This window comes from Carboxylicivirga sp. M1479, from assembly GCF_007097485.1.
In the GTDB taxonomy this organism is placed as follows: Bacteria; Bacteroidota; Bacteroidia; order Bacteroidales; family Marinilabiliaceae; genus Carboxylicivirga.
Genome location: NZ_VKDE01000021.1, coordinates 1 through 57,671, shown reverse-complemented (window position 1 = coordinate 57,671; position 57,671 = coordinate 1). Strand labels below are relative to the sequence as shown.

At 37.7% G+C, this 57,671-nt stretch carries 39 protein-coding genes (1 of these 39 running past the window's edge); 19 read left to right on the top strand and 20 right to left on the bottom strand.

The genetic code is table 11. From position 1 onward, the window contains the following. From FNN09_RS13715 to FNN09_RS13700, 4 genes are all read left to right on the top strand, one after another. Positions 1–2,511 carry the 3' portion of a chondroitinase family polysaccharide lyase gene (locus FNN09_RS13715; RefSeq protein WP_185969006.1) on the top strand. Its footprint begins 1,749 nt before the window's first position, so the window shows 2,511 of its 4,260 coding nt (coding positions 1,750–4,260); its start codon lies off the left edge, out of view; it ends in the stop codon at positions 2,509–2,511. Between the two features lie 108 nt (positions 2,512–2,619). After that, entirely contained in the window at positions 2,620–5,586 is a 2,967-nt protein-coding gene (locus tag FNN09_RS13710; RefSeq protein WP_143302942.1) for a polysaccharide lyase family 8 super-sandwich domain-containing protein, read from the top strand. 102 nt (positions 5,587–5,688) lie between these two features. Beyond that, entirely contained in the window at positions 5,689–8,238 is a 2,550-nt protein-coding gene (locus tag FNN09_RS13705; RefSeq protein ID WP_185969005.1) for a chondroitinase family polysaccharide lyase, read from the top strand. A 20-nt stretch (positions 8,239–8,258) separates the two neighbouring features. Next, positions 8,259–9,890: a sulfatase gene (locus FNN09_RS13700; protein ID WP_143302940.1), complete on the top strand. Its 1,632-nt coding sequence runs from the start codon at positions 8,259–8,261 to the stop codon at positions 9,888–9,890. A gap of 506 nt (positions 9,891–10,396) precedes the next feature. Here FNN09_RS13700 and FNN09_RS13695 read toward each other — a convergent pair. The 3 genes from FNN09_RS13695 to FNN09_RS13685 form a co-directional block, all read right to left on the bottom strand. Further along, on the bottom strand, positions 10,397–11,242 hold the full coding sequence (locus FNN09_RS13695; protein ID WP_143302939.1) for a DUF1961 family protein: 846 nt from the start codon (positions 11,240–11,242) through the stop codon (positions 10,397–10,399). A 76-nt stretch (positions 11,243–11,318) separates the two neighbouring features. Then, positions 11,319–14,501 (bottom strand): chondroitinase family polysaccharide lyase, encoded by a 3,183-nt coding sequence (locus FNN09_RS13690; protein ID WP_143302938.1) that lies wholly within the window; start codon positions 14,499–14,501, stop codon positions 11,319–11,321. 17 nt (positions 14,502–14,518) lie between these two features. Continuing rightward, on the bottom strand, positions 14,519–17,830 hold the full coding sequence (locus tag FNN09_RS13685; RefSeq protein ID WP_185969004.1) for a chondroitinase family polysaccharide lyase: 3,312 nt from the start codon (positions 17,828–17,830) through the stop codon (positions 14,519–14,521). A 669-nt stretch (positions 17,831–18,499) separates the two neighbouring features. Here FNN09_RS13685 and FNN09_RS13680 point away from each other — a divergent pair. Together FNN09_RS13680 and FNN09_RS13675 are read left to right on the top strand one after the other, a co-directional pair. Beyond that, on the top strand, positions 18,500–19,720 hold the full coding sequence (locus FNN09_RS13680) for a site-specific integrase (protein ID WP_185969003.1): 1,221 nt from the start codon (positions 18,500–18,502) through the stop codon (positions 19,718–19,720). A gap of 296 nt (positions 19,721–20,016) precedes the next feature. After that, positions 20,017–20,448, top strand: a complete 432-nt coding sequence (locus FNN09_RS13675) for a transposase (RefSeq protein WP_366520170.1) — start codon at positions 20,017–20,019, stop codon at positions 20,446–20,448. A 175-nt stretch (positions 20,449–20,623) separates the two neighbouring features. Here FNN09_RS13675 and FNN09_RS13670 read toward each other — a convergent pair whose 3' ends face one another. After that, positions 20,624–20,989 (bottom strand): LytTR family DNA-binding domain-containing protein, encoded by a 366-nt coding sequence (locus FNN09_RS13670; protein WP_143302934.1) that lies wholly within the window; start codon positions 20,987–20,989, stop codon positions 20,624–20,626. 46 nt (positions 20,990–21,035) lie between these two features. Then, positions 21,036–21,251 carry a hypothetical protein gene (locus FNN09_RS13665; RefSeq protein WP_143302933.1) on the bottom strand — a complete coding sequence of 72 codons (216 nt, stop codon included), beginning with the start codon at positions 21,249–21,251 and terminating at the stop codon, positions 21,036–21,038. Between the two features lie 304 nt (positions 21,252–21,555). On the opposite strand from FNN09_RS13665, the gene FNN09_RS13660 reads away from it, so the two are divergent. From FNN09_RS13660 to FNN09_RS13650, 3 genes are all read left to right on the top strand, one after another. Then, positions 21,556–23,139, top strand: coding sequence for a hypothetical protein (locus tag FNN09_RS13660; RefSeq protein WP_143302932.1), 1,584 nt, complete (start codon positions 21,556–21,558; stop codon positions 23,137–23,139). 369 nt (positions 23,140–23,508) lie between these two features. Beyond that, positions 23,509–25,044: a DUF4041 domain-containing protein gene (locus tag FNN09_RS13655; RefSeq protein WP_221932501.1), complete on the top strand. Its 1,536-nt coding sequence runs from the start codon at positions 23,509–23,511 to the stop codon at positions 25,042–25,044. Between the two features lie 10 nt (positions 25,045–25,054). Continuing rightward, positions 25,055–27,670: a S8 family peptidase gene (locus FNN09_RS13650; protein ID WP_143302931.1), complete on the top strand. Its 2,616-nt coding sequence runs from the start codon at positions 25,055–25,057 to the stop codon at positions 27,668–27,670. 317 nt (positions 27,671–27,987) lie between these two features. Here the strand turns inward: FNN09_RS13650 and FNN09_RS13645 are convergent, their stop codons facing one another. The 7 genes from FNN09_RS13645 to FNN09_RS21475 form a co-directional block, all read right to left on the bottom strand. Next, positions 27,988–29,016, bottom strand: a complete 1,029-nt coding sequence (locus FNN09_RS13645) for an AAA family ATPase (RefSeq protein ID WP_143302930.1) — start codon at positions 29,014–29,016, stop codon at positions 27,988–27,990. Between the two features lie 90 nt (positions 29,017–29,106). Continuing rightward, positions 29,107–30,051 (bottom strand): ComEC/Rec2 family competence protein, encoded by a 945-nt coding sequence (locus FNN09_RS13640; protein WP_143302929.1) that lies wholly within the window; start codon positions 30,049–30,051, stop codon positions 29,107–29,109. A 26-nt stretch (positions 30,052–30,077) separates the two neighbouring features. Beyond that, on the bottom strand, positions 30,078–30,785 hold the full coding sequence (locus FNN09_RS13635; protein ID WP_143302928.1) for a hypothetical protein: 708 nt from the start codon (positions 30,783–30,785) through the stop codon (positions 30,078–30,080). A 128-nt stretch (positions 30,786–30,913) separates the two neighbouring features. After that, positions 30,914–31,849 carry an MBL fold metallo-hydrolase gene (locus tag FNN09_RS13630; RefSeq protein ID WP_143302927.1) on the bottom strand — a complete coding sequence of 312 codons (936 nt, stop codon included), beginning with the start codon at positions 31,847–31,849 and terminating at the stop codon, positions 30,914–30,916. A gap of 313 nt (positions 31,850–32,162) precedes the next feature. Then, complete coding sequence (locus FNN09_RS13625) at positions 32,163–32,846, bottom strand: toll/interleukin-1 receptor domain-containing protein (protein WP_143302926.1); 684 nt, start codon at positions 32,844–32,846, stop codon at positions 32,163–32,165. 111 nt (positions 32,847–32,957) lie between these two features. Then, positions 32,958–33,251 (bottom strand): hypothetical protein, encoded by a 294-nt coding sequence (locus tag FNN09_RS13620; protein WP_143302925.1) that lies wholly within the window; start codon positions 33,249–33,251, stop codon positions 32,958–32,960. Between the two features lie 33 nt (positions 33,252–33,284). Beyond that, a complete protein-coding gene (locus tag FNN09_RS21475; protein ID WP_255434119.1) occupies positions 33,285–33,407 on the bottom strand; it encodes a hypothetical protein in 123 nt (40 codons plus the stop codon). Positions 33,408–33,724: 317 nt separating this feature from the next. On the opposite strand from FNN09_RS21475, the gene FNN09_RS13615 reads away from it, so the two are divergent. Continuing rightward, a complete protein-coding gene (locus FNN09_RS13615; RefSeq protein ID WP_143302924.1) occupies positions 33,725–33,859 on the top strand; it encodes a hypothetical protein in 135 nt (44 codons plus the stop codon). A 76-nt stretch (positions 33,860–33,935) separates the two neighbouring features. On the opposite strand, the gene FNN09_RS13610 is transcribed toward FNN09_RS13615, so the two are convergent. The 6 genes from FNN09_RS13610 to FNN09_RS21155 all read right to left on the bottom strand — a co-directional run bounded on the left by FNN09_RS13610 (position 33,936) and on the right by FNN09_RS21155 (position 38,175). Beyond that, complete coding sequence (locus FNN09_RS13610) at positions 33,936–35,369, bottom strand: relaxase/mobilization nuclease domain-containing protein (protein ID WP_143302923.1); 1,434 nt, start codon at positions 35,367–35,369, stop codon at positions 33,936–33,938. Between the two features lies 1 nt (position 35,370). Then, entirely contained in the window at positions 35,371–35,745 is a 375-nt protein-coding gene (locus FNN09_RS13605; RefSeq protein ID WP_143302922.1) for a plasmid mobilization relaxosome protein MobC, read from the bottom strand. Between the two features lie 474 nt (positions 35,746–36,219). Beyond that, the gene (locus tag FNN09_RS13600) at positions 36,220–36,519 is read right to left on the bottom strand and encodes an AlpA family transcriptional regulator (RefSeq protein ID WP_143302921.1); all 300 of its coding nucleotides are present in this window, start codon (positions 36,517–36,519) and stop codon (positions 36,220–36,222) included. Positions 36,520–36,646: 127 nt separating this feature from the next. Continuing rightward, positions 36,647–37,057: a hypothetical protein gene (locus FNN09_RS21160; RefSeq protein WP_185969002.1), complete on the bottom strand. Its 411-nt coding sequence runs from the start codon at positions 37,055–37,057 to the stop codon at positions 36,647–36,649. 592 nt (positions 37,058–37,649) lie between these two features. Continuing rightward, the gene (locus FNN09_RS13590) at positions 37,650–38,042 is read right to left on the bottom strand and encodes a hypothetical protein (protein ID WP_143302919.1); all 393 of its coding nucleotides are present in this window, start codon (positions 38,040–38,042) and stop codon (positions 37,650–37,652) included. Beyond that, positions 38,032–38,175 carry a hypothetical protein gene (locus FNN09_RS21155; RefSeq protein ID WP_185969001.1) on the bottom strand — a complete coding sequence of 48 codons (144 nt, stop codon included), beginning with the start codon at positions 38,173–38,175 and terminating at the stop codon, positions 38,032–38,034. Before FNN09_RS21155 ends, FNN09_RS13590 begins: the two co-directional genes overlap by 11 nt. Before the next feature lie 139 nt (positions 38,176–38,314). On the opposite strand from FNN09_RS21155, the gene FNN09_RS13585 reads away from it, so the two are divergent. The 3 genes from FNN09_RS13585 (at position 38,315) to pbpC (ending at position 46,923) form a co-directional block, all read left to right on the top strand. Then, entirely contained in the window at positions 38,315–38,761 is a 447-nt protein-coding gene (locus FNN09_RS13585; RefSeq protein WP_143302918.1) for a hypothetical protein, read from the top strand. Positions 38,762–39,140: 379 nt separating this feature from the next. Beyond that, positions 39,141–44,603: an alpha-2-macroglobulin gene (locus tag FNN09_RS13580; RefSeq protein ID WP_143302917.1), complete on the top strand. Its 5,463-nt coding sequence runs from the start codon at positions 39,141–39,143 to the stop codon at positions 44,601–44,603. Continuing rightward, complete coding sequence (pbpC, locus tag FNN09_RS13575) at positions 44,587–46,923, top strand: penicillin-binding protein 1C (RefSeq protein ID WP_185969000.1); 2,337 nt, start codon at positions 44,587–44,589, stop codon at positions 46,921–46,923. Before FNN09_RS13580 ends, pbpC begins: the two co-directional genes overlap by 17 nt. A gap of 42 nt (positions 46,924–46,965) precedes the next feature. On the opposite strand, the gene FNN09_RS13570 is transcribed toward pbpC, so the two are convergent. Both FNN09_RS13570 and FNN09_RS13565 read right to left on the bottom strand, forming a co-directional pair. Further along, positions 46,966–48,129, bottom strand: a complete 1,164-nt coding sequence (locus FNN09_RS13570; RefSeq protein WP_143302915.1) for an RtcB family protein — start codon at positions 48,127–48,129, stop codon at positions 46,966–46,968. Positions 48,130–48,184: 55 nt separating this feature from the next. After that, entirely contained in the window at positions 48,185–49,285 is a 1,101-nt protein-coding gene (locus tag FNN09_RS13565) for a slipin family protein (RefSeq protein WP_143302914.1), read from the bottom strand. Positions 49,286–49,951: 666 nt separating this feature from the next. On the opposite strand from FNN09_RS13565, the gene FNN09_RS13560 reads away from it, so the two are divergent. The 6 genes from FNN09_RS13560 (at position 49,952) to FNN09_RS13535 (ending at position 57,432) form a co-directional block, all read left to right on the top strand. Then, positions 49,952–50,974, top strand: coding sequence for a YafY family protein (locus tag FNN09_RS13560; protein WP_143302913.1), 1,023 nt, complete (start codon positions 49,952–49,954; stop codon positions 50,972–50,974). Between the two features lie 392 nt (positions 50,975–51,366). After that, complete coding sequence (locus tag FNN09_RS13555; RefSeq protein ID WP_143302912.1) at positions 51,367–52,770, top strand: RtcB family protein; 1,404 nt, start codon at positions 51,367–51,369, stop codon at positions 52,768–52,770. A gap of 4 nt (positions 52,771–52,774) precedes the next feature. Continuing rightward, positions 52,775–53,470, top strand: a complete 696-nt coding sequence (prfH, locus tag FNN09_RS13550; protein WP_143302911.1) for a peptide chain release factor H — start codon at positions 52,775–52,777, stop codon at positions 53,468–53,470. Between the two features lie 13 nt (positions 53,471–53,483). Next, positions 53,484–54,008, top strand: a complete 525-nt coding sequence (locus tag FNN09_RS13545; RefSeq protein ID WP_143302910.1) for a tetratricopeptide repeat protein — start codon at positions 53,484–53,486, stop codon at positions 54,006–54,008. Between the two features lie 125 nt (positions 54,009–54,133). Further along, positions 54,134–54,532, top strand: a complete 399-nt coding sequence (locus tag FNN09_RS13540; RefSeq protein ID WP_143302909.1) for a TerB family tellurite resistance protein — start codon at positions 54,134–54,136, stop codon at positions 54,530–54,532. A gap of 185 nt (positions 54,533–54,717) precedes the next feature. Next, the gene (locus tag FNN09_RS13535) at positions 54,718–57,432 is read left to right on the top strand and encodes a DEAD/DEAH box helicase (protein WP_143302908.1); all 2,715 of its coding nucleotides are present in this window, start codon (positions 54,718–54,720) and stop codon (positions 57,430–57,432) included. Positions 57,433–57,671 lie beyond the last annotated feature (239 nt).

Here is a 57,671-nt window from a genome sequence, read left to right as displayed (position 1 = left end):
CATATCAGGGAGCTCATTCGCGAAACATTATTTCCCCTTACCCTATTATATAATGTGCCAGGTCCGGTATCAGGTGCTAATCTTTATTTTAAAAATACCCAAACCGAGCACCAAATTATTGATTTATACAAATACCTCATAGCACGAGGGTTTGTTGAGGGCTGTGATAGTGAGTTTAAAGGAGGAGGTGTTTACCTTGGATTAACTGGTTATTTTTATGCTTCAATGTTGATGAAGTACGAATTGGACAAAGCGGGTCTATTGGATAATGTGAGTAAAAACATGCAGTGGTGGACACGTTGGGATCTGGCAGATATTGTACCTCAACCTTGGACTTATGAGCAAGCATCAGCTTTAAAGCAGGCCGATTTAGTTCGCACATTCTATAACAATCACCTGATGACAATTTTGACCTTGCCCGATGCACAATTGGATAAACCGGCGCAAATGTCATTACTGGCTGATATTTATAACGAATCATGTGAAATATCGTATGGCTGGGGTGGCTTTATCAAACCCGATTATACTGGTTATCATCATCATGGCATTTGGGGGAATGCCTACATCACCGAAGCACTGCATGTGATGGCTCAAATGAGTATGATAGTAAAAGATACCCCCTATGCTTTTAATACTTCGGCAGTAGATAATTTGAGCCAGTCTATGTTAGCTTATCGTTACTACTGTAACACCTACGATAATCCAGTGGGTATTTCGGGACGATTCCCAACTAATCAAGGAGATTTGTTATTGCACACCCCTGCTTTTGCTTATTTACTAGACGCAAGTAATGGAAGCTATGATACCGAACTGGAGGGTGCATTTAAACGTTTGATGGATGCGCCACAAGCTTACCTTGAGCAAACATTAGCAAGCGATGTGAAATCATCCATTCAGTTCAGAGGAGGATTAGGCGGTTTGCAACAATCACTTGCTTATATAGATGGTACTGGAGCAGAGTTAGCACCCCAAGGCAATCGAGTATTCCCATATGGCAATATGCAAATTCAACGTCGTAATAACTGGATGGTAAGTGTTAAAGGCTTTAGCAAATACGTATGGGATTATGAAAACAATGGTGAGCAAAATTGGTTTGGGCGCAATCAATCGGCCGGAGCTCTTGAAATATTCGCTTCTATAGATGAAGAATCAGAAAGCGTAACAGCCGAAGCAAGTGGATGGTTTGAAAATGGCTACGATTGGGATCATGTGGCTGGTGCTACCGCCTTTGATTTGCCAAACTGGACCGACCATGATAAGGATTACACCTGGGCTAAATTTTCGCCTGAGTATTTTGTAGGAGGAGTATCGCACCAACAGCATAACGGTGTGTTTGCCATGAAATATGTAGATGTGCGTGAGACAGGATGGGTGCAACGTGATTATAAGCTAAGTGCCAATAAATCCTATTTCTTTTTTGATGATCAGATTATTTGTCTGGGGTCTGATATCAATTCCATTCATCCTAGCTATGAAACTCACACTACTATATTCCAAAGCTATTTGCACAATGTGGATACACCATCCAATATTAACGGCAATGTTAGTACAGGAGCCAATCTCAGCTACTTACATCCTGATAATAGTTCGGTTTACATGACTGATGTAACTGGTAATTCATTTTTTATGCGCGATGGTTCACAGCTGAATGTAACTCGTTCGTTACAAACCTCGCGTGACAATCGTGATAAAAATGATACGCAGGGTAACTTTATCAAGGCTTGGCTTAATCATGGGAATCCAACAAGTGCTGGTTACGAATACATGGTGTGGGTACAAGCACCTGATGGAAGCATTGAACAAGTGGCTACCAATCCGGATGCCTACTATACAGTTGAGCAAAAAGATGCAGTGGCTCATATAGTTACACATCACCAAAAAAAGCAAACAGGATATGCCATTTTTAAGGCCGATGAGGTAATTAATAAAAAGCATATTTACAGCACCAATAACGATTGTATCATTATGATTGGCGATGAAGATGTAAAGACAATAAGCTTTAGCATTGCACATCCCGATTTAGGTTGGCTGGATAAAGATGAAAGCTTGTATCAGGTGTGGAGTGTAAAAGATAACAACCGTTGGCTAAAGCCAGTTGCTCAAGCGGTTGAAGTTACTCTTAATGGTCAGTGGACATTGAGTCAGAGTCATTCATCCGTTACCTTTGTTGAGTACGATGCTGTTAATAATCGGACCGTGCTTTTATTTGATTGTTACAACGGAGAAAGTATTGATATAGAATTAATCGATGATACGCCCACTTCTATTTCCAATCAAACAGAGGCAGGCGTTCGCATCTACCCTAACCCTACTAATGGACCTTTTCAGCTTGAAGTAAACGATCCGATTGATGCTTTGGAAATTATTAATAGCAATGGAAAAACGGTTTTTAGTTTTAATGAGCTCTCAAAAGGCCATCATACCATCAACCCTCAATTAATTAGCGGTACGTATTTAATCCGTCTATTAAATAATAACTCAACATCAACTCACAAGCTTATTGTTTTGTAGTTAAGGAAAAAGATAGTTTTATGAAGCGAGCCAAGAGAATAGCTTCTTATACGGGAGGATGACAAAATTGGTAAGTTTCATACGGTAAATGAAAATAAATTCAAACAGATGAAAATAGTATTAAGTCTACTCATCCTATTATTAGGAGTTAATTTAAGTGCTCAGGAAGTTATTTTGGCCGATTATTTCGATATTAAAACCAACAGTGGTAATAATGAGCCAGTAACAGGTCAAATACACTTGAAAAGTAATAAAGATGTATTAACAAAGGCTATTCCGGCTTCCTATACATTCGAACTGCTTAGTGATCCTTCCGGACTATTTATTCTGACCAGTAAACGACAAAATATTGGCCAGATGCAAGGTTTGCTTGTAGGAGAATTAAAACTCAAAAACGAAAAAAAAACACCAAAGCAGCCAATTGATTATAAGCTAACTATTGCATTAAAAGATGGAAATACAACGATAGCCGAAAAGCACATCATGGTTCATGTTGTTGAAAGCACTATGTGGGAGCATCTGGCAGAGTTTTATAAAAAAGAAACCATTAACACTAGTCGTTTGTATGGGCGAAAAAAGCTTTCTGATAGTAAAATCGAAACTCTGTTGGATGAGATTGATGCCAATAATGGACAAATGCCATCTGTCAGTCCTGTCTATACCAAATCAATTGACGAAATTAAAAAAATTGAAGTAGAGTGGGAGAAGCTAACTAGCTACATTGGTGCATTGGGTTATGCTTATGCCAACAAGCAATCTGCCTGGTATAACTCGCCTAAACTGTATAAGGGTATTGTAAAAGCGGCAACAGCTTTTATGAATAGTGTGCCTGTTTTTGGAAGCGAAATTGACAATCCAATGGGTAATGAAATTGGGGACGGTTTACAAGGGCTTGGCGAAAATGGTGTTTTGTCACACGGCTTTGTTACTCATCAATGGCGTTTGCTTGATGGGCTAGGAGCGCCACTTGTTCACATCATGCCAGCTTTGCGTAAAGACTTAAAAAATGAACAAACAGAGGCATTGGCTTTGCAAGAGGCTACCTATCGCTTTTATCAGGCTTTTTTCTCGGTTACACCTAGTCGTAGGGTAATGAATAATGATGAGCAGCGTTGGCGCAATATTTCGGATACTTTGTATTCTGAGGGAGCCTGGAGCGATGCTAACACCTCCCACCGCATGCGATCATTAATGGTGATGGGTGTTGTTTGGAATGATTATAATCGCCCCATTACTTATGTGCCTTATTGGTACGACGATTATTATGACAATACGGCTTTTGATGGCCTTTCCTTTGCTAAAGGATGGAGTCCTAGAGGTATTATCCGAGACATTCGTTTCTGGTGTTCACGTTTATCTGTTCCATCGCATATGTACGATCAATCGGGCTTCCACCCTGATGGTACTGTGTCGCACCATACCGGACATAGTGCTTCTGATATTGCCATGGTGGCCTATGGCTTTGAGTGGATGAAAGAAATTAATAAAGCCATTAAATACTTCCAGTATACACCTTTCCCTATTGAAGATAGTCAATACCAATTTTTGGCCGATCGCATTAATTATACTTATCGTCGGATGATTTACAAGCAGCAACTTGATTATGTGGTGGCTGGCCGTAGCAATTACTCAGATATGCAAAAGTTTGCCACTAAAACATTAACAAGTACCATTAATGATCTTATAAAGGGCAAATCATCAACAACACATATTGAAAATGAAGCTAGCTTTATTGACTTAGGCAAAAGCATTAAAAACAATACGCATAAACACAGTGAATCGGTAGCTTTTTGGAATGGTGATTATGTGGTACATCGCCAGGAAAATACAGATAATGAGTTTTTCTTTTCAGTGAAGCAAAAATCTTTACGTACCTCAGGAGCCGAAGATTTTAGTAAAATACGTAAGTCGTGGCATGCTGCTAGTGGCGTTTTCCAATTGAAAGTGGATGGAGATGAGTATGCTTTATCTACTTTACAAGCATATGACTGGCATGTACTACCAGGTGTTACTGAGGAATGGCGTAGCGATCCTATGCCCAAAGGAGCAGCTAGTTCAGCCGGCCCCGGACTCAATAATTATTCGGGAGTATTGGCCAATGGTAGCCTGGCAACTTCGGCCTTTCGATATGTGCCAACACCCGGTGGAGTGCATAAAAAAATGCCTCAATATGCTTCTGCTACAGCCTATAAATCATACCACATGACTGAAAACCTTGGTGTAGCTCTTGGGTCGGCTATCACACGAAAGGATGCAGGTCAAGGCAAAAATATAGTGACTTGTATTGATCAATCCCGTCAGTCAGAAGTGCTTTATTATAGTATTAATGGAGATAAACATCAGGCACTTAAAACGGGCTCTAATCATGATTTAAATTTGGTAATGGATAAGCCAAGCTGGGTTTTTCATAAAAACAAAGGCTATTTGATTATACCTGATACCCCGCAAACGCTCCTGATAAAAACTGGCTCATACATCAATAAAACCGATACAAAGGCCAAACCAGGCCATAACTATGTAGTTGCTGTAGATCATGGTGTTCATCCCAATGAAAAGACCAATGCTTACCACTATGTTCTGTTGGCAAATGTTGGTTTAAAAGACATGCCAAAAGCTTTAAAAAGCTATTTAGCTAATTACAACACCATTTCTATTTCAGCCGAAACACACGGAGTGTATAATACTCAAAATAAAATGGCACAGATAGCTTTCTTTAAGGCTGGAAAAATATTTCTTGATAAAGAGAAAAGAGATTGGATGGAGGTTGACCAAGCTAGTGTTGTCATAAGAGAAGAGAATAATCACAAGCTTAAGTTGTCGTTTTGTGATCCTTTACACTCTTTAGAAACAGAGTTCGTGAAAATTACAGTGCCACGCTTACTGAAAGAGGGAAAATACAAGTATAGTTTCCAAGGTATTGATACCATTAATGGTGAATCAGTTGATGTTACTTGCGATGGTAAGGAATCGATAATTACGATTCATTTACCCGATGCCAGAGATGGAGCTTATTACAACTATCGGGAAGCGATATTAGCTGGAGCACCAGTTATAATTGAGATTCCAAAACAATGAACGTATTAATTGAGTGCTTTTTAATGTGAATGCCCAGATGGACTGCGTAAATACATTATGCATGAACATAAGCCTATAAGTTTTATGATTAAACATTTTAAAATGCTAATAAAAGGGCGAATAGCTTCGCTAATTGTCATCGTCCTTTTTATCACGGTAAATACATGCCATTCGCAGAATAGTGCTTCAGAAATAAGCCAAAAATATCGTTCTTGGATATTGGGTAGTGCATCCATTGATTACTCACACGCCTTAATCCAACAGCGCTATAAAGCCATTATTAAAAATGCCGAAGAGGCTGAGCGTAAATATCAGCGTGATAAAAACAAAGATGGCATACCAGATGTGTTGTTGAGCGCACCTTTCAATGTTTCAAACGATAAGAACAAGGTGTCAACTTTGCTTAGTAATTACTTATTTCCCTTGTCATTAGCATACCATTTGGCACCGTCAGAAAAATATGGATTAAGTAATACTTATTATCAAAGCGAAAAAGTAGAACAACAGCTACTTGAAATATTTAACAATTTACACGCCCATGGGTGGACAGCTGGTGTCGATATTGGCGTGTTGCACATGGATAAATACCCACAAACAGGTTACATTGGCTATTATTCGGGATTGTCTTTACGCTGCCTAGGGTATGCTTTATCCGTTTTCTTAAACAAAGAACTATTGCAAGAGTATGGTATTTTAGATCGTGAGTTGGCGACGCTTGACTTTATATCTAAAGAAGTAGGTCCCGAATACGAAACCCCCATTTTATGGCAACAAAATGGGTTTAATACCGATGCTGTGCGTTCAATGTTTAATGTGCGTTGGTGTTATATATTATCCATGAAAAATAGTCAGGATCAACAGCAAGAATTGATCTACTTTTCAAAACTGCTCAACAAGTCATTGCAAATTGCAGATGGATGGGCAGATATGATTAAACCCGATTTTATGGGTTACCATCATAAAGGAGCCTATTTAACTGCTTATGCACCCTTTGGATTTCATGTTGCATCTATTCTTGTAGCCCATTTGGATGGAACCACTTATCAAGTGAGCCAGCAGGCCATTAACAATTTATCACAAGCCGTTTTGCATACGCGCATCTATTGCAACAAATACGATGCACCTCGAAGTGCTGCTGGACGATTCCCTGATAAACTGGGTAGCTCTGTTAAGAATTTACCTGCATTTATGTATTTGTCGCACTTGACCTCGCCATATCAGCATGAGCTTAAAGGCGCATTTAATCGCCTGTGGGATGAGGATTTTGATGGCTTTAAAAATGACTACCTGAACAATGTAAAGTGTGGAATTTCCTACACTGGCTCCATGGGTGAAATAGAGCAATCGCTAATGTTGGCAATGAGCGATGTGGTGGCTGAGGAGGATCCGAATGGCTTTTGGTATTATCCTTATGGTGGATTAGGTATTTATCGCCAAAACGATTGGTTGGTATCCTTTAACGGCTGCAGTAAATACATTTGGGATTATGAGTCGAGCAAGGGTGGCGAAAATCAGTTTGGTCGATTCTCAAGAGCAGGAGTATTGCGAATAATGGCTGGTGGTAGTCCTATCTCGGCCGAAGGTAGTGGATACCATAACTCAGGGTGGGATTGGTGTAAATTGCCAGGTGCAACAACAGTTGACATGCCTTTTGAACTCATGAAGCAAAAGAAATATAAGAATAGTCACCGGCTGTTTACGACAGAAAGCTATTTAGGGGCCGTACATATCGATGGGCAACATGCTGTGGCAGCAATTAAATACAATGCGCCAGTAAGTTATGATACACCGCTAAAGAAGCTTAAGGCTGATAAATCATTTTTCTTTTTCGAGGATTATATAGTGGCTATGGGCACGAATATTCAGGGGCTGTCGGATGGCAACTACCCAGTGCAAACCACTCTTTTTCAAAATGGGCTGCCAAAAATCAACAGTCCTTCAAGCCTCAATGGCGAAAAACTGACAAAAGCCTATCATCAGGAAATAAAGGAAAAGGAGGTTTTCCTAAGTGACGCTCAGGGACATGCTTATTATATTCCAAAAGCTGCTCATTTAATAGTTGAACATAAAATTCAAAGTGCCCCAAGTGACGATGGCCGAAGGAATGGAAGTGGCTATTTTACCAACGCCCGCCTGATGCATGGGAGTGAGCCAGAAAAAGAATCGTATTTGTATTTTATACACGTTAATGGTGGTTCTGAAGGAGCAGAAAAACTTGTCTCTAGCCACAAGTATTTATTCTCAATAGTACAATATAACAAACATGCACATATTGTTCGTTACCTCAAAAACAAGGTAACAGCGTATGCTTTGTTTAAAGCTCAGGTGAGTTTGAACGACGAGATTGTTGAAGAAAGTAATGTTGCCTGCCTGGCAATGATCAAGAATATAGATGATGAAAACATAGAACTGGTGGTTCAGAACCCTGAATTAGGCAAGATAGATGAGGTAACAAGTTATAATGAGATAAACGAAAAAATTGGCCATGCCTCTAGTAGCGTACAAGCCGTTGAATTAACTCTTAAAGGACAGTGGCAAATGAATCAGAAATCTGATGAGGTGTCAATAGTAAAGCAAGATGAATTACATACCGTTGTAAGGTTTAATTGCTTTGATGGGCAAAGGGTAATCAGCTGTTTAAAGAAGAAATAATACTGGAAAAAATAGATCATATGCGAATCATAAACTTTTTATTAGCGATAATAGTGATAGTGGGTTGTCAGTCACCTAAAAAAAGTGAAGACGCCAAGCAAAGACCAAACATCCTTTTTATTATGACCGATGACCATACCACTCAAGCAATGAGTTGTTATGGCAGTGAGTTGATAGAAACACCCAATTTAGACCGTATTGCCAATGAAGGAATGCGCTTTGACAACTGTTATGTGACCAATGCTATTTGTGCGCCATCAAGGGCAGTAATTATGACTGGTAAATTCAGTCATGTCAACGGAGTAACCGATAACGCCAAAGTATTTAACGGAATGCAGCAAACCTATCCGAAGATATTACAGAAAGCCGGCTATCAAACGGCTATGATTGGCAAGTGGCACCTAGGCTCTAGTCCAACAGGTTTTGATTATTGGAGTGTACTTCCAGGACAGGGTAACTACTATCAGCCTGAGTTTATTGAAATGGGTGATACCATTACAGTGGATGGATATGTGACGGATGTGATTACTGATAAAGCCATTAAATGGCTCAAGGATCGTAACGATCAGCAACCTTTTGCCATGGTGTATCAACATAAAGCTCCACACCGTAACTGGATGCCAGCTCCACGACACCTTGGAGTGTTTGAAGATAAGGTGTTTCCTAAGCCAGAGACCTTGTTCGACGATTACCAGGGGCGCGGATCTGCTGCTCGTGAACAAGAGATGGAAATTGGCCAGCACATGTGGGATGCATGGGATTTTAAACTGGCCTCGAAAGAAGAGTTGGATAAGTTTGGAGCTAACAACACCCTTGCCGCTATTACAGATGCTAAGCACCACGATGTGGCAGGAGCTAATAAGCGTGAGGATGACCTAAAGAAATTATATCGTGTATACAGCCGCATGACCAAGCAGCAACAAGAACTTTGGCATAAAGCTTACGCCAAGCGTATAGCTAAATTTAAAGAAGACCATTTGAGCGATAAGGAGTTGCTAGCCTGGAAGTACCAGTTGTATATGCGTGATTATATGGCTTGTTTGTTATCCTTAGACGAAAACGTAGGACGTTTGTTAAAGCATTTAGAGGAGAGTGGAGAGCTGGATAATACCATTGTGGTTTATACCTCTGATCAGGGTTTCTTTTTAGGAGAACACGGCTGGTTCGACAAGCGCATAATGTACGAGGAGTGCTATCGTATGCCTTTACTCGTTCGTTATCCGAAGGCCATAAAAGCAGGCACGCAATCAAGTGCCTTAGCGATGAACCTTGATTTTGCACCTACTTTTTTAGATTATGCTGGCCTTGATGTGCCTAAGGATATGCAAGGTGTTTCCTTACGTCCTGTTTTTGAAAACGAAGGCTTGGCCCCTAAATCCTGGCGCGAAGCTACCTACTACCACTATTACGAGTACCCTTCGTGGCACTCGGTTAAACGCCATTATGGTATGCGAACAAATCGTTATAAATTAATTCATTTTTACAACGATGTGGATGAATGGGAACTTTACGATATGGAAAAAGACCCACAGGAATTAAGTAATGTTATTTATCAGGAGGAGTATAAAGCCATTGCTCAAAAGCTGAAAGAACAGCTCAAACAATTACAGGCACAATATAAGGATGACACTGCTGAAGCAAATGAAATGTAGCTTCAAGAATTAGCATTCAGAATTCGATTCTGTAACATTCTTTTGTGCATATTTTGTAAGTTTCAGATTGTAAAAATCAATACACTCTTAATAATATGAGAATGACATTAAGCACGCATTCAGTTCGCTGCATTAAAAAGAAATGATTCAAGGGCATTTGCCATTCAATACGTATTGAAGACAACCGCAATACATAATTTTAAACTAGAATTGCTGACAGGAGCGACTGAAATTGTCACAGTAATACATGAGTAGTTAACAGGAGGTCTAAATCACCAACAGGAAGTCTAAATCATTAACAGGAGCATCAAATACTCGTGATTTGATGCTCCTGTTCAATATTAGTGCTTCCTGTTCAATGTACGGTTCTTCCTGTACGTGATTTAATAGTCATGTAGTTTTTTAGCTTTTCGAGACTTGAGATGAGAACACACTTTACTGACCAGGCACGGATACTTTCTGAAAAAGACCTGGATTAATACACTTTAAGTAGTCGTAGGATGACCTTATTGATCAGAAGGACGAACTATTTCATATATTTTGTAATTGTCGTAAAGCCCTTTGGCGGGTACCATCACTCGAATGGCTGTTTGACCGCCTTTTAGGTATCCACCCTCCATGTCATCGATATACTCAAAGCTAAGTTGACCATCGATGTACCAGCTGATTGTATTTTCATACTTTACAATCTTCAAATGGTGTGGCTGCATCTTATTTAGCAGTGTAAAGTCTTTACCTTTAATCGTTAAGTGACGACCTGGGCATTTGCGCATGTTTGAGCTTCCTCTGCCAGGGGCAAAGAACGAAATGCGGTAGTTGTATAAATCACTCTTTGTATATTGAGCAGCTACACCCCACCGTTTTTTCAAATCTTTTTCAAATACTTTTTGACCATTCTTACCAGTGCAACTAAACATGAGCATGTGCAAGGCATTGTCGCTAAGACTCTGAAAATCACATTCGATAATGTAGTTGTCTGGTGTTTTAAACGTATTCCAATACACCAGATGTCCACCCCTAAAAATTCCATCGTAATAATAATCTTTTACAGCATCGCCTATGTCCTGTCGCATGGCTGCTTCTACATAGTGGTAATAATCTTCTCCAAGGCCACTAAACGCTTGGCCCTTCGTCTTAAAAAACTGATTAGCTGCTTCAAAGTATTTCGAATAGAGCAGCAGTTGACCGTTTTGTATGGAAGCTAGCCCTGGGCCTTCCATCACCCAATCGTTAAGGCTGTTTGAATTAGAAAAATCGCAGCTGTAAACCAGTTTTGTCTGGTATTGTTGTGCATGACCGCAAAGTGTTAGTACGAACAATGCAAATAGTAGTAGAGTGAAACGTATCATCATTATTTAGAATTTAGTGAGATGAAAAAGCCGAATTGCATACTCGCAAGTCGGCTTTTTCATCTTCTCTTGGGCCAGGTTATTGTTTTCTTAATGGTAAATCAATGCTTTTGCCATCTTTACAATAGAAACTTAATTGAGTTACACCATTGGCATAACTGTACGACACAAGTTCATAGCTGTAAGCAGCAGGCTTCCAATGGCCATTCAGCTTAATATTGACAATGCTTCCCTGTGACCATTCATGCACAATATCGCTTGGCATAACCGACATGTTGTGGTTCCATTTTTTAAGCTTTAAATCGGGGTTAGCCACAGTTAATACTGCATTATGATTGTTCTGCTTTACATAGACCATTAATGGCGTATCAACGCTAACAATAATACCTTTGTTTAGAGGTGCATCGGCATTAAATATAGCATAGCCTGTTGCCTTGCTATTAATGTGCTTTACAATGTGGGCCGATGCATCTTTCTGCAATACCTTATAGCCTTTATCATTGTGCCTTGATATTGCCTTATCCATATCGTCATTCATTAATACCAAGTACTCGTAGCCCTTACCTTGTGGTTTTAGACCATGATTAAACCAAGCTTTAACATGAGGTGTGGTAATGGGTACATATTTCCCGCCACCAATTTTTTGTAATGATTGCTGTTCATTTTGCTCCAATACAACATTGTACTTTTGAGGTATAATGTAATGAATGCCCTGCACATCGGTTAGTACGCCACCTTTAAGGTTTTGCTTTAGATCTAAGGAGTTAGCAATTGCTTGTCCATTTAAATAAGTTGCTTTATTCTGTATGCCATGCTCGCCGATATTGGTTTGAAACAAGGTTGTAATAGTGGTATACTCATCGTCAATATTACTTATATCTGAGCCTAAGCATACAATTTCATCATCGAAAAAGAAATAAGATTTACGAGCTCTGAAACTGTTGTCAAAAAGGTGTTTGTCTGGCGATGGATGAACATCATCGCGAAGCTCCATGGCAAATAAACCATTATTCCCTTGTGCCGATAAACCACGTGCAAAAGTTGTTTCAGTGAAACTACGGTGAAAACCTTCTTTGTATTTCTCGCTTGGCTTGTTTTTAAAGTATACTTTGTCGATGGGTAAAGCCTTGGTAGTGGCACCTGGCAAATAAGCCCAGTGGAAACCGCTGTTTTGCTCCATGCCTGCACCTTTCATACCCGATAAAGGAGATGACTTAAATAAAAACATGGCGCCATGGCTGAGGTATCGCCCCAGGTTATTTTCACCCTTACTACCCGTTTCGTAATCCCATACATATTTATCATAGCCTTTAACAGTGGCTAACCAGTTATCGTGACGATGAACCGATAAACTTGAGTAGGGAAGACTATAATTACCATTGTTAGGTAGCTGAGTTTCATCTCCCATTTGGCTATTTAATCCCACCATAAGATTAATTGTGCCGTAGGTGCCCGAATAAGTTAAAGCCGGTGTTAGGATGCCTTTTACATTTTCTTGCGGACTAATGGAATATAAATAGTTGAAAACAGCTGCCATGTGCTGGTCTTCAATGTTTTTGTCATTTAGGCTCATAAAGGCATAAGCCGGCAACATAAAGCGGTCGATACCCGTATTTTTATATGGAAAACGGCCACCAACACCCATGTGTAAATCTAGGCCGTGAGCAATTTCATACTGGCGTATCAATGTTTTTTTAATCAGCTCTTTTGTATCTGCTGATAAAGCAAAATCAGTGTTATTCAACAACCAGCTTACCATGGCCATGGTGTTAACAGCTGATACCCCATAAGCATTAAGATAGGTTCCACGATGATGGAAAATAGAGTAATCGGGTTTCACGGTGTCTGAATAGCCAGGAGCAAAGGCAGCTACATAATCCATGTAAACTTTAAACTCGTTCAACATTTGTGCTTTTTGTTGGCCATTGGGCATTAGCAATACCGTTATAAGCTTAGCTAAAGCACCGCCTCTCACCATATCCGTATTTTCCCCTTTCGATTTATCACAATCAATAATGTTACCAATGCGAGTGTGCCATGCCAAACATTCTTGGTGTTGTTGCAGCATTTCTTGCGGTAGATCGTTACGCATTAAAAATAGCGAAACTGCGTAGGCATTGAGTCTTATAATGTGGTCAACGGTTCCTAAAGCACTACCAGCCTGCCATCCCTGGTCGGCAAAGTAGTTATACAAATTCACAAGTTTCTCCTTTGACTCAATGGTTTTGTTCATGCGGTAATCCAAGGCAAGTGGGAAAAGTGTGCTCTGCATTACTGTTTGAAAATTTTGCCCATTAGAGGTGCCATGCTCATCGCGACAGGTAAACAAAGGGATACCATTGACAATGCCATTTTTGCTGTGTAGCTGAAGGGTGTTATAAGCCGAATTGGCTTTTTTAGTTTGGCGTGCTGATTCTTTTTTTAGATCGATGGCATGATTGCGCCATTCGGTATCGTCGCCACCAATTATCATGTATTCCAAACGTTCTTCAATGGCTTGTGATAGGTCAACGGATGAAGTTTGTGAGGAACTGGTATTTAAAAACTGCTCGTACTCTTTATAAGGGGCTAATATCTCATAGCTGTCTGATCGTACATTAGCTTTTGCATTAACAAACACGTGGTCGGAATGACGTTTATAAGATATAAACTCCAATAGCTGAAAGTGGTCGATATAAAGCTGTCCTTGGGATGCTCCAGCTTGGGGTTGCGCAATAATGCTGGTCATGCTATCGCTTCCGATGTAGTCACTCACCTTGGCATCTTCGTTAAACTGTACCCATACAGCTCGCCATCCTGTAAAATTTAAGTTGATCGCGAAACGGTATTTGGGGTTTTCTTTGGCCGACTTTACATCACTACCCACCTGAAATAACATTTGACCTTTTGCGGCCTCTTGCTGATAGATCCACATTTTGATACCACCGTAGTAATCTTCTTTGTAAAAGGCGGGCTCGTAATTTTCGGGCTGACCACCAACATTCTTACTGGCTGCCTTTTTTAATCCTTTTAATTGGTCAATACTTAATACATCGCCTTTTTTCCAAGTCCACAATAGGGAGTGCCGCCCTTGTTTCTGATGCAGGTCAGATACCTGTAGCTTTCCTTTTTTTGTTGACCAATTGCTGTATTCAGCGGCTTGTTCAAAGCCAATTTTATGGATAACAATGTCTTCCTTGATTTTTATTTTCCCTTTTTCAATAGCTTTTGTTGTAAAGCTTACAAAAAGCAGTAATAATGTAATGGATAGTAATTTATTCATAATTATTAATTAAAATCTTAGTTAGCTGTGTGTTTTAAAATTTTGGTGCGAAACACTTTACCGGCATTTACACATTCTAAAATATATATGCCATCATTTAAGTTACCGATATCAAACGATGAGGTGTTGGTTGCGTAAATCAGTTGCCTTCCTTCAATGCTGTATAAGATAGCTTTTTCAGCCATTGAAAAATTTAGCTTGTTACTAGTAGGATTTGGCCATACCCGATGCTGTTCATCAGCATTTGGAAACGTAGAATTTACCGAATCCATTTTTAATATAAAATCGTATGTTTTGGCATCATGCGTTTCTACCTCTATAACAGTTGATGTAGCATTTTTTGATATGATTCGAACGTTAGTGGGGAATTCATCAGCCGACCATGCTCCATTTATTTTAAGCTCTAGTGTTTGTGATTGAAAAGGGCCAAACAGATCATCAAACTTTTTTATATCTCCAATATCATTTAGTTTTCTGCGGTTAAAATCGGGGTTGCATAAGCTTATGATCTTTGTATCAGTAGCTTCATCTGTTACCATTAACATTGCCGGCAATGACGAGCTGTTAATAAAATCATCGTTGGTTATTTGATTAGGCTCAAACAGGGCATAACCAGTTTGCTTTTGTTCGGTATGTTTAACAATGTGAGCACTGTTATTGTGCTGAATAATTTCGTAAGTAGGATTGTTTATAAAGCTATTTAGTTGTGATTGTGTTGTTTTCATAAAAATAGCGTACTCGTAATTATTTTTATTATCGTGTTTGAACCATGCTGTTAAAACATCACCATTACTTTCTTGCCGGCGCATTGTTTCTGAATCATTATTGTTGTAGGTAATGTTCAAATTACTATCGTCAGGAATGTAAAAGCCTTTACCCTGATCATCAATAATTGTGGCTGCACCATTTATTGGTAAATATGAGTAATCAAGTTCATTAACTTCTTCTCCGTTTATCGCGTGATTATAGTTTGATGATGAGATAACGTTTTGCAGCAATGTTGACTCTAACTTTTGAGGCTGCATAGCTGAGATATTAGATCCGAGGCACACCATCATATCTGGTTGAAAGAAAAAGATGGATTTTTTAAAACTCAATGAAGTGCTGTAATGAACATCTTGATATTCCATTGCCCATACACCTGCTTTATTTTGTTGTTGAACGCCTCCTACAAATGTGTTAGGCGTAAATACACGCTGTAGACTGGTTTTTAATCCATCTAACCCTAAATTAACACTTGTGGTTCCAGGTACTCGGCACCAGTCCCATCCATTATTGTAGTCATGACCACTATAAACCATCGACGGGTGCGGGCTTGTATTATTTATTGTTTCCATTTGACCATAACCATCGTACCTGCCGTATGTATTTTCATTACTACCACTTTCAAAATCCCAAACATAAGCACTGGTTCCTTTAATTGACACATACCAATCGTTGCCTCTGAAAACCGCCATGGCAGCATAAGGCTTCATCCAAAGACCTTGAGGATTTTCGGCTTTTGTTTGTCCGATTTCAACAATGTCAAGTATGGCTTCAATTTCGCCTGGTGTGTTAAAGTACGATATGTTTAAGCTTGCACTGTTTATAATTTCGTTTATTGGTTGATGCTGTGGTTGCCAGTATCTCATGGTTATTGAGGCTAGCTCTTCATCAATTACGCCATTTTGCATGCATTGCGCCATATAGGCAAAAGCAGTGACCATTCGTGCTGCTTTGTCAAGTCCGCTTATTCGGCCTGAAATACCTTTAGGAACATCGTAAAAACCAGTGATGTTGCTATAGTTTAATAAGTAGTTTTTTACAGTTTGTTTCGCATCATTATTCGCGTCAAATTCAGTATGACGTAAAAAATATAGCACTTGACTCATCACATGAACTCCGTTGTTTGAGTAGGCATTCATGTATGGTCCACGGTGATGGTAGCCCATACCATCAGCCTTTATACCACCTGTCCAGCCTTCAAAAGGCTGAAGGTTGCCATTTAACCATTGTGTATAATGGTTCATGTATTGTACTTTAGCTGGATCATCGTTTTCCATCATTAAAATATACATTAAACGCATGATGGTGGCTGAACGAAAATCATCAACACTAACTTCGAGTCGGTCATCTAATGGAGCGAAAATAATGTTGAAATACGTAAGCCAATGCAGCGTGTCCATCTCTCTGTCTAGAATGCTAGCTCCATTTTTCCATTCAATGTTTTTTAAATCATCTTTTAATAGATAAACAGAATAGGCCCAGGCTGCAGTTCGTAATTTTTGATGATCGGTTGTTTCCATGGCACTACCCTTAGCCCAGCCTTGATCGTGCATGTAATCCAATAGCAACAGCAGCTTTTCTTTGCTTGACTGATTGTGGTTGATGCGATAATCTAAGGCTAACTGTAAGCAAAGTTTTTCGCCAATGTCTCGGCCAAATTTGGGTCCATGTGATGATTTGTTAGTAAACAATGCAGGTCCAAATATTTGTCCATTTGGAGCTTTATAAATATCAAGTTCGTTAAAACGATTTACACCGCTATTGATATAGCTGTTACGTGCTGCCAGACGCTTTAGCATCTGCTCGTTTGAGGCGTATTTGTTTGTTCCTAATAGCCAGTTTTCAAAACGTGCGTTAATGTCTGAAAATGTTTGTTGCGTTTTATTTGGCACATCGTTGGGAAGCGGCAGGGTAGGATTTGGATACCTTTGTTCGTATATCCAACTTGCCCACTCGTCTTTAACCTCTTCGTCCATCTCTGACTGGTATGGATGTGCATATTGGTAGCTTGGTGATCGTTTGTAACTAATACTCGACTTAAATTCAACAATATCAAAATAGATGCTACTGTTTGATGTTTGTGTTGGACTTATGATTTCCATTTTAACCAATGGAGTGCGACTAGATATTGCAATATCTTCCCAAAAACGAACCCATAGTCCTCGCCAACCAGTGAAATTTATTTTGTAGGTAAATTCACATCGTTTATTATCTGTAGCATCATAAAAGCAAAATTGTATTTCATCGTTAATGTTGACATCACTGTATATCCAAACGTGCATGCCTGCACCTTTTTCATAGCTAACTTCAGACAATTGCTTATCGCTAACGATAATTTTTGAATTAGTTTGCCAATTCCATTTTAAAGAATATTGCCCTTGCTTATACCTTTCATTTGTTATTTCAATTGCACCGCCATCTTCTGTTTGCCAGTTTGAGGGCAATCCATTTTCAAAGGTTTCGCAATTATCAAATGTATCGGTCTCCTCAAAGCTTTGAGCAAAGATGCTATTGGTGATAAATGAAAAAAATAACCCAAAGTAGATATATTGAAGTTTCCACATTGCCTCTGATGTTAACATGATTTGTATCGAATGCAATAATATACACTGCACAACAATTCAGCATCAACAATCATTGAATTGAGTTTTAAAATGGTTGAATTATCTATCTATAAGGTTTAATTGCTGATGACAGAACTTATTTTCACAAGCAATTAATTAGTATTGCTTGTTGTTGACAACAATATTTTTATCAGATATCAACGGAAAGTACATCTTTTGTTTGGGCTGTAGTTTTATTACACTAAAGCAAATAGTTTACCTGTATGTTTCGTACAATATAAAAGCTGATTGTTCAACTTTATGAAGATTACTGTTATTAAAGTAAAGAGAGTTATTTTTTTACCATTTGTATGAAATTAATACCAGTTCCTAGAATTTGGATCTTTTCCCTGACAAACTACGGGCTATATTTTTTTCAACATCCTTTAACCCACGAAAAAACAAAAGCACCTACATTTCTGTAAGTGCTTTTTAAGGGGTGGGCCCACCTGGGCTTGAACCAGGGACCCCCTGATTATGAGGAAGCTTAAAGTGATTTTCATCAAATTTCATCAAATACCATTTGCCTGATATACTGCATTTTACATTTTTAGCATTGACTTAAAGTTGTCATTTTGCTACCTTTGTATGACAATTTGTTGGACCCATGTTGGACCCAAAGTTAAATTCATGATTAGTATTAAACCATACTTAAAAACCAAACAACTTTCTACAGGTAAGTATCCAATTTACCTAAGACTAACTCATAATAGAAAATCAATATTATACCGTACTCCATATTCCGCTTATAAGAACGAATGGGATGGAAAACAAGGTAAATTTACCAGTAAGTCAGGTGACTACCTTGAAAAAAATAAGCTATTACTAAAACTTCAAGAGAGAATCACAAGTATAATTACAAAACTAGAGCAAGAAAAGGGTTACTCCACCATAGAAGAAATTGACAGAAAGTTAAAACTTCAAGCTAATTCTGGCAATAAAAATCTTTTGATGTTTATGCTGGAGATTATTGATGAACAAAAAGTATCAGGTAGAACTGGAAATGCCAGAGTTAATGCAGATACATTGACTTCGCTTAAAAAGTATTGCGGCAAAAAAGAACTTGTTTTCACGATGATCACTCCAGAATTTCTTGAGAAATATGAAGTATGGCTTCGATCCAATGGCGGTACCGATGGCGGCATAGGCGTTAAAATGAGATGTATTCGTGCTGTCTTTAATACAGCAATTAAAAGAGGACAAATCACAGGCAACTTATATCCTTTTAATCTATACAAAGTATCTAAACTGAAATCTACTGGAATAAAAAAAGCATTAAACCTTTCCGATATTCATAAAATTGAGAAGATTGATTTAACACAATACCCGACACTGATTGACACCCGCAACCAATTCATATTTAGCTTTTATACTAGGGGTATGAATTTTGCAGATATGATGACTTTAAAGTGGCAGGATATTTCTAATGATCGGATTTACTATAAACGCGCTAAGACTAAACGTAATTTCCAAATCAAAATTCTTCCTCCAGCAAAAAAAATACTGAATTTTTACAGAAAAAAGAAAAGTGAAACAGGTTATGTATTTCCTATACTACTCGAAGAGAATATGACACCTTCCCACCTTGAAAATAGAAAGAAGAAAACCCTTAAGCGCTATAATAGAAGACTCAAGGAACTAGGTGAAGTTTGTAAAATTAAACAACCATTAACAAGTTATGTAGCAAGACATAGTTACGCCAACTGTTTAAAACAAAAAGGCGTTGCAACTGACATAATTAGCGAATCCATGGGGCATCAAAACATTGCAATTACACAGGCATACCTTAAAGAGTTGGACAATTCTTTAGTTGATGATGCGATGGAAGTATTACTATTTAATTATAGTTAATAATTCCTACACAAACTGCATACTTTGTATGATGTTAAAACATCAATACCAATGTTTTTGTATATCACAAATGCCAAAATGCACGATGTCAATGCGCTAGACCTAATCTCATATGAGCCTGGAAGCTTTTATGTTCTTGATAAAGCTTACATTGATTTCAAGAGGCTTTATCATCTTCATGGGCAGTGAGCATTCTTTGTGACAAGAGCCAAAGATAATATGCGATTCAATCGAATGTATTCCAATCCTGTTGACAAAACAACCGGAGTTAAATATGATCAGATCGGCAAACTGTAATCCTACTACCCAAGCAAGGATTATCAGAAGAACTTCGAAGGATCAAGTATTATGATTGTGAAACGGATAAGGAACTAACCTTCCTTACCAACAACATGGAACTTAAACCCACCGAAGTAGCATATCTGTATAAAAAACGCTGGGAAGTAGAATTGTTTTTTAAGTGGATGAAACAGCACCATAAGATTAAATCCTTTTGGGGAACAAATCTTAATGCTGTAAAAATCCAGATGTATTGTGCGATCATTTCTTACTACCTTGTTGCAATAATTGGTAACAGATTGAAAGTTGACCGCTCAATCTACGAAATTCTACAAAGCCTTAGTATTTCTCTACTAGACAAAGCTCTTGTAAAAGAGGTGCTTACGAAATGTGATTACAAAAATGTCAAAGAACTTAAAAATAAACAATTAATAATCAGTGGGTTTTAAGCGCCCACTAATGATGCATTGTAATTAAGAATAAACCACTTTTAAAATAAGAATGGCTATACTTAGAACACATAAGTAGCTTTCTAATTGAAATGATGAATGTGATTAAATTACATATATGAACATTGAAAGGTTTTTTATATCCATAAATAATATCAACATACCTTCTCATATACTACAACATCACCTCTTCAATTAATTCTTTCAAAACCTGCTCACTACAAGGTAATTCATCTCCATTCATCAACTTAATACTTTTCGCGCTCTTCGAGAAGCCAACTAAATAGATTTTATTAACTATGTAGCTTCGATGACAACGAATAAATTTACCTTCGCACAATTTACTCTCGAATCTCTTAAGAGGTTTACTCACAACAATCTCATCTCCATCATTCAAATTAACTTTACAATAACTTCTTTCGGCGTTGATGTATACAATATCATGAATATCCACTAATCGTACTATTCCTTTAGGTGTCAAAAGACCAAGTTTCTTTTGAAAACATATCTTATCTGGATTCTCACATTCTTTATACATCATTATATATGACGGTTAAAAAAGGGTTAGGCTGGTAGAATCGGGAATTTTATAAACCTAATATGGTTAATATCCAATCAGCACTAAATGGATCTTCTGTAGGATCAATTTCCACTGGGTCCTCTTCATCTGTTTGTATTTGATAATTGGAAGTAGTTATAACACTATTATTGTTTGTTTGAGCTTCAGCACGTAGATTAATACTAGCACTCCCTAATAAGAATAATATGGCGATGATAAAACGCCCAATACGCATTGTTTTCATATGTGTGTCCTTTAAGAATTAAATGGACCACAAAAGAATAGCATACTTCAAGGGAATAAGAAAATGAAGCATGGCAAAAGGCGTGGCAAGTCTTAGCGTACACATATACAACATTATATAGAACCAGCATTATAACATCCCAAGCAATTTAATAGCCGTTTAGGAGCATTAATATTGGCCTTCTTATGCTGACGGACATTACTAATATAATGAGTAACCCAAATATCTTTTTTCTTACCTTTGTTAAATATATTATAACGATTGAGTATTGATGAACTGTACTCTATGGTAGAATGATGGAGCGATGGGAAGAGTAATTTTTATAGTGTACCTTATTTTTATTTGCACATTTTCAGAGTTGATTGCACAAAGAAATGTATCCGCCCAAATTGCGGATATTGAAAGTCAACTATATTATTATCCTGAGCTAGCCGAAAAAAAACTAATTAAACTAAACCAAAAAATCTCTATAGCCCAAAAAAACAAATACAAAAATGAGATTCAACTTTTAGATGCCTTTCTCTTCTACCAAAAAGGAAAACCTGACTCTGCTCTTATCACTATCAAGGAAACACTCACGGAGTTTATTATTAATGATAATTCTGAAGGACAAGCTAAGTGTCACTTAATAATGGCCTGGATATCAGAAGGGGTTGGGTATTGGGAACAAGCCATTGTCAACTACTACAAGTGTATCAACTTCTTAGATGATCGACCATGCATCTATTCCGGAATTGCTAATATTGGTATTGCACGATGTAATGGATATTTAAAAAAAGATTATACCATTACATTAAATAAGGGGGTTAAACAATTAAAAGAATATGGGAGTTACCCTCATCAATTATTTGCCGAGTACTCTTTTTGGTCTATTTTGAAATCAAAAGAATCAGGAACAATTCAGAAGCTTAAAAGCATAGCAGACAACTACATCAAGCTTAATCTAAATAATAAAGCCGCTAATATTTATAGAAGAATTGGTCATCTTTTTCAGCAAAAAGAAGAGTTAGACTCTGCAGAGTATTATGTAGATAAGGCATTATCTGCATTAGACGATGACTTTGTAGGAATAGCTAAGGAACCGGGTATTTTGCAGTTGAAAGGGGCATTACGTTATTTGCAAAACGACATTGAGGGTGCAGAAAATTACCTCTATCTCTCAATTGAATCTTACGATAAATATGGGTTACATGAAAAGAAATATTACCCTTACAAACTACTGTGCCGCATCGATACGATTAACAACAACTACAATCAGGCATTTGAGCATTTAAGTAAGGCTACCAAATATCAAAACCTTTTCACATCCAAGCAGAAGCAACGTCTAGCCCTAGTCCTTGAAATCTCAGCTGAAGTTGATACGTTAAAAGAAGACATTACAACCCTAAAGTGGCAACGTACCACCATCTCCTTAATAGCTATAATTGGTTTCCTTCTATCTACGCTCTTAGTTTATTACCTCATCAATCTATATAAAAAACGCCAAAGAAAGATACGTGCCAAAAACCGAGAGCTTCAAGCCCTTGTTGTTGGTATGAATGAAAAAATTCTCATGCAAAAACGTTTAGGTGTTGAAGTGGAAACCATCCCTAAAAGTAAAGTCACGATAAAAACCATTTCAACTCATTTCGACATTTGCTACCGTGAAACTTATCAAACATTCTTAAGCGATTACCAACAACTATCGAAGGCTGATGCACGGTATGCTTTAATGTTTGCATTGGGTATGTCAACCGATGCCATCTGTCAAATTCAAAGTGTTCAAAAATCGACAGTGCGAAAAGCTAAATTCCGTATTAGAGAGAAGTTGAATCTTGATACTGAAGTTGATTTAGAACAGTTTTTCAAACCATCATTCGAAAGAAGCATGGCGCTTTATCAGTGCTAATACCCCTCGCGTTCCTTCCACTAACGATGATTTGCAATCAGTGCGTACTTTACTTTTTACTCCGTAACACTTCAATTGTGCTATTTGTTTTCCGTATAACCCTTTTCCGCCTCCATACATACTACAATAACTTCCAATAAAACATAAGCGAATATTTGACTTAGCATCACGTTACGTTATAGTTAACCAATTCTCAATCATTACAACTAATTGAAGATCTGAAACAATTAGATTAGCAATAAGAGAACCAGGAAGCTCTATGTTTTTTAGAACACATTAAATCTGATTTCAGGAAAAGAACACCAAAATATTTTTTTCTTACTTTTGGATTACACCCATCACTTAGGTCAACTCACAAAAACAGTTATTTTGGAAACACTCATATTCCTGCTCGTCGCGCTTGCATTAGCTTTAATCCTTATCAACTCAAGTGCTAAAGCCAAACATAAAAAAGAACTCTCTTCATTACTCAAGCACCATTCAGCAGAGAAGAATAACCTGCAATCCGAAATTAAGAGCCACGAATCGACCATCACCACTCAAAGCAGACAACTGGATGAATTAAGTAAATACCAGCACATCGTCAACATAGCCGCTTTTGCAGATGGTTTGAAAGATCAAGCAAATAAAGAATACGCAGAGGTCATCACCGAAGTAGAACAAATTAAAAGCATTGCTAGATCCGATGCCAAAGGCATAAGGGAAAAAGCCAATACCATATTGCAAAATGCCAATGAGCAATCAGGCACCATCATCGCCAATGCCAATGCCAGAGCCGAGGAAATTGCCGGTGAAGCACTCGAAGCCAAACGCAACGCCGATCATTACGACAACACCATCAAAGCCATGCGTAATATTATCAAAGGTTATGGTGATGAATATTTAAAGCCTACCCATTCCTTATTGGATGATTTAGCTGAAGAATACGGCCACAAAGAAGCAGGTGTGGAACTGAAGAAAGCACGCGAGCGCTCAAAATTCATGGTAAAGAATGAATCGGCAGCCACATGTAAATACGTTGAAGTACATCGACGTCGTACAGCGGTAAACTTTGTGATGGATGCATTTAACGGAAAAGTAGATTCCATACTGGGACGTGTTAAACATGATAACTTCGGTAAGTTGGAGCAGGAAATAAAAGACGCCTATAGCATAGTTAATAATAATGGTAAGGCATTCCGTGACGCCATCATTACAAAAGAATACCTCGATGCAAGGATAGAAGAATTGCATTGGGTCGTACGGGTCATTGTGTTGCGTGAAGAGGAACGTGAAGAACAAAAGCGAATCAAGGAAGCCATCCGCGAGGAAGAAAGAGCTCGACGGGAATACGAAAAGGCCATCCGTGATGCTGAGAAAGAAGAGAAGATGCTTCAAAAAGCCATGGAGAAAGTACGCAAACAGTTCGAAGATGCCTCAGAGCAGGAAAAGCAGAAGTTCCAGCAACAACTCGACGAACTGCAATCTAAGTACGAAGAAGCTGAACTCAAGAACCAGAGAGCCCTATCCATGGCACAGCAAACCAAGCGTGGCCATGTCTATATCATTTCCAACATAGGCTCCTTCGGTGAAGACGTCTTTAAGATTGGACTGACACGTCGCCTCGAACCCCTTGATAGAGTCAAAGAGCTTGGCGATGCCAGCGTTCCATTCAGCTTCGATGTGCATGCCATGATACACTCTGAAGATGCACCGGCACTAGAAAAAGAGCTGCACAGGACTTTTGTCGATAACCAGATGAACAAGGTCAATGCACGCAAAGAATTCTTCCAAATCAATATCTCATCCATTAAAGCCGAAATCGATAAACAAGGCATCGAAACCAAATGGACCCTCAAAGCGGAAGCTGCTGAGTATCGTGAGAGTCTGGCTATGAAAAGCATAACAGAAGTAAATCCTAACTAAAAAGTGAACCATGACAAGACCGCATTTTTATCTCAACAATACAATTCGTACAGTAGTTAAATTCCCGAAAAGGGGATTCATTCCTCCAAAGGAAGAAGAAGATAGAAGTATTGATCCATTAAAGTATGAAAACAAAAAGCAGACATTCTCAACATGCCTAAATTCATTTAGTGAAGACCTTCGTCAACGACAGGTCAACAGAACAATTGATATTAATGAGCATGTTGATTATGTAAAGATTTATTTTCATGGCGTTTTTACAAAAGATTTAAGAGAAAAGTATGAAGCCATTTATGGCCTAGTAGCAGTTAAATATGAAGAGTTAAATCATACTGTATTATTAGCTATCAATGAGCGGAGTAAATTTGAATTATGGAAAGAACACATTAACACTTTTGCAAATAGAGAAGAAGGTGATATTGAGTTAGATGAGTCTAGTTACCTGCTTGTATATATTAATAACTTTGAGCTATTAAAATCGAGTGATATAATTAAAGGATTTTCAAATCAGAGTGTTCTAATTGAGTTAATTGACAATACTGTTATTTCTAGTTCTATCCACAATATTACAACTAGTTTGTTGCAGTACTTATCTGAGCTAAAAGGAAGAAATTCAGACTTTACTTACTCTTTAGAGGAGAACCATTCATTCATCAGCATTCAAAATGCCCCAGATGATTTAATTTCTTTATTGGCTGCAAATTTTGATAATATATATAAAATACAAAGCCATACCTATAAAGTAAAACCTAGTAGTTTTGGCGTTAGACAAACGATAGCAGGCTTTACTGTTAATGAAAATAAGGCAGCCCCTTTAATTGCGGTAATCGATACAGGTGTGGAACAAAATTCCGTATTAAAAAATACAATAGTTAATTATAACTACGATTTAACAAATAATGGGAATCCATTACCTATTATTGATTCTAATGGCCATGGAACAGGCATCGCTGGTCTAATCGCATTAGGAACAAGCTTCTTTGACAACAACCAGTCTCAATTTACGAGCGATGCGAATATTGTCCCAATAAAAGTAATAGATGATAGTGAAGGTGTTTATAGCCTAATAGAACTTGAAACAATTATTAGAGATGCTGCACAAAACGGGGTGAAACTATTTAATCTATCAATGACATCAACAACAAGTAAGTTGTACAACGAAATTGTCTCCGAGTATGCATTTCTATTAGATAAGCTGGCATATGAATTAGATGTATTATTTTTTTTAGCTGCAGGCAATTTGGGTTATGAAGATATGCAAGAAATGCAACGAGTTAGTGATCCACTTCACACATACCCAAATCACTTTTATAATCCGAATAAAGTAAGTTTTGAACATGAATGTGAATGCTGTAATATAAATTCTCCGGCTGAATCATATAATAACTTAACAATCGGTGCAATTGCTGAGAATTTTAATGTAAATGACTCTGATCTTACCCACTCAAAAGAACTACCTTCTTATTACACTAAAAAATACCATGCGGATTATAGCAAAGTGATTAACGGGTATCATATATCTAAATCACTTATCAATAAAAATATCCATAAGCCTGATGTGGTTTTTGCTGGTGGAGATGCTATCTTAAATTCAGCTGGAATGGAAGTTTTAACAACGCGTTCTGGCTTATTAAGTGAAAGAAGTTACGGCACTAGCAATTCTGCTCCGCTAGTTACCAACATTGCCGCTAAGATAAAAAAAGGATACCCTAATATTAACACACAATCTATCAAAGCGCTAATCATTAATTCCGCATCTCTGAATTACAATTCGGAATTCCTTAGTCCAATAATTAATGAGTTAAAACTTAAGTATTCAATTGATAATTTTAGAAAAACATCGTTGAATACCCTGACAAATAAGCAAAAAGCTCTTTTATCAAAGCTCTATAATAAAGATAGATTGCTAAAGTTTCTCACTGGACACGGTGTTCCAAATGAAGAATATGCCTTATCGTCTAACGATAATTGCGTCACATTGGTTATTGAAAACACCATTAAATTAAATAGCCATAAAGGGCTGGTAATTACTCTTCCAAAATTCTTGGAAGAACTATCTAAGCGACCTAGAAAGAACACACTCAGGATTACTGCAACTTTATGTTATAGTTTCATGCCTATTTTCAATAATGCTTTAGCGTATTGTCCTTTACACATTAGTTTTGCATTGTTCAAGCCATTAAATAATGATCTAGAAACAAGTATTGATATTCTGGCGGGTTATACAACGCATGAAAAAGCTAATGATCCAGATAAAAAAGCGTTATGGGAGTATGCGAAACAAGTTAGAGAGTACAAGAATAGTGTAACCTGGTCTGAGGACTATTATCCACTTGAGAAAAAACCATCCTCTAATAGTCAGAAAATTGATTTCTCCGTTAGCTCTCCACATATTATTGATAAAGGCAATAAGTTAAACCTATTAGTCCGTTGTGATTGTAAAAAGAATATAGACCCCTCTATTTTAGAAAGATTAAAAAGGGAAGAGCATAAGTATTCTATCGTACTCCGGATTGAAGAACAGGAAGTTGATGGTATGTTATCGAATCAACTCTACGACGAAATTCAATTAGTCAACGAACTATCAGCATTAAACGCAATCGACCTAGAAGCAGAATTAGAGTAAAAACCGCTTCAGGTTGTTCTATTAAAGCTATTATCAAACCTGCAAATCATTCTTCCCTTTGCTCATAGGGGCAAAGGGAAGTACCATAAGCGAGAATGGAGATAGGTTTCATAAGCGATCATACTTCCAGCTGTATACCACTTTGCTGCAGCTATTCTTTTTTTACGCGTTACCTTTTGACTGTCGTAGTTCAACGTTCACACTAGCCATATACTCTGCAACGTAGCTTGCCACTTTGTTGCACCTAAAATCGCAACCAGCGGACAACGTTCAACTCAAATCTCAAATTACATTTTGGCAATTGATAATTGTCCAATTTAAAAAGCATTAGCTTCTGCTACTTTCTCTCGCTTCAACAACTCCTTAAGAATAGCCGTATCAATAAAGAAAGAATCCGATGAGGTCGCATCATTATTGAACAAAGTACGTTTAATAGCACTTAAGATACATTTCTGCACAAGGTAATACGACATACCTTGAGACAAAGCAACAACCTCGTTTAGCTCCTTTTTTGTTCTAAAAGTAAATTGAGTTTTTGAGGAGGTCTTCTCAATCAACTCTTGTATCTGCTTTTTAGTCGGCAAATCAAGATTAACTTTCAAATCAAAGCGTCGTAGCAAAGCATCATCCAACATCTGCATCTGGTTGGTAGCAGCTATTATCAAGCTATTCTGTGGTAAGTAATCAAACAGCTGAAGAATCGTATTAACCACACGTTTCATCTCACCATGATCCTGACTGTAGTCGCGCACCTTACCCAATGAGTCAAACTCATCCAAAAAGATAATACAATCCTCATGTGTAGCACGTTTAAAAAGCTTCGCCAGGTTCTTACTCGTTTCACCTAGCTTCGACGATACAATAGCACCAAGATTGACCACATACATCATCTTATCCAGCTCACCAGCCAGTACGTAGGAAGCCAAAGTCTTTCCACATCCCGATGGCCCATGAAATAACAACTTATTTGATACGGGTAAGTCAAACTTATTCAAGACCTCAATACCATGATGCTCTTTCACAAAATATTCTAAGTCCGTTCGTATTTCTGATGAACATACAAGATTATCAAAAGTATAATCCGAAGTAAGCTTCTCAATGATCAACTCATTAATCTCACGATCATCTTCCTTGATAAAGTACTTAGCACTACCAGTCTTGGTAAGACCTTTCGTATGCTGAGAACGCAAGCCCTCCTTTAAGATAGACTGCAACTGCAAAGCAAAATTCGTCTTCTTCGTCTTACGCGAATAGGCAATGAGTTCATTCAGCACCTTTAAAAGATGCTCCTGATCATTCTCTAGTCCATACTTAGCTATTTCTTTTATGTAATCAAATTGGCTCATATAACTCTGTAAACTTACATAAAAATATAACTCATAGCTATGCGCTTTGTTTATTTGGAATCTATTAAGCCAACTTTCTATGAATTAAATTTATCTATCATGCTGCGTATCAAATGTCATTTCTCCATTAGATTGTATTTCAAAAACAATATTTCCTTTCCACCTTGTTGACCAAACATTATCACAATAGTTTCTGTATTTATTTGATGCATCTGTTGATGGTTTCTTGCCAACGGAAACAATAGTAAACTCTGGGTTCATTTGTTTAACTGCCTTTTGATGGTAACCACTATCTCTACCATGATGTGAAGCCTTTAATATTGTAACATCTTTTATTAGGTTACTATAGTTTTCCAATATATAATCCCAAGAATCTTTCTCTGCATCACCTCCTAATACTATCTTTTTACCACCATATTCAATTAAAAGCACATAACTCAAGTTGTTAGTGTTAGAATTACTCAACAAATTGGTATCTGGGGCCAATATTGTTATCTTGTCCTCTCTCCAGAAATTATTTGATTCTGCTGATTTTGGCCCAATAGTGCGAATGCCATCTAAATCTTTTTGTTTCGTATCTCTATGTTTCTTATAGAATTTCCAATCCTCTTTTTGTGTATCTGATAATTTTGATTCTTCCTGTGTTTGGTTATTCTTTGAGATCCATAAGACCTTCATCCCTTTAGCTTCATTTAATTCTTTCAATCCTGTCATATGATCCATATGCGGATGTGTTGAGATGAATCTAAAAACACCATTTATATGATTTTCAGTCAGGTAGTTAATCGGATTCTGCAACTCTATCTTGTATTCTGCTTTTACTAGCAGCTCCTCATTTGAATACCCTCGCAACGAGTGATAAGCCCTATCAACATCATCAAGAAGACTTATAGCTTCATCAAGCAATTCTGCGTAAGAAGTCTCATCCATATCTTCTGTCATATTTATATCAATAACAGCAACACGCCCGCTATCCTTAAACTCAACAATTATGCAATCTCCGTGTCCTACATTTAAAAAATGAATCCGTATCATAATCTGATATTACTTTTCAATTAAAATTAAAGTGTTTCTATGCTCTCCAATAATCTCTCTGCATATCCATATGCTGGTATTTTTATCCAGGAACTAGTAATAACGAATAGCCAAATGCACATCAGAAGTAACAAAGCTATTTCAGAAATCCAGAAGCTTGATGAAAACATATTAAAACAAAGGAATCCTACATTTAATCCTGCAAATACATAATTAATTAGTAAAGCAATTGAGATAAAAATTAAACTAATTGTTTTTAATCCCCATAAATTCCGTCGAAAACCATAACTCATGTTCTCTTTAAATAATAATGCATACTTCTTTGTATCTCTAGTTTGAGAAATCAAAAACTTCGTCCATGATTGATAAATTTCAGAAAGATTGACTAGAGATGTATTCTCAAAATCCACATCCTCTTTCTCTATTGGATCAAACTTTAAAAGCTTATTATGATATTTTCTTTTGGTGATATCATCAATTGTATTATCTCTGAAATGCAATAACTGTATAGTGGGCATCCCCCCCCAACCTTGCCACAACTTATTTTCTTTTTTTTTACCCTTGTCTCTTCCAATATTTGACATCATATACACTAAAGCAGAGGACACACCTAATGTTGTTAAGATCTGAAAATATTCTTCATATTTAATTGAATATGTTATACCAAGTATAACTATGGGCAACAAGAATATAACCACCGGGTAAATCCTTGCATGTAACGAATATTTATCCATTAATCTATTTTTCTTATGGATTTATAAAAGTTTTAATAGCTCAAAATATGAGATTTCATATTTTGAGCTTTAAACGTAATCTTTGTTGCTATTTCTAACGCTTTTTAAAGTGAGTAACTACACTTACATTAGATTTGCATAAACTTTTCTAACAGAATTTCCTTATCTGAAATGATCTCCAACTTAGGTCTCCCGTATGTAGAATAATCAATCAAGATATGTCCTCTTGATGTTTTTACTTGGTTACATTGGGAATCACGAGTACTCAAATTATTATTTCCAAGACAGTAATCCGAACTACTGTATCTAGTATCCACGGTACGGTTATCATCGTCACCTGATGATTTTTCAGAAACAATATTTAGTCGGTTTGTTTTTTTATTCCGCATGTTATCAAATAGAACTGTGCTAAATGATGACTTTAGTCCATGATGTGGAGTAATCAAAAAGTCAACACCACCAGCTAATTTGTTTTTTAGATAGTAGTTTCTATCTATTAGCTCTTTCATACCCATTTTTTGAATATCGCCAGGCATGAAAATTCTTTGATGATTAATCAATAAGAAAACTGCAATACTAATATTATTACAATAACTTTCTCCACTAAGCTCATCAGACCCGTCCACATCTTTTGCTGGCAAATAATAAATAAATTCATTTTGATCATGAGTTGCTCTTAAGGGAGGCTGCCGACCTACAAGCATTTCCTTTAAAATGTCAATGTTTGGATTTTCATCAAACAGATCCCAGTTTACCTTGTGGTTATCGTCCATACCATCATTATCATTTGGGCAGGTAAGTAGTTCTGGGAAAAAGGCATCCCTAAAATCACTTATAGCAGAAATGTGGTCATTATGAGGGTGACTAATTAGTAATTGGTCAATATAATACTTTGAACTATCAGTTGTACTTTTTGTATAGCGCTGTCTCTCATACAGAGGAAGTAAAAAATCAGTTATTGGATTATAATCCTTTGATTTTCCTATATCAACTAGTAGCTTCTTTCCTGAGAACTCAGAATAGACGGATAAAGCACCGCCGACATTGAAGATGACTTGTTTCATTATTAATATATCAGTTAGTAAAAGTAGTTACCAAGTTAGGTTTAGTGTCCACTCGCTGGCGCTGATTTGCAATCAGTGACTCCGCTAGCTTCAAATTACCTATTGCCAATTCATTGCTGGGGCATTTTATTAATCCCCCTTCTTATGCTTATGCGGCTTCAATGATGGCGTATTGCCCGGTGTTTCTTTATTATCTCTCTGTCGCCTATCTGGTTTTCCGGTAGATTTAGCTTTTCTTTTTGGTCCTGGCTTAATTCCCATAGTCCTATCTTTTAATTAACGTTAATTTTTAAAGTTAATTTCTCTCTTATTCCTAGATTTCTACAAGCTCCGCTAACTTAGATGCAATATCTTTCATTGAATCCTCTAAAGTGCTTAAACCACTTCTTGAGCCAAGCAATGGACTGACTTCACGTAGTTCTTCATATGTTGTATCGTGTAAGATGGGGATAAGTAAATCACGTGATAGGAGTGCCGAAAGTTCTTTATCAGCAATACCTTCTCCTTTTATTCGCTTCAAAAATGAAGGAGTCACCAATACAATACCAATTCTTGATTTAGCCAATCCTTTATCGATTTCACGAAGCAAGGATGAGCCAAGCAAAACATCCTTTTCGCTAAACCAAACCAAAACACTGTTCGACTCAAGTAAATCGTGTAACTCCTTAGCGGCTCCTTTTCGGTCATCCCATGCATGGCAAAGGAAAACATCTCGGAGGTCAGGTATTGATGAGCGTTTCTCTACATTTTCGCGAACTGGTGTAAGCGTTCGAATCTCAGCAGGTGTATATAGTACTATCGATCCAGCCTTGGACCAACTTGCTCTACTACTTCTAGTTTGTCCACTTCCAAAGTTACGACTGCTAGTATTATTACTTAATGATGAATAAGGTGAAGTGTACGAGTTATAGCCACGATAGCGACTGCCACAAGCAGGGCAGGCAGCTGCTGCACTCGCTGTTCGATGCCCTCTTGAAGGTGCTGTACATCTTGCCATAGTTTGAATATTTTAAATGAATTAATTTTTAGATAAAAAAAAACTGAATAAGTCTAATTTCCCTCGTCTCCCTTCGCTGGCGCTGATTTGCAATCAGTGCCGATCATCTCCCTATCTTAAACCACACGTCTCACTCTGGTTAGCAGGTACAAGCTCAGTTCCAAAAACAAGTTCAATTGCATTACCCATGCGATTATGTGCATGGCAAAAAGGAACAATATACCAACTGGTGTCATTCCCCATCGTTTTTTTAACATGAGCGCCAACAGCTGCTGTACTAGAGCAACCAGCAGCTCGGCATTGATTAGCCATCTGTCCACTGTAATTATGCCAATGTCTCAGCCAACTGCCACATCTACAACTATATTTAGGTTTACTTGTACCATTAAGATTACTCACTTTCATTTGGGTAGTTTTATATTTTTGCTAACCATAAAACTAACGTCCAAATGCTAATTCCCATAGCCACATTTTGGCAATTTCGCCCAAACCCAATTCATCCTCGCCCGACACCCAAATGCACTTTCCGCAAGCAGTTAGATTTCTTCCAATGCCCTGCACTTAAAATCGTTTGATTGTAATAGCCCTAAAAACACCGCAACAGAGGCAAAGAGAAAGGAAATTAGCTCAGGACAAACTCATAACCAACACTCTACCATATTGGTCATCATTAATAAACATTAAAAATCAAAACATTGCAATAATTACTATTGCAAACCATCAGCATACAAATAACATAGGAATTAAGTATATTCATCACTCCATGACGAAACCGAAAAGGCATGAGGCTTTGTCATATTAAGTAGTCTAAAAACTATAAATCATCATGCCTGGTAGGAAGTAACCCACTTCCATTAATAACCTTAAACTAAACTCACATGTCAACAACAGGTGAAAAACCAGGAAAAGGGACATATACTTGCAAGAAGTGTGGTCAAACAGTTGTGTTAGATGATAACACAGACACCTTGCCTCCATGTCCTAAATGTGGTCATACAGAATATAGACCATAACTGTAATTTGCGGCCACCATACCGCCTAGCACTGGGAGGGTGTTCATGCACTCTCCTTTGTCACATTACTTTTATTTCAAATCTTTCTGCCCTTCCTTTTTTGATTATCTAGTCTCCTATATCTTTTTTTTCCTACTTTCCTCTCTGAATTCCTGTACATCAACAACTCCCTCATAAAATGATTACTGAAATTTTCAAGTACATTGCTCTTCTTTAAGTTCTCCTCAGGTCGTTTTTCAAATTCGTGAGCAGCTATCCTTTCAGTCAACCATTGCAGATAATTTTGCATTTCTTTTTTAATAATCCTCAATTGCTTAGAATTATATGAGGATTTCAACTTTCTGAATTCTTCACTTGAATCATAATCAAGTGGTTTTAATACTACTTTGGGTTCATCTTTATTTGGTGATATAATTGATTGTCTGGTATCAATTAATCCTTCTGCGATGTTGGTATATTGAGCTTTAAGTTGGCTAACGATTTCTTTTATGACTTTTCCATAATCATTTTGAGTCAGTTTAAAGTCCTTAAGCCGGACAAAGTAACGCTTCAATTCATACTCAACATTTAATACCATTTTCTCTTTTGGTGCATAAACATTGTAATGGCCATTTTTTGAGGATTGAAAAAGTACGAATCCATTTTTATACATAACATTATTGATTGTGTTAAGATCATAAAAGCGGTATTGCTTATTTACGGCTTGAAGAAAAGTTTTTAGTTTTTCCTTTAAAAGCATTTTCTGACGCTCTTCAACTGAAGTACTCGGGCGATGAAGAACTTGCAGGTTTGGTGGTTCAATGAAGTCAGTTATTGGGATGGGGTGACGTAATGTCTGTCCTGTTTTATCATTAACTTTTATATAGTCTATTTTCCTTCCTTCGTCAAGTTGTAAATTAAAAGCCTTTAGAATATCCAAGTATTGCTGTTTGTTCTTAAGGTTGGAGGCATTCATTAATCTAAAAACAGACTGAATACTGTCCTTTAGTTCTTTACCTGTTCCTGTCAGAATCAAATTAACTGTTTTTCTTTTTGACACCTGCTTTTGCAAATCGTATTTTTCTTCCAGCTTAGTGATAAATTGTTGGGTTTTGCGCTTCTCATTGCTATCCTTAACTTTCTTAAAGTTCTGTGCATCAATTCGTGTTGAAACTATATGTAAATGCGTCCGGTCAATATCCTTATGCTTGTATACAAAGAATGGTTGATGGGTGTAACCTAGATGATCCATGAAGTTTTGAATCTCAACTCTTAACCCAGCTTCTCCCAGGCGCTCCATATCTTCCGGCGTTGGGTTGACCGAGATATGCAAGCACTTGTTTTTGGCACGATGATTTCGCTCCTCAATGCGCTCCAAAACTCTTTGCCGATAATCACTTGAAAAAATGGATGCATTAATACCATCGTAGGTTTGGCTCATAAATAAAGTGGCTAGCTCCTGGCCAACCTTTTCTTCATTATAATTCAGAGCGGCTTTTGTGTTCGTTGCTTGGTGGATTACAATAACCATTTTAGATTTTTGTCAAATGTTTTTCAAGGAGTAGATAGCACTTATTTAATTCTTCCTGAACCTGGTTTAAAACTACAGTATCGTGCTGTTCGAGCATATAGTTATTATTGGCATTTAAGCGTTTGGCTATTTGATTCACATTATTACCTAACCGATTGAGTTCCCTGGCCAGTTGGTTGAACACTTTTTGAAATTCGAGCTCGATGACAATGCGTTTGGTTAATCGTTTTCTGAAAATACGATGACGGACAAAATGGCTGATGGTTTCGAACCCTTCTTCCAAAGCCATCGTTTCTGTTTCGAAATGTTCTGTTGGTGTCAGACGAACTTTTACCTGCCGTACCCTCAACTCACTTTTTCTTTTTTTCGACCTCATCTTTTCTTATTTGAATTGTTGTTTTCGTTCTTTCCTCGAAGAGCAGGCCAGACGTTTTTGGGGACCAAAGACACATCTGGCATTTACTTCGTATCAGCTATTTTTCTATTGGTTTTATTAGTTAAGAGTAATATTGCTGCGCCTCATCTTTTAAATACACTATTGCTTTTTTACATGCGTAAGCCACTCTTCTAAAAAGGTCTTGGTTTCAGCAAAAGGAAGCGGAATAAAATGGTCTCTCGCGGGGTGGCAACTTGATGGGCATTACCGTTTTGACAAACAAAACTTATGTACTTTTATTAGCTAATGAGTTTTTGATATTAAATATCCAATAAAGCAGTAAAAAAGCACATGTGTTTTGGTCAGAATAGAAGTCAATGCGCATCAAGCGCGGGTTTATGCCGAACTCTTTTGCAAGAAACCAAGACCGACAAAAGCTTTGATGAAGCATGTAAGAAGCATGACTATTAAATATTATTTATCCTTATTGCGGAGCATGTGGTCAAACTCAGCTTCTGCATCCAATTCTGATAACGAAACACCCATTAACCACTTGTCGATGACTTTTTTGAAGAAAAACTTCTGACGAATATTGGGGTTGGAGCCGGTAGGAATTAACTTTTTACTCAACAACTTGTAGATTTTACTTTTTGAAAGTCCTGTGTATTGTGACAGTTCTTCAACGTTTAAAACCGTTTTATTGTCATAAAGCAAGCATTTGATTTGCTTTAGTTCACTTAATACCTGGTTTGATAATAATGTTTGCTTGTCCATGTTGTAATGTTTTTTGATGATAAATGACTATTCATACTTTGAATTCTCATCACCAAACATACACCGTCATCATGTTGTCTATCAAGAAGGTAATTGTCATTACGGAGTAGATACGGATTAAATACCCCTATTGAAAAAGAATATTCCTGAAGGCCTTCAGTTTTACTTCAAACTCGTCTTCTTTTTCATTTATCCACTCTGAATATCTAGACCGTAAACTAGCCAAGTTAACGTCTAAACCATTTAAAGTGAAAGTGTCTTGAATAAAAGTAAATAGTTGGTCTTTTTGCTCTTTGGAATACTCATTAATTCCACCATCAATCAATAAGTACAAAATGCGAAGTAATTGTTTATAATCTGCTGCAATTCGATTATCTGAAACCAATTTGAAATCAATCTTTTGTTTTGGGCGTAGATTATTTAATACCAATGCTAGATTACTCCTATCCATCTCTGAAAAACCTAAGTCAGATATTTCGATTCCGTTCAGATTACTTCTTACAAATCGAAAAGAATAGTCACACCGGGACTTTTTCAATCTTTGAACTTCATAAGAAGCTCCAATGATTAGTAAAAGAAGAAATAAACCAACTTCAACTACAACCGAATACATTAAAGCATCATAGTAGGAGAAACCTGTTGCCCAGTAGGCGATAAATGAAATTATGAAAGAGGTTAGTAATATAAATATGACTATTGAAGTATGATTTTGTAAAATTCGGAAATATAGAAGACGACTAAAAGCTTGATTTAGCCTAAAAAGAAATTGTCCCAGATATCTTACCAAAAGGTCCATTTATAAAAATGTGGATTAAAGAGGTTTAATTTTATCATCAAGTTAGTTTAATCCAATGTTGTAATCAAGCTTTACAATTTTTCACTTAAAGATATATGCTGAGAAGTTTTTTCAGAATTTGTTGGACCCGTTAAAAAAGAAAAGCACCTACATCTATGTAAGTGCATGATAATAAGGACGGTTTCATCTGGGCTTGAGCTAGGGATCCCCTGGTTATGAGTCGTAATGATTCAGTTCTCATCTTTTATCATCAAGTAACATCTAGTCCCCAGACTGATTGTATTTCAGTACAAATTGCCTAGAATATCTTATTTCGGTTTTCATCTTTTATCATCTATTCTCCTTTTTTGTATGCAAATTGTATGTGCAGGTACATTTGAGGATAAGAACGAATTTGATCGTTCCTTTTAAATTGTTTCGTAAAGCTTACTTTTTGAAAGAGAGTTTTTAAAGCCTTTTTAGAATTCAACAGTATATATCCAAGTTCTATTTCTTCCTTCGCTAGTTTTAGCTGAAAACTTTCTGAATATGGAAATATAATACCTAAATTATCCATGTCTTCCGTAATGAAAAATAAGGTGAAACCTAGTACTTGAGCCTTAGTAGATACAGGACACAAATATATATTGCAGTCTTCTTTTTTATTTCCATATTTATCAACAATTTCTTTTATTGTTTGTGTAGTAACAAAAGGGTCATTTGCAGGAGTAAAATAGCTAATCATCATCTCCAAGATCTTCTTTAGCATTTTCTAAACGCAGCATACTTTCTTGATACATATCAATTTGAAGAGAAGTAAAACCAATGATTTGAAATTTCTTACTAAGTTTTTTATCAGCTGCAACTTTTGCAATTAACATATCATCATAACCTGCCCCAAATATTAATAGATCATTTTTTGACGGAGGGTAGTTTCTTTTACAAAACCCTCGGATGTGTTTTATTGTACTAGGTAATTTGCTAAACTGCGTTTTTTCATGGTTTGTGTAATATGATAAGATGAGAAAATCATTAGTTGAGCCGCAAATTGCTATTTGGTTAGATAGCACAGAAAGGATAACATTCTTATTTTATATTAAAATAAAAAATATTGGTAACGGCATGGCCAAGCATGTAAAATTTGAGATCATTAAAGATATTGAAATAGAATCCCCAAGGCAGCACCTGGCAGATATCCCTTTTTTTATTGATGGAATTAATTATATTCCTCCAGGTTACGAAGAAGAATATTTACTACTTAGCACAAAAGTTGTTGATGTTGATAAATTAGTTAATGAAGATATTATCTTGAAAGTGACTTATTTTTCAGTCGTAAACGAACTAAAAGTGTATCCTTCCCTGAAAAAGTGTACTACCTTATTGACTGATAAAAATGAAATGTTTGACTTCTTCTTAGAACATCGTAAAGGTCCACTTCACAAAACAGTGAAAATAATATTGGAATAGTCTCTCAAAACCCACATATTAGATTTATGCTTGTTTTTATTTAGTGAAATGTATCAATGAAAATTAACAAAACTATAGCCATTTTGATGATTTCATTGGGAGTTTTATTCCTACTGTACAAAAAATGCTGGCTTTTATGGTTTTGGAGGATATATAAAAAAAATTATGGGAGAATTCAATAACCAGTTTAGCACTAATAATTATTGGTTTTTATTTATTAAAAAAAAGACGAAAAGCTAATTAATTCCATATATGGGATATTTTAAAAGTCTCTTAAAAATCAAACAAATAGAGAAATATCTATAATCACATTAAGCTCATGATTAGAATAAAATTTATATTTTAGTCATCTAGACAATCACATACATCCCAGAACACTATGAATAAAAACACAATTTACAATTGGAGCATATTAATTCTATTGCTCTTTGCTTTAGCTGCCTGTAACAAAAATAAAACACAGAAAGATAAAGCGACCACAGAAGTTAGCTACACAGAAGAACAAGCCAAGGAGGTTAGTTTCGTAACCAGTGGCAATATTCACTTCGACGAAAACATCAAAGTGATTTTCAACAACCCGATTATTGAAGATAACCAGGTGGGCAGCTCAGCAAAGGATGCTTTTAGCTTTTCGCCTGCCATTAAAGGTGATGCTAAATGGGAAAACAAACGCACTTTGCTTTTTACTCCCGACGAAGCATTTGAATTACGAACGGCTTACCAGGGAACATTGCACTTGCAGGATATTGCTGAAAAGTTTAAAGCTGCTAAACTCGACGATCTGGATTTCGGTTTCAATGTTTTAGGACGCGACATAACGGCTTTTAATGGCGCATTGGAGTTAAAAGATCATAACAGCCCCAAGCTTTTAGTTTATCAGGGCAGTATTACTTTATCTGAAAAAACTAAGTTAGAAACACTGCAAAAAGCAACTAAGATCAAAGGCGGTAAATGCACTCTTAACTGGAGCCAGGTGGATGACTGGAACTTCCAGTTTAGCACTAGTGAGATTACCCGCACCGATAACAATCAAAACTTTAGCTTCGTCGTTCAAAAAGAAGACCTGGAGCTGGAGTTTGACTATACCGAAACCTTTGTGGTTTCGCCTCTGAAAAAGATGGAAGCCAACAAATTCAGGGTTGATGAGGATGGACGCAACCCGCGTGTGCGAGTGATTTTCTCCGATGAAGTAAGCATGGAACAGAACATTGATGGACTGATTTCTGTGTTGCCATCCATCGACTATAAAATTAAAAAACTGGGCAAAACAGCCATCATCGACGGTAACTTTAAGTTTGGCTCTTCATACACCATAACGGTTAACAAGGGTGTTAGCAGTCGCTGGGGCACCAAAACCGAGTCACAGGTAAGCAAGGAAATACGCTTTTCAGATATTCCACCGCAGCTGGAGTTTGCGTCCAATGGTATTATTCTGCCCACATCCAATAAAAAGAAGATACAGTTTTACACCACGAACCTAAAGCGAGTACATCTACAGGTTAAAAAAGTGTTTACCGAACGTATTGGTGATTTTGCCCGATCGCAGAAGCTCACCAGTTCGCGCACGCGTAACAAAGGATTTGAGAACAACTACGAAAGTAATATTGGAGTCATTGTTAAAAATCAAACCATTGAAATTGGCACCACCCAAAACGAGTGGTTACTTAATGAGTTTGATTTATCCGATCTGTTTGGAAAATATGATGACGGTTTATTCCTGATCCGCATCAACTTTACTCCCGAAGATATGATGAAGGGAACGGAAGAAGACATCCTTCAATATGTAGTGGACAAAGGCCAGATATACAAACCGGTGTTCTTAAGCGATTTGGGCATGACATTAAAATGCACAAGCAATGGCACAAATGTTTTCGTCACCGATATAGTGAGTGGAAAAGCCCTGTCGGGCGTGCAAGTTACCTTGCTTAACTGGCAAGGAGAAGTTGAAGCCAGCACCACAACCAACAACCAGGGCTTAGCCAACTTTAGCAATCGTATCTATTACAATTACGTAAGTGCCAAACACAAGAACCAACAAACACTATTAAATAAAAACGAGATGAGCTGGAGCAATTCTGGCTTTGACATTGGCGGTGTTCATAACAATCGAAACAAAACCAAAGGCTTTATCTATCTGGAACGAGGCGTATACCGTCCGGGCGACTCCATTCACGTGTCTTTCATCGCCAGGAATAGCGACTCAAGCTTCCCACATAATCATCCGGCCCAAATATCTGTTCGCGATCCGCAATACAATACCATTTTTGAGCATACCGAGGTAAATGCCATCGATGGTATGTATGTATTTAAGTTTGCAACAGACAACAATGCACCTACCGGAACATATAACATAAACATTCAGGCCGGAGCCTCTTATTTTAATAAAGAACTGAAAATAGAGACGGTGGTTGCTGAGCAATTAAAAGTACAGGTAAAACCACGTAAAAGACAGTTTATTTGGACGGATAAAGTCGTTGATTTCGATATTAATGCCAAGTACCTGTTTGGCGCTCCGGCAGCCAACCTTAAGGCAGAAGCAACCATTGAAGTGTTACCTTTTGAAATGACCTTCCCAAAATACCGCGAGTTCACATTTACACGCGAAGATGTGGAATTTAAGGCCAGCACACACAATGTACTTAAAAATGAATTAGATACAAAAGGCAATCACAGCGCCTCGTGGTTTGTACCTTCATTGGGGAAAGTACCTTCATCCTTAAAACTAAAGATTACTGCTAAGGTATTGGAAAAAGGCGGTCAGCCCAACGAAGGCTGGAATTACACCAGCCTGCACGTTTACCCTAACTACGTCGGCATTAAAGACCCAAGTGGGTATGGTTATTATAAAACCAACCAGGAGGTCAAGTTCCCGGTTGTTTTGCTCGACACTAAAGGACAGCCCGTAAGCGGCAGTACCCTGCAATATAAAATTTACCGCAACGATAAGCGCTGGTGGTACCAGTACGACAACCGCAGCAGTTATCGATTAAAGTATAAAGAAGATAATCAGACATACCTCGAAACAGAAGGAAGCATTAAATCAACCGATGGAGTGGCAACCATTGGCTTCGAACCTTCTGAAGATGGCGAGTACCTGATTGAAGTGAGCGATGGCGGCAATGGCCACTCAGCCTCCATCTTCTTTAGTGCCTACCGCTATGGCAGCTCGGATGGCAGCGATCGCAACGAAGGAACTTTGGCCATTAAAGCTGATAAAGAAAAATACAGTCCGGGCGAAACAGCAAAGATAAAACTGCCTAATCCAAAGCGCGGTAATGTGTTGGTAACGCTTGAGCATGGCAATCAGATGCTGGACTGGTTCTGGACAGATCCTTCAAAAACAGATGCTGATGAGCTGGTGATAGATATTCCGCTTGACAAAAGCATGTTGCCAAACGTATATGTCACGGTATCAGTGTTGCAGCCGCATGATCAAACCATTAACGACCGTCCGATACGCATGTTCGGAATCATCCCAATATATGTAGAAGATGAAAATACGAAGATCAAGTACCTGATCAGCACATCCGATAACCTTGTGCCCAATGAGGATTTCACGGTTGATATCAGTACCGGAAATGGTCAGCAGTCACAATTTACCATCGCTGTTGTTGACGAAGGCTTGTTGAGCTTAACCCAGTTCAGAACGCCTCGCCCATGGCGCGAATTCTATAAAAAAATCGGTTTGTTTGTGGATAGCTACGACATTTTCTCGCAGGTAATCAGTGCCAACAAAGGCGATGTTTTTCAAACCTTCTCCATTGGAGGTGCCGAAGAAATGGATTACCGCGAGTCGCAGGTTGATCCGGTTGATGGCAAAAAACGATTTGAACCGGTGTGCATGTTTAAAGGTCCGCTTATGACAGATAACAATGGTAAAGCAAGCGTATCGTTCCACATGCCTAACTACAACGGGGCTGTGCGTGTGATGGTAATAGGAACAAATCGTGGAAACTTTGGTAACGCAGATAAGACTGTTCCGGTTCGTTCCGATATTATTATGCAACCAAGCATACCCCGCATGCTTAATCCGGGTGATGAGTTTACTTTGCCTGTAGCCTTGTTTAATCTGAATAAGAAAATTACACAGGCCGATTTTACCATCAGTACTGAAGGGCCTTTGGAAGTCATCAGCGCCAGTAAATACAGCATTGATTTCTCGCAAAATCCGGAAGCTGACATTGAATTTAAAGTTCGTGTTAAAAAAGCAGTTGGCCAGGCTAAGATTGAGATCAAAGGTCAGGCGGGCGATATTGTGGTCGAAAGTAAAACCAACATCAAGGTAGTACCTAATGCCACGCGCCAGTACAATAAAGAAACACAAAAAGTAGTCAGAGGCAGCAGCATTGAAATGACTGTCCCAAAGGTAGGTTTGGATGGTACTAACAATGCTTCCATTGAATTAAGTGCCTTCCCTAATATGAACTTCAACCATCGCCTGAAGTGGTTGATTCGTTACCCATATGGTTGTGTTGAACAAACAACATCGGCTGTATTTCCGCAGTTGATGTTGAAATCAATGGGTTACTTCAGTACCGCAAAAGGAAAAGACATTGATAAGAATATTAATGATGGTATCAAACGTCTTCAGCGATTTGTAGTGGCCAACGGTGGCTTCTCATACTGGCCGGGCGGCACATCTATCTCCTTCTGGGGCACCAACTACGTTACCCACTTTTTGGTTGAAGCCAAAAAACTGGGCTACGCTGTGCCTGACTATTTGTACGACAATGGCATTAACACCTTGCGCAATTACGCCAAAAAGCATAAAGGGAATTTGATGACACGCGTCAACCGGGTATTTATCCTGGCTTTAGCTGATCGCAGTGTGATGTCGGAGATGAACCTGCTGATGGAAAATAAAATTGATAAAATGAGCAGCACGCAAAAGTGGATGTTGGCTACAGCTTATCACTTAAATGGTGTAGAGGATGTGCGTGAGCAAATTCTGGCTAAAGCCGACCACACAACAGAAGAATATACACCCGATACATACAGCTACGGTTCAAAACAACGCGATGATGCCATCATTCTTTATTGCGCCACATTGATGGGTAAAATGAATGATGCCGAACTGTTGGCCAAAAGCACTGCCAGGAAATTATCTACTATGGATTACCTGAGCACACAAAGTTCCGGTTACATGTTATTGTCATTGGGTAATTACTTTAAAGCGGCCGGCATCGAGGTTGGCAATGGTCAAATCATGAGTGGTAACATTATGCTGGCCAATGGCGATAAAATTGCATTTAACAAAGCCGGTAGTTACTCCGTGAACATACCCGATAACTTTGAGCAAGCCCTTAAAGTGAAATTGGCAGAATCTTCTGACCTTGAGCAGGTTTATGTCACATTATCGTGGAGTGGTGTGCCTTTCGAAGATAAGACACCTGCTGTTGAGAAGAACCTGAACCTGGACGTAAAGTGGTACGACGAAAATGGTAATGCCATTAATCCACAAAACCTAAAACAGGGCACCACTTTCTATGGTCGATTTAGTGTTAATAACACAAGCGCGCTAAGTTCGCTTAACGAATTGGCACTGGTGCAAATCATTCCATCGGGCTGGGCCATTGAAAACACCCGTTTGAACGGTACTTTATTACCCGACTGGGTTCGCGAGTGGAACATCAACCAGGAAGAATACCTGGATATACGTGATGACCGTGTGATGTGGTTCTTCGATCTTTATTATAAGAAGAAGCTCGATTTTGTTGTGAAGCTGAACTGTATCCACACAGGTCAGTTTGTTTTACCTCCAACATTAACTGAGGCCATGTATAACTGTGATTTCAAAGCCACAACAGAAGGAATAAAAGTGCATGTTGAGTCATTTAAATAAAAGAAGAGCATTACGATGGTTGGGAATCACAATCCCAACCATTGTTTGTTTCTATTTAATCATTCCCTTTTCTTCGCCATTATTCAAAGAAGAATACAGCACCATTGTTAAAGCAGATAATGGCAGCTTATTACATATTTTTATCAATGACAATGAGCAATGGTACTTCCCTCCCGATACGGCGGCTGTGCCAGAAAAACTTAAATCGGCCGTTGTAGCTTTTGAAGATGAGCAGTTTTACCAGCACTGGGGCATCAATGTAAAAGCCATACTGCGAGCTATGTGGCAAAACATACAACATGGACGAATCGTAAGTGGAGCCAGCACCATTCCCATGCAAATTGCTCGCATGTCGCAACCTAAAAAACGGACCTACTTCAATAAGCTGCGCGAAATAGGTCTGGCCATAAAACTCGACCTGCACTATTCAAAAGAGGAACTGTTAAAGTTCTACCTCGATCATGCTCCCTATGGCGGTAATGTGATCGGTTACCGCACAGCTGCCTTTAAATTTTATGGCAAAGATGCCAACTTACTAACCTGGGGTGAGGCCGCCACACTGGCTGTACTGCCCAATGCACCGGGCATGATTTATCCCAAAGGCACTACAGCTCCGCTGCGCAATAAGCGAAACCGTTTACTCAAAAAGATGCTGGATAAAGAAGTGATAAGTGAGCAGAACCATCGACTGGCTTTGCTCGAAGATTTACCCGATCGCTTTATTCCATTTGAATCACATGCACCTCATCTGGCACGTCGTTTAAAATCAGCCAATCCCAATCAGTGGCTACTGCAAACAACACTAGATGAAACCATTCAGAAGCGGTGTGTGCAATTGGCCGATAAATACCGGAAGATTTATGCGCCCTACGACATCAACAACCTTTCGATATTGGTGGCTGACACTAAAACGGGTGCTATAAAAGCTTATGTGGGTTCACCCGATTTTTTTGACGCCCAGCATGGCGGTCAGGTTGATGGAGTGATGGCGCCCCGCTCTTCTGGCTCCATCCTAAAACCATTTCTTTATGCGCTTAGCATTGATGAAGGCATTATTCTGCCACAAAGTTACATACGCGATCTGCCAACTTTTTTCGATGGATTCTCACCACGTAATGCCAACCGCGAATTCCAGGGAGTAGCCACGGCACATGAATCATTGGTGCGGTCGTTAAACATTCCGGCGGTGCGACTACTAAACTACTATGGTGTCTACCAATTTTACAGTTTCCTGAAGCTGGCCGGAACGAGTACCCTGTTTAGATCCGCTGACGAATATGGCTTGCCACTAATTTTAGGAGGTGCTGAGGTTAAAATGTGGGACATGGTGAAACTTTATCGCGGACTAGCTAACAACGGTGTTTTTAGTGAGAATTACCTACTACAGGAAGAGCAAACAAACAAGGCTAGTGCACAATTGATCAGCAATGGTAGTTGTCAGCTCACATTAAATATGCTTAAAGATTTGAAACGGCCCGGAAGTGAATATTTCTGGGAGCGCTTTAGCAGTTCAAGACCCATTGCATGGAAAACAGGCACCAGTTTTGGGCACAAGGACGCCTGGGCTATAGGTGTGATACCGGAATACACTATTGCTGTTTGGTGTGGCAATTTTGATGGCGAAGGCAATAAAAACATCGGTGGAGCGGCAACGGCAGGCCCCATTTTATTCGACATACTACAGATGTTGCCACTCAAATCTAATAATACTTGGTTTGAAGTAGCTGAGATGGATTATAAGCCAATGCGTGTATGTGCTTTATCGGGCTTCAGAGCAACAGATGCGTGCCCTGAGGTAGATACCTTAATGGTGCCTGAAGAGATGAAACCACTTCGCACATGTGATTACCATCAGTTTAAATATTACTCATTAGATATTCAATACCAGTGCTGCTCGAATTGTTGGAACGAAATTGGCCGTGTAAAGAAAGTTGTAACAGTTTATCAACCAGATATTGCCTTTTATTTGCAAAAAAAAGGTCAATACATTGCGCCAGCTAAAAGTCATTATCCAAAGTGCAAAGCCTATACAACAAGTAACTCCCTTAAGATTATCTACCCTAACCCTAATGCAAAACTGTTTTTACCACGTGACTTTGATGGACACTTACAAGGGGTGGTATGTAAAGCCGCTCATCAAAATCAAAACACCAAGATATATTGGTATTTGAATGAGCAATTTATTGGCCACACATCGGGGGAAAATAAGATGGAAATGAAATTTAAAAATGGCTGGAATCACCTTAAAGTAATTGATGAGTATGGTTCTGCAGATGAACAACATATTCTTGCAACTTTAAAAGGACGATCAGAGACTTGACTTCCCCATCAAAATCTCTGATGAAGAAGTCATAACAATTCTTTAACCTTTGACAACAGCCAAAGGCTCCAACTCCACTTTAACTTTTACCAAGTCCGTCTGATTAGCCATCACCATATCAATATCCTTATAGGCTCCAGATGCCTCATCCAAATCCTTCTGGTGACGGATTCCATGAATAATACCTTTATCGTTGAGTCTCTTAACTTCAGCCTCAAGGCTTAATTCACGTTGTGCTTGTTTTCGCCCCATTATTCGACCGGCCCCGTGAGAGCAGGACTCAAAGCTTTCTGAATTTCCCAATCCTTCAACAATGTAGGACTTGGTTCCTTGAGAACCTGGGATAATACCCATTTCACCTAAACGGGCTCTTGTGGCACCTTTTCTGTGCACCAATACATTTTCATTGAAATGATTCTCCCAGCCGGCATAGTTGTGTGCAATATTGATTAAATCATCAAATGCTACTTCACCTTTAAATACTTCCATAAAAGCATGCTGCACCCGTTCCATCATTAATCTACGGTTCGCATATGCAAAGTCTACACAGTAATTCATTTCATTGACATAGGCATGTGCTTCGTCCGTTTCAATTGGTAAGAAAGCCAAATCATAAGAAGTCGGAACAGATGAATGCCAACGTTCATTTAGTTGCTTTGCTTTTTTATTATAGAAATCAGCTACTTGTTTCCCTAAGTTTCGACTACCCGAATGAATCATCACCCATATGTTACCATCCGAACCATGCTGAATCTCAATGAAATGATTTCCACCACCTAAGGATCCAATCTGCTTCGTTGCTTTCACATAGTGTCTTTCTACTATCTGAGACAGTTCATCAACTTGTGGCATATACTTTTCATCCTGTGCCTCCTTATGCCAATCAAAACCAACTGGAATCGTTTTTCGGATATGTGACATGATTTGTTTTAAAGTATCCGAATCTGCATCCTCCAAATTCGTTCGCATGGCACACATACCACAGCCAATATCTACACCTACTGCATTAGGAATTATCACTCCCTTCGTGGCTAACACGCCTCCAATGGGCATTCCATAACCAGAATGAGTATCGGGCATTAACGCCACATGCTTATGTACAAAGGGTAAGTTGGCTAAGTTTTTAGCCTGTGAAAGTGCATTTCCTTCAATGTCATCCAACCACATTTTTATTGGTCGGTTTTCCGATGATATAATTTGTTTCATTTTACTTCTTAATTGTAATGTAGAATGCATTATTGCATCCTACATTGATTCAATATTAGTTAGAAGGCGAAAAAATATCTTTTAATTGGTCAATAATCTGACCACCTCCTGATAAAGATATGTTGTTTATCTTATCGGCAATCTTTTCAACGTACTCCATTTCTTTCAATTTGAACAACATTTTATTGTCCTCCATCAATTTGGCGGTATTTAACAAACTTCGGGTTGAAGCCGTTTCTTCACGCCTGGTGATGATGTTAGCTTGAGCCTTCTTCTGAGCAATCAATACCTGGTTCATTATTTCGCGTACATCACCTGGTAAAATAATGTCACGTATACCACCATCAATCAAAGCTACTCCAAAGCTAGTTGCCTTTTCCTTTACAGATGTCATAACAAACTTTGATACTTCTTCTTTCCGTTCGAGTATCTCATCTAAAGTTAAAGTGCCAACATATTCTCGCAATGCTAACTGGATAGACACATACAATTGCTTGATGTAGTCCTGGTTATCAGTTAAAGCTTTGATGGCATCAACCACCTTATAGCTTGCAAAAAAACTCATTCGTAAAGCGGCTTTATCCTTCGTCAACAACTCCTGTCCGGATACCTCCATCTGTGCCTGACGTAAATCGGCTTTTTTGACAGCTACAGGTGTGTCATTTTTCCAGAAATAGTACATGCCAGGGCTTAATTCTTTTTCAAATTGGTCATTGATGAATAGCAATCCTTTTTCATACGATTCAACCCTGTAGAGCCTGGTATATGCACTCACTTCCGGATGAGATAATATAGACTTATCTATCGAATTAATTTCTTCGGTACTTGAAAGATCTATTTTTTCGAAGGTATAATTGGTTGGACCTTTCCAATAAGAATGTCTTCCTGCAGTTAGAATACCATTGAATACGCCATTCTTATAATTCAAAACAATTTCATTATCAGACACCTCAATTACAGTTAGCATCTTTGCCAATTCTTCATCTTGTAATAGGATGTTTAGTTCCATTGTTAATGATAAGGGTTCAGACATATTGCATATGCCCACCTTATCAGAATAGCGTACCCAGTATTTTCCGGCACTTAATACTTTTAAATAGTCGCCATTTCTAAACACTAAACCTACTTTGCCTTTGTTTATTCGTACTCGTTTCATTTTAAGGTATATTTAGTTTGTTATTATTCATTTAAAAATGAAAGCAGACTGACAGAGCCATCCATGACAACGGGAAGAAGAGATGAGAAACTTCAGAATAACTAGTTTGTCTGTTGATTGTGTATAATTGTATTAATCTACATATCAGCAGAGAAAGTAATTACCATTAGTAATTCAAGCATCTTATTCACTGGTTAATCAAGGATTGTCGCACCCCAAAGAGTTCGACCAGCTATTAGTCATTCTACTTTCAAGTAACTGTTAATCGAGAGGTAGTTAACCTCAGTTTCAGGAGTCGAACCTGACCGCCATAAGGCTTACCATCGTGAGGGATGCTGCTCTAACCAAGCTAAGCTATTCTGATTAAAAGTCAGAAGGAGGATTCGAACCTCCGACACACATTGTGGTATGAATCAGTAGAAAAGCAAGCAGGATATTGAACTTTACCAAGCCAATACTATGAAGCTATACAGAAACTTACATCTCGTCTTGCAGGTTGCCTTCATCATTTCTTCATCTCCATATTTGGAGAAATATCTTAATCACTGAAAGTGAATCATCTTCAAAGAACGTTTTTATCACATTGACAATACAAAGATTAGTAGGTACTACGCAGCCTTTTTGCGTAGTTGATATTTTTTCATATTTTTCTGTAAAAAATGAATTATGCCTGCCAATAGAAATGCACTTATCCGCTATACCACCATAGATAAATGTCTTCGAAACCGCTATCGTCAATGGACCTTGGAGGATTTGATTGATGCCTGCTCTGATACTCTTTATGAATACGAAGGCATTGATAAGGGCGTGAGCAAACGAACAATACAAATGGATATCCAGATAATGCGCAGTGAAAAATTAGGTTATAATGCGCCGATAATTGTGCAGGACAAAAAATACTACACTTATGAGGATCCTGATTATTCCATAACCCAACTACCATTATCCGAACAGGACCTTAATAAACTGGGAGATGCCGTTGAAATACTCAAGCAGTTTCAAGGCTTTAGTCATTTTAAAGAGATGACTGGGTTAATTCAGAAGCTGGAAAACAAAATCTATACAGAAAATACCCAATCGCGTCCCATCATCCATATTGAACGTAACGAGAATCTCAAAGGGCTGGAACACCTTAATGGCTTATACCAAGTGGTTCTTAGAAGGCAGGTGATTAAAGTGGAATACCAATCATTCAAAGCAAAACGTTCTGGTCGTATATATTTCAATCCATATTTACTTAAAGAGTTCAATAATCGATGGTTTCTAATCGGTAAACAGAAAAAAGGAAATACAATTATGAACCTGGCATTGGATCGCATTCACTCGTTTGAGGTGTTAGACAATTTTAAATTTAAGGATGATCCTGAATTTAATCCTGACAACTATTACAAAAATGTTATTGGCGCAACTGTCAATACTGGATTGATACCTCGTACGATAAAAATCTTTGTTAATAACTACCATAAACCTTATATATTGACCAAACCCTTACATTGGTCACAGTATATTGTTGAAGAGCGTTTGGATGGGATTATAATCGCCATTAAAGTAGTACCTAATTTTGAATTAGAGCGACTAATCCTTGGATACGGAGATAGCATAGAAGTTCTTAGTCCACCATCTCTTCGAAAACAAATAAGCAAGGTTATTCAAAATGCGTTTGAAAATTACAATACCCATAAAGAATAAAAAAAGCTTCAGTTTTGGGCTCTTAGAAATGTTAGATATTTAATTATTTGACTTTATAATTTGGAATATTAAACAATTCTAGTTTATATTTGCAACGCATTTCACCCCATGTATCACTTAAAAGAAGGGGAAATTGTTATGTTGGAACTTAGATCACATATCCGCAAATAGATCAGAATGGTTAGTTGAGAACTAATCACACTTCTTGTTTTCTGATCGCTTGAATAAGACATATCTCTTATTCACAAATCACATTTTATTTATTTTATCTGACTGTAGATTTTTTGTATTCGATTGTCATGTATTGTTGTGTAGTAAACTCAATTGAGTAAGCATTCAATAAGCATGTCGATTATCGGAGCTTTATCGCAGTCAGGCAATTACCTTGACGGATGAGCAAGTCTAAGATAAAAGGCAAAGACCTTAAAAAATTAAACTACAAATCAGATAGAGCTAAGAGTCTGGCAATTAACATTATTAATAGCGACTTTAAGCATTTATCAAAAATCGATAAATTGGAGATCCTTGAAGCTGTTCTTTTGAATCCTAAAGATTATTTAGAACATACGTCTCTTTCCAAAATAGCTGAAGAACTAATTGGTAAAATCAAAACAAACAATGGCACCATATATCAACTAGACGCCTTAGAAAAGCCATTTAATGTCTATGGCAAGAAGCATATTACGCATGATACCATAAGGCAAATGGAAATCGCTATGCAATTGCCGGTTTCGGTATATGGTGCTTTAATGCCCGATGCACACGTGGGTTATGGTTTACCAATAGGCGGAGTATTGGCTACAGAAAATGCCGTACTACCATATGGAATTGGACTTGATATTGGCTGTAGAATGTCATTAAGCATCTATGATATTCCAACTGAATTTATTAAGCGAAATAGTTATCAGATAAAAACAGCCTTAAAAGAGTATACACACTTCGGCATTGGAAAAATTGAAAAACACAGTTTAGACCATGAAGTTCTGGAGAGAAAAGAGTTCAATGAAATAGACATTCTTAAGCAACTAAAAGGCAAAGCTCAAAACCAGCTAGGCAGCTCTGGTTCCGGTAATCACTTTGTTGAGTTCGGAACTGTTGAGTTACCAGGTAATAATGCATTTAACCTTAAAGAAGGTCAATATGTTGGTGTATTGTCGCATTCTGGCTCAAGAGGAATTGGGGCAGCTATTGCCGGTCACTATACCAAGCTGGCAAAGCAAACTTGTTTATTACCGACTGGTGCTCAACATTTGGCTTGGCTTGATTTAGCTTGTGAAGTTGGTCAGGAGTATTGGCTGGCAATGAATTTGGCCGGTGACTACGCCAAAGCTTGCCACGATGTAATTCATTATCGGTTATCAAAAGCTTTAGGTATAAAGCCGGTCTTGAACATCGAGAACCATCATAATTTTGCTTGGAAAGAATGCATTAATAATCAGGAGTTAATCGTCCATCGTAAAGGCGCAACACCTGCAGCTGAAGGTCAAATGGGTATTATTCCAGCGAATATGTTGGATCCTGGTTACATCGTTTCTGGAAAGTGCAATATAAATGCACTCAATTCAGCATCACATGGAGCAGGCAGACGTTTAAGCAGGAAACGAGCCAAGGATAGTTATACCGGAAGTGAACTTAAGAAACTCCTCAAGCAGAATAAGATTACACTTATTGGAGGAGGAACAGAAGAAGCACCAATGGCCTACAAAAATTTGGAAGATGTTATGGCATCTCAAAATGACCTTATCAATGTTGAGGGTAAGTTCTATCCTCAAATAGTAAGAATGGATAAACAATAGAAAAATGGAAACAATACTATTACAGATAACATCAGGGCGAGGACCAGCAGAATGTTGCTGGGTAGTTGCTCAGGTTCTGAAGTATATGATTGACGAAGCCAAGAAGGCGAATATCAGTTACAACATCATGCACAGAGAAAAAGCCATTGAGAATGGAACGCTTTACTCTGCCAGCATACAACTAGAAGGTAAAAATGCAGAATGTTTCTCAAAGCATTGGACAGGAACCATTCAGTGGGTGGGCCAAAGCCAGTTTAGAAAACATCACAAACGTAAAAACTGGTTTATTGCCATCAACAGGATTAATTTCTCGAATGAGCAGTTTGAAATCAATGATAAAGATATCAGCTATCAAGCCATTCGCTCTGGTGGCCCAGGAGGTCAACATGTGAATAAAGTGAGTACTGCTATAAGGGCTAAACACATTATAAGCGGACTAAGTGTACTAGTTTCTGAAAGTCGCTCACAACTGCAAAATAAAAAGTTGGCTAAACTTAGGCTTCTTGAGCTGATAAATCTTGATCAAATAAAACAGCAAAAAAATAACATACAGGCCGAATGGAAGAATCATTCTGAAATACAAAGGGGCAACCCAGTAAAAACCTTTCATGGCAGTGATTTTAAAGCTCGGAATGATGAATCAACCTATAAACACAAACGACGCTCCTTAAAGCAAAATCTAAGAAAGGAGCTATTATAATAAAACAAATACTATGAGCACATTAGCAGACCAATATTATATAAAAGCATTGGATCAATATTCGTATAGCCTTGAAGAAGCTATTGAAAATTTAGGCTATGCATTAAGTCAGGATGATGAACACTCCGGAGCCAATTATCTGATGGGTAGATTACATCACGAGCAAATGAATAATTTTCAAAAAGCGGAAAGTTATTATTTAAAAGCGCTGGCTGGTAATCCTGATGATTTGAATGTTTGCATGGCATACATTCTATTATTGATTATCATGAAGGAATATGATAAAGCCCAAAATTTAATTACATATGCGAACAAACTAACAGGTGTTGACTTATCAAAAACCTATAGCTTTCAGGCCTTAATTTATGAATCAAAGCATGATTACGAAAAGGCAATTTCTTTGTATAATGAGGCCAGATTAGAAGCATACAATGAAGATTGCATGAATCATATCACCAGCGAGATCAAAAGGGTGAAGGCAAAAAAGAAGTATGTTGAAAAATCAAGTAAGGACAAAAAGAAGAAAAATCAGGATTAACGCACGAGACTGTAAAATGAACTCTGTCATAGATAAACAATAGGAAATTATGACATTTTAAAAAATAATTATTTACATTCATCACAATAATTATAATAAACTTGAATACAATCTAAATTTTTAACATGAAGAAAATAGAGAAGCTTTATGAGGTTCTTGGAGAGCTATTATATGCAATTGCCAAAGCCGATGGTATAGTACAAAGCGAAGAAAAAGAAAGACTTAAGGAATTGTTTAATAATCATGCTTTTGGTTCCGATATAGTTTGGTCATTTGAATATGAAGTGTCAAAATCGACCCCCATTGACGAGATATATAATAAGGTGATAAATTTTTGTCATAGTTATGGACCTGCTCCACAGTACGATGAATTTATTAAAGCGATGAAAATAATTGCAGAAGCAGCAGATGGTATTCAGGAAGGCGAAGCAAAAATTATCGAATCATTCTCAAAAGATTTATTGGAAAGATTTCAAAGAGACACCGATAAATTAAGAAACTATCAGAAGGACCTTTCAGAGTAAAGAAAACTAGATCAGTAATACTATGATGCGTTCTGCTTAGCTGAAAATCATGTAAATTACCTCTTCAACATCAAGCTCAGATCAACTTTCAAGCACGGCAATCATAATGATCACAAAACCATTCAGCAAGACCGTGAAGCATAGGCCTTGACTAATATGACATTTTGAACAATAAAACAACGTAGGTGAAATATAGGCCTAAAGATTTCTACGCATATTATAGAGATTGCTACAAGCTCGACTACAAAGAGTTTGAGGTGAATAATATTCTATCGCACAAGCATTCATTCAAATGGTTCGTATCTAAAACAGAGGAATTGTTAAGTGGAAAGCTTCCTATCATTCCTTATTTCAATACAAAAACAGAAGAACTCGAAAAAGAAATTGAGCTATTCAAATTAGAAAAGAAACTATTTTATGGGTGCTTTTTTCTTATTGGTAAGAAAGAAAGCTCATTCTCAAAAGACAAAAGGGTTTGTGCTCCTTTATTTCTTTTTCCGGCCGAAATTGAAACAATCAATGAGGAGAAATATCTTAAAATTGAACGAGATAATTTGATAATCAACAGGGCTGTTCTCACGAAACTTGAGCCAAAGGAATCCAATTTAACGAAAGACAACTTTATACAGGAAGTTTCTGATCTTTTAAATGCCGATTACAGCGATTTCATAAGCCTAAAAAGTCTTTTTGATAAATACTTTTCCAATATAGACACCAATGAATTACTGCTTTATCCAACTATATGGCCTGTAAGTAAAATCAGAAAAGATCTTTCGGAAAAAGAGTATAGCGAAAACCATTTTAAGATCATTCCTGCTGCAGGAACGGTGTTTATCAAAAAATCAGAATCATCACTTAGGGTACTTAACGACCTGTCTGAGTTGGCAAAGAGTGATGCGTTCAATTCAAGTATTCAAAACCTGATTAATGAAGAGTGTACTGAAACAGAATTTGGAACAAGCCTATATAAGTCAAGATTAAATACCGACCAGTACAAGGCTCTTCAAAACGCCTACAGATTTACCAATTCTGTTATTGTTGGTCCTCCGGGAACCGGTAAGACCTATACCATAACATCCATTGTTTCAGATGCAGTCCTCAACAATAAATCGGTACTGGTCGTTTCAAAAACCAAGCAGGCGGTTGAAGTACTCCGATCGATGCTACAGGATGATTTTAAGCTAAAAGAAAACCTGATTCACACAACTGGAAGAAACTATAAATTAAGCCTGAAAGTCAAGATCAGGAAATATCTCAGCGGTATTTCAGCACGAAAAGACTTTGCATTTAAAGAAGTTGTCATCCATAAATTATTTAATGAACTCAGCCAGCTTGAGGAGCAATTCGAACACTTTGTTGAACATGAGCTCGAGTTATCTGATCTTGAATTTGCTAAAGGTTTAAACCTTTTGAATAAATGGAAACGGTTTTATCTAAATATCAGATCTTTTAATGGTGATAAACTGTGGCAACTTTTCAATAATTTAGACAATGTACTTCTTCGTCTTGAAAGGGAAATAAGCTATTTTACAAAGGGTAAAATACAATCTAATATCAACAATAACTTCAGGTTATTCAGAAAAGATATATCACGATTCCTGGATGCACTTGAAGCAAGCAGCTTTTCTGAGTATAAGCGACTCCTGACTGAAGTTAAACAGGAAAATATTTTAAAAGCCTTCCCCATATGGCTGGCAAATCTTTCCGACCTGAATTCGGTTCTTCCATTAGAGAAGGATTTATTTGACCTAGTAATAATTGATGAAGCCACCCAATGCGATATCGCCTCAGCTTTACCTGCCTTATACCGGGCTAAAAAGGCTATAGTTGTTGGTGACCCCAACCAGTTGCGCCATTATTCTTTTGTTTCAAGCGCGCAACAGTTCTCGCTTCAAGAAAAGCATGGCTTGCCTGAAGATAAAATTCTCGATTACAGGAACAGAAGTATTCTGGACTTCTTTATTTCAAAAGTGGCTGATCAGCAACAGGTATCCTTTTTAAGGGAGCATTTCAGATCAACACCTTCATTAATCGAATTCAGCAATAAGCAATTCTATGACGGACAATTGGAAGTGTTAAAATCCACCCCCAGGCATATTGCTAGCAATCAGCTTGAAATAGTAAATACAGAAGGAAAAAGGAATGACAGAGGAGTAAATGAAGTGGAGGCAAATGCTGTCATTGATAAGCTTGACAGTCTTATCAAAAAACACAATTATACCCCACAAAAACCATCTATAGGAATCATCTCACCTTTTAGCAAGCAGGTTGCACACATCAACAAGCTGTTAAAGGACAAATACGGTCTTGAAGAACTTAAGATGCATAAAATACTCTGTGGATCTCCGTATAATTTCCAAGGATCTGAACGGGACATAATACTACTTTCTTTTGCAGTATGTGATTTATCACATCCTTCGGCATTTATTCATGTCAATAAACCGGAGGTACTCAACGTAGCCATTACTCGTGCAAAATCCTATCAGGTCATTTTCAAATCCGTTGCAGATGAATCAATGAATAAGGAGAGCCTGCTATATCAGTATTTCAAGTTTGCCGAAGAATTTTCGCATATCAACGGTCAAAGTCCTGAAAAAGATAATTTCCAAAACGAAGTATATCATGAACTTGTGAAGCTTAAATATGACTCTGTACACTGTGGTTATCCCCTTGCAGGAAACATGCTCGACGTCTTGGTTACAAATCAAAACAAAAACTACTTTATCGATCTTATTGGCTATCCTGGGATGTTCAAGGAAGCCTTTACTTTGGAGCGATATAAAACACTTGCAAGAACAGGTGTAAAAAGCTTCCCTCTTCATTACTCATTTTGGAGAAAGGACAAAGCTGCTGCTATCAAAATAATAAAGAAAGTAATAAAGCGACGAGTACAGAGCTAACCTCTCAACAACCTTGCAATGTCGACGAACAAACGCTTTAACCAATTTAATTATCATGCATCTTGCTCCAAAGCCTTTCAACTTCCATCTGATACTTACTAATTAGTCAAACCTTAAAAACCCTTGTATTTTGATGAGCTACAATTTTCAAAAGAAGTACTTCCCAATCATTTAACATTTGAAAAAGGGTAAAAAGAATCTGCTCTTTAATTCTATTGAGCATTTTCTTTAAATTGAAG

Coding starts and splice junctions, on each gene's coding strand:
- FNN09_RS13670 (WP_143302934.1), bottom strand. CDS start 20,989: ATGATGTATAAAGAATGTGAGAATCCAGATAAGATATGTTTTCAAAAG.
- FNN09_RS13590 (WP_143302919.1), bottom strand. CDS start 38,042: ATGATGATTAGCTATTTTACTCCTGCAAATGACCCTTTTGTTACTACA.
- FNN09_RS13635 (WP_143302928.1), bottom strand. CDS start 30,785: ATGGATAAATATTCGTTACATGCAAGGATTTACCCGGTGGTTATATTC.
- FNN09_RS13650 (WP_143302931.1), top strand. CDS start 25,055: ATGACAAGACCGCATTTTTATCTCAACAATACAATTCGTACAGTAGTT.
- FNN09_RS13600 (WP_143302921.1), bottom strand. CDS start 36,519: ATGGACAAGCAAACATTATTATCAAACCAGGTATTAAGTGAACTAAAG.
- FNN09_RS13610 (WP_143302923.1), bottom strand. CDS start 35,369: ATGGTTATTGTAATCCACCAAGCAACGAACACAAAAGCCGCTCTGAAT.
- FNN09_RS13665 (WP_143302933.1), bottom strand. CDS start 21,251: ATGAAAACAATGCGTATTGGGCGTTTTATCATCGCCATATTATTCTTA.
- FNN09_RS13660 (WP_143302932.1), top strand. CDS start 21,556: ATGGGAAGAGTAATTTTTATAGTGTACCTTATTTTTATTTGCACATTT.
- FNN09_RS13615 (WP_143302924.1), top strand. CDS start 33,725: ATGTCAACAACAGGTGAAAAACCAGGAAAAGGGACATATACTTGCAAG.
- FNN09_RS13690 (WP_143302938.1), bottom strand. CDS start 14,501: ATGAATAAATTACTATCCATTACATTATTACTGCTTTTTGTAAGCTTT.
- FNN09_RS13545 (WP_143302910.1), top strand. CDS start 53,484: ATGAGCACATTAGCAGACCAATATTATATAAAAGCATTGGATCAATAT.
- FNN09_RS13605 (WP_143302922.1), bottom strand. CDS start 35,745: ATGAGGTCGAAAAAAAGAAAAAGTGAGTTGAGGGTACGGCAGGTAAAA.
- FNN09_RS13565 (WP_143302914.1), bottom strand. CDS start 49,285: ATGAAACGAGTACGAATAAACAAAGGCAAAGTAGGTTTAGTGTTTAGA.
- prfH (WP_143302911.1), top strand. CDS start 52,775: ATGGAAACAATACTATTACAGATAACATCAGGGCGAGGACCAGCAGAA.
- FNN09_RS13695 (WP_143302939.1), bottom strand. CDS start 11,242: ATGATGATACGTTTCACTCTACTACTATTTGCATTGTTCGTACTAACA.
- FNN09_RS21155 (WP_185969001.1), bottom strand. CDS start 38,175: ATGTTAATTGCAAAAGTTGCAGCTGATAAAAAACTTAGTAAGAAATTT.
- FNN09_RS13685 (WP_185969004.1), bottom strand. CDS start 17,830: ATGTGGAAACTTCAATATATCTACTTTGGGTTATTTTTTTCATTTATC.
- FNN09_RS13705 (WP_185969005.1), top strand. CDS start 5,689: ATGCTAATAAAAGGGCGAATAGCTTCGCTAATTGTCATCGTCCTTTTT.
- FNN09_RS13700 (WP_143302940.1), top strand. CDS start 8,259: ATGCGAATCATAAACTTTTTATTAGCGATAATAGTGATAGTGGGTTGT.
- FNN09_RS13540 (WP_143302909.1), top strand. CDS start 54,134: ATGAAGAAAATAGAGAAGCTTTATGAGGTTCTTGGAGAGCTATTATAT.
- FNN09_RS13620 (WP_143302925.1), bottom strand. CDS start 33,251: ATGAAAGTGAGTAATCTTAATGGTACAAGTAAACCTAAATATAGTTGT.
- FNN09_RS13710 (WP_143302942.1), top strand. CDS start 2,620: ATGAAAATAGTATTAAGTCTACTCATCCTATTATTAGGAGTTAATTTA.
- FNN09_RS13585 (WP_143302918.1), top strand. CDS start 38,315: ATGAGAAAATCATTAGTTGAGCCGCAAATTGCTATTTGGTTAGATAGC.
- FNN09_RS13640 (WP_143302929.1), bottom strand. CDS start 30,051: ATGATACGGATTCATTTTTTAAATGTAGGACACGGAGATTGCATAATT.
- FNN09_RS13680 (WP_185969003.1), top strand. CDS start 18,500: ATGATTAGTATTAAACCATACTTAAAAACCAAACAACTTTCTACAGGT.
- FNN09_RS13580 (WP_143302917.1), top strand. CDS start 39,141: ATGAATAAAAACACAATTTACAATTGGAGCATATTAATTCTATTGCTC.
- FNN09_RS13560 (WP_143302913.1), top strand. CDS start 49,952: ATGCCTGCCAATAGAAATGCACTTATCCGCTATACCACCATAGATAAA.
- FNN09_RS13625 (WP_143302926.1), bottom strand. CDS start 32,846: ATGGCAAGATGTACAGCACCTTCAAGAGGGCATCGAACAGCGAGTGCA.
- FNN09_RS13630 (WP_143302927.1), bottom strand. CDS start 31,849: ATGAAACAAGTCATCTTCAATGTCGGCGGTGCTTTATCCGTCTATTCT.
- FNN09_RS13570 (WP_143302915.1), bottom strand. CDS start 48,129: ATGAAACAAATTATATCATCGGAAAACCGACCAATAAAAATGTGGTTG.
- FNN09_RS13555 (WP_143302912.1), top strand. CDS start 51,367: ATGAGCAAGTCTAAGATAAAAGGCAAAGACCTTAAAAAATTAAACTAC.
- FNN09_RS13645 (WP_143302930.1), bottom strand. CDS start 29,016: ATGAGCCAATTTGATTACATAAAAGAAATAGCTAAGTATGGACTAGAG.